Below are 57,671 nucleotides of genomic sequence, written 5' to 3'. Positions count from 1 at the left end.
AAGTGGACTGGTTTTAAAACGACTGAAAAGTTAGCTGTATCTGGAACTTTTGAAGCTGTACAAGTTACAGATACAAAAGAAGGTACGACACCTGAGCAAGTATTACAAGGAGCGAAGGTACGTGTAGCTGTATCGTCAATTAATTCTGGTGCTGAAGATCGTGACGGTAAATTGAAGATGATCTTATTCGGTACAATGGCAAATACTTCTTATATCAATGGAGTAATTAATTTTAAAGGAGGAAAAACGTTCATCACTTTCACTTTAAATAATGTGTCAAAAGAATACGAAGTTGCGTCTAAATTTGAAAATAATGTGTTTACGATTAATACAACTTTAGATTTAGCAAACTTTAACGCTAATAGTGCTGTAGAGGCTTTAAATACAGCTTGTGCAGATTTACACAAAGGTGCTGATGGAATTACAAAAACTTGGTCTGAAGTTGAAATTGAAGGTTCTATCGAATTTGCTGAAGATTTTGGTAAATAGTATTAACAATATATAATAAAATAAAAAAGCTGCAGGATTTTCCTACAGCTTTTTTTGCGCTTTCAATTTAGATTAAGAGGTGAAACAAAACCAGTTAACTAATTTTCTGTTCGATTTCTTAATATTATCTAAAATAATCAAAAAATTTAGTTAACAACAATAAATTGAATCTTTTTTTGAGGAAACATTAGATAATCTAAAAAATTTTATGAAAATGGAAATATTACACTTTGATTTTCAATACTTTTTATGTTTATTATCATATAAAAAAAAAAGCATAATCAGATGTATGATTATGCTTTTAATTTTTATCCTTTAAATAATTCATTCAAATCAGTTCCGCCAAAATTTCCGGAACTCATCATCAGAAATACTTTATTTGTTTTATCTAACGTTTCGATATAATTTTTTAATTCATCTGAAGAAGTGAAAACTAAGATAGAATCGTCTCCAAATGCTTTTTTAATATCGTCAGGCGAAATCATTTCCATTCGTTTAATTTTCAAAGCTTCAGGATCATAATTTACAATCTTGATATCAGCTTTATCTAAAGCTCCTTTGTATTGAACTAAAAATTCAGGATTTAAAGAAGAGTAGGTGTGAATCTCTAAACATCCCACAACATCTTTCTCTTTATACTGCGCTTTTACTGCATTTGTAACCGAAGTCACCTTACTTGGTGCGTGTGCGAAGTCTTTGTATGCAACGAAGTCTTTTGTACGATTAATTAACTCTAATCTTTTAGAAGCTCCTTTAAATGATTGTATTGCCTCGTTAAAGTCATCATCCATCATTCCTAGTTGTTTACAAATCGCTCGAGCTCCATCCAAATTCATTAAATTATGATCACCAAAAACTTCTAAAGGAATAGGTCCATCTTCAGTTTCTAAGTATGTTATTCCATTATCGATTGTAGAAGCAGGAATTTCGTAAGGAAATTTCTTCAACGCACGTTCGGCATTTTCTACAACTTCTACAACTTCTTTGTCAGTAGAATTGTAGATTAAAGCACCACCATTTACAATGCTATCAATGAATTTAGAGAATTGTTCTTTGTAAGATTCGAAAGTTGGAAACACATTGATATGATCCCAAGCTATACCAGAAATTAATGCAATATTTGGTTGATATAATAAGAATTTTGAACGACGATCTAATGTAGATGATAAATATTCATCACCTTCCATAATCATAAATTCGTTATCCTCGGTTAATTTAACCATTACATCAAAACCTTCCAATTGTGCACCAACCATATAATCTACATCGATACCATGATAATGTAAACAGTGTAAAACCATAGATGTAATTGTAGTTTTACCATGAGAACCACCAATCACAACACGCGTTTTATCTTTTGATTGTTCGTATAAATATTCAGGATATGAATAGATTTTGATTCCTAATTCTTGTGCACGTAACATTTCAGGATTATCAGCATGTGCATGCATTCCTAAAATTACAGCATCTAAATCTTCTGTTATTTTTTCAGGAAACCAACCTAATTCTTCTGGTAAAATACCACGTTGTTGTAAACGAGTTTTAGATGGTTCGAAAATAGCATCATCAGAACCTGTAACTTGGTATCCTTTCTCGTGTAATGCAATAGCTAAATTGTGCATTGCGCTACCACCAATTGCAATAAAATGTACTTTTTTCATTCGTATAAAAGCGGTGGGAATTAATCGTGTGATTTATCTTTTTCAGATTCATTTAATGTTGAGATTTCTTCTTCCTCTTCGAAGTCTTCATCTTCATTTAAATAATCATCAAGAGATTTATTTTTTATTTCTTCTAAAATATCTTCAATCGGACGTACCTTATTAAATTCAGGAGATTGCTCTATGGCATCCATAATCCTTTTCATAATTTCATCTGAAGTTTCTTTTTCAAAATCGAAAATCAAAGGATCTTTAAATGTCATTGTAGCATTAATTCCTCTTTTTTTGATTTTTAAACCTTTTTTATCAAATGCACGTCGGAAACCATCGATAACAACAGGAATAACAATCGGGTTATTTTTACGAATTAAGTGAGCAGTTCCGCGACGACCTGGCGCAAATGCTTTTGTTGTACCTTGTGGAAAAGTAACTACCCAACCGTTTTGTAATGCTTTATCAATATTATTAACCTCAGTTAAATCTACCTTTCTGTTCACGTCTTGACCTTTTGCACGCCAAGTTCTTTTTACAGTAACTGCACCAGTGTAAGCAAATAACTTTGTAAGTACATTGTCTTTCATCGTTTCTTCGGCAGCAACGTAATAAAAGTCAATCTTTGGATTTAATAAATAAACAGGATTTTTAATGGTATCAATAAATCCATTTTTTACGCTACAAAAAACATGGTACATTGCAAAAACATCAGCAAAATAAGTTTGGTGATTAGATACAAATAATACGTTTTGAGTAGGTAAATTAACTAATTTTTCAGTTCCAGAAACCTTAAGTTTATTGAAACCGTTGTATCGATTATATGTGAAAGATCCTAATAAGAAAATTAACGAACGTTTTAGGAAATATAAATGTCCGAAAGCATCTCTATAAAAGGATTTTTTATTTGATTTTTGTGCCAATTTTTAAGCTTTTTATTAATAATTAAGATGATTTTTTAAAACATCCTTAAACTCTTCAAGAATCATTGCAGTAGCGCCCCAGATGTATTCTTCGTCTCCAATATTATACCCTGGAATATCTACTTTTTGACCAGAAAATTCTTTAACGAAAGTTTCAGGTTCTGCATCAAGAAATGCTTCCAAATCTAATGGAATTACATATTCAACTTCCGCTTCTTCAGGGATAAAATTTGGTTGTCCGTGGTGAACACCAATGAAAGGATAAACTAAAAAATTACTTGGTGGAATAAAGATTTCAGATAATTGTTTTACAACTTCAATATCTTCATCAAAAACACCTAATTCTTCAACCGTTTCTCTTACAGCTGTTAAATCAAAAGAAATATCACTTTCCTCAAATTGTCCTCCTGGTAATGAAAATTGATTAGAATGTGTTCCGTCATAAGAAACACGCATTGTTACAGGGAATTCAATATCACCTAATTCATTTTCGTATAATAAAATCATCACTGCGGCTGCACGAGGATTTGTACGTTTGATCATTTCAATGTCGTACCTTTCTCTGTAAGGAGGTGAAAGTTTTTCATGAGAATTCCAACCTGGTAATTCTTCTACAGATTCAGATAATATATATTTAAGTTCTTCTAAATTCAAAACTAAATTTTAATTCAAATTATATCCAAAGGTAATTAATTTAGTCCATACGAATCAAAAGTAGTTGTAATAAAAAATCCTACATCTGTTGTTGTAGGATTGTTTTATTAAATTGTAATCTAATCTTCAATTACTTTTACTTTATCAACGGTAGAATTTCCTATTGTACTTTCTAGAACAAAAAAATCATTGTTAATTAATAATTCAATTTTTAATAAGTCATTAGATTGAAATTCTAAATTTTCGGTCGTTGTAAAATATATATTTCGAATCAGATTTCCTGTTGATAGAATTGTGTTTTTTAGAATAATATCATTTGTGCCCATTGTCATTTCTTTTAGCTGATGGTCACCAATGATTTCTTGATCTTTTAAAACTAAGGTTGCTTTTTGTATATCTATTCTAATATGTTTTGTACTGTTATTTTGGAAAGTGACTAAAATATCTAATTCATTTCCTCTTTTGGTAATAGTAGAAATGTCGAAAATAAAATCCTGCTGATCGTTTCTATTATCTACTTCAGATTTTTTGATTGCTATGTAAGATACCTTTGGTTCTTTAATCTCGTTTTCTTGAATTGTTACTTTTATTTTCTTTTTTGCGAGATGATTTAAATATACGATTCCTAAAATTAGGATTACTATTATAGCTACGATAACTGCAATTGTATTCATAATTCAAAATTACAAATAATCTTTAAAAGCGAAATGATGAATGAAATTTTGAAAATTAAATTCTATAAAAAAAGTGTGAATCTAATGATTCACACTTTTTAAAATTATATTAAGATGTTTTGATTAAAAACGATCTGCATTCATTACTTTATTCCAAGCTGCAACGAAATCTTTAACAAATTTATCTTTTGCATCATCAGAAGCGTAAACTTCAGCAATAGATCTTAATTCAGAGTTTGAACCGAAAACTAAATCATTGCGTGTACCAGTGTATTTCGCTGCACCAGTTTTACGATCAGTTCCTAAATAAGTCTCTTTTGAATGATCCATCGCTTTCCATTGTGTAGACATATCTAATAAATTCACGAAGAAATCATTAGTTAATTGTCCAGGACGATCTGTGAAAATTCCATGATTAGATCCGTTGTAATTGATGTTAATAGCACGTAAACCACCAAATAAAACAACTAATTCAGGTACATTAAGTTTTAATAATTGCGCTTTGTCAATTAATAATTCTTCAGTAGAAACTGCGTAATTGTTGTGTTTGCGGTAATTTCTAAATCCATCTGCAATTGGTTCTAACCATTTGATTGAATCAACATCAGTTTGCTCTTGAGTTGCATCTGTACGTCCAGGAGTAAATGGTACTGTAATGAAATGACCAGCATCTTTAGCTGCTTTTTCAATACCAACTGCACCTCCTAAAACAATTAAATCTGCAATAGAAACATTTTTACCAGACTTCGCTTTTAAATCTTCGTAAGCTGATAATACTTTGTTTAATTGAACTGGATTATTAACTTCCCAATTTCTCATTGGTTCTAAACGGATACGAGAACCATTTGCTCCACCACGTTTGTCTGAACCACGGAAAGTAGAAGCAGAAGCCCATGCAGTAGAAACTAATTCAGATACAGATAAACCTAAACCTGAAATTTGTTCTTTTAATTCTGCAACATCGCTTTCAGAAATTAATTCACCTTCGTGTTTTGGGATAGGATCTTGCCATACGAATTCTTCAGTCGGTACATCAGGACCTAAGTAACGCTCGCGTGGTCCCATGTCACGGTGAGTTAATTTAAACCATGCTTTACGGAAAGCATCTTCAAACTGATCTGGATTTTCTAAGAAACGACGTCCAATTTTTTCGTATTCAGGATCAAAGCGTAAAGCTAAGTCTGAAGTTAACATAGTTGGGCGAACACGTTTGTTTGGATCATGAGCATGAGGAATAATTTCACCTACATCTTTTGCTATCCATTGATGAGCTCCTGCAGGTGATTTAGTTAATTCCCATTCAAATCCAAATAAGTATGATAAGAATAAGTTTGACCATTCTGTTGGTTTAGATGTCCAAGTTACTTCTAATCCCGAAGTAATTGTGTCACCACCTTTACCTGTACCATAAGAATTTTCCCATCCTAAACCTTGTGCTTCTAAACCAGCAGCTTCGATATCTGGACCAACGTGATCTGCAGATGCAGCACCGTGAGTTTTTCCAAATGTATGTCCACCCGCAATTAAAGCTAATGTTTCTTCGTCATTCATTGCCATACGAGCAAAAGTATCACGAATATCTCTTGCAGAAGCTAACGGATCAGGATTTCCATCTGGACCTTCTGGGTTTACATAGATTAATCCCATTTGAACCGCAGCTAAAGGATTTTCTAAATCGCGAGTTGTATGTTTTTCACTGTTTGTATCATCAGAAATAATAACATCATCACCTTCAACACCTTTAGATCCACCTTTACCGTAACGTTCATCACCAGCTAACCAAGTTTTTTCGTTACCCCAGTAAACGTCTTGATTTGGTTCCCAAACATCAGCACGTCCACCAGCGAAACCTAAAGTTTTGAATCCCATAGATTCTAAAGCTACGTTTCCTGTTAAGATCATTAAATCTGCCCAAGAAATTTTACGACCATATTTTTGTTTAATCGGCCATAATAAACGACGCGCTTTATCTAAAGAAACGTTATCTGGCCATGAATTTAATGGCGCAAAACGTTGTTGACCTTCGCCAGCACCTCCGCGACCATCTTGTACACGATAAGTACCTGCACTGTGCCAAGCCATACGAATAAATAAAGGTCCATAATGACCAAAATCTGCAGGCCACCAATCTTGAGAATCAGTCATTAAAGCTTTAAGATCAGCTTTTAACGCTTCTAAATCTAATGATTGAAATTCTTTTGCATAATCAAAATCTACATCCATAGGATTAGTTTTTGTATCATGCTGTTTTAATATATTAAGATTCAATTGGTTTGGCCACCAATCTCTATTTTGAGTTCCACGTCCAGCTGCATTATTTTGTGCCAAACTTCCGTTGTGAAAAGGGCATTTGCTAATGTCTCCTCCTTGATTTTCCATATTCAAATTGTTTTTTAATTTTTATGTAATATTCATAAAGATAGAAATACAATTTCTTATTTTAAAATTGTATTGATTTATTTTAGAATAATTTATAATTATAATGTATGTTAAATCTTATGATATCTAATAATTTATATAAAAAACTGAAAATATAATTTGAAATGAATATATATTATAATTAAGAATTCTTTGGTAGAAAGGGTTTGAGGTGGATAATATAAATTAAATTATACAGAATTTATAAATTGAACTTAATAAGAAATTTAATGATAAAATAACTTGATAATTTTTCACATAAGGACATGTAAATTGATCAAATGAATTTTTATCATTCAGGCTTGAATAAATTTTAACTAAAAGTTGGTTTTAAAAATTGAAGAATAATAGAAATGATATTTACTTTTCTAAATTATTTACATAATCTAAAAGTTCTTCAGGTTTTTTATTCGCGTGATAAATTGGATGATGATAGGTATCTAATTTTTGAAGTAAAGAAATTAAAACCATTTTTTCTTTGTCTGTTAAATTACCAGTAACAATATTTGTTGCATTTCTAATTTTTTCCATGTTCTCGTCCAGAATCTTTTTTCCTTCCTCAGTTATAGAAATTAGTTTTTGTCTTTTATCTATTTTATCATCTATTTGATTGATCCAACCTTTAGCAATTAATCTGTTAATGATTTGCATTCCTGGAGATTTTTCGTGGATATTTTTCTTAATTAAATCCATCTTGGTCATAGCTCCAAAAGCATTCAGATTTATTAAGTAGATAAAATCTTCTTGCGAAACAAATTCAGTATTCTGAATAACGGATTTAGAATAGGTTTTTGCGTATCGGTTTAAATGGACAATTAAGGTGTTGATAACGCTATTCATTGAACGACCTGTATCCTTGCCATCCCAAGATATAATTTGATTAGGTTCGTCTAATAGCCAAGATTTGTAAGACTCGAAGTCCACATCTTCAATAGCTTCTTTTTTACAATGTTCATCGTATTTTTCTAAACTACAAATGATTTCTTTTAGTAAGGAATATTTCATAATTTATAATTGTATTTTTTAATTTTATTTCTAAGCAAAATTAGTACTATATTACAATAAAACTAAATAAAAAAATGAAATAATCTCATAAATCTAATGATAAAGTACTATTACATATCCTAAACTTCCATTATAATTTTGTAGTTACTATGTGTTGTATTATAACCTATTAATACATATATAGTTAAACCAACCTAAAACTGAATTATAACTATAAAATTTAATTAATCTATGAAAAAAAAATTACTTCTTAGTGAATTATTCCTTTTTGACTACACCAATATCAGTCATACAATTTGATTCATTGACTTTAACATAGTTGTTTAAAGTCCCTTCAATTTTTAAATTATAGTCATTGTGTTTCAGCTTTACTTCTGTGGGGTTGAAGTATTTATTATTTCATATATATGAATTTATTAAATACTGATATAGTTTCCTTAATACATGCTTTCAGCAAGATTTTATCATATTCTAATGATATAGTATTTCATTCAATTAACAAAGAATTTGAAAATGCTATGACCATTGAGAAGTTAGAAATTCTTGATTATGTAAATATTACATCTAAAGTAAATATAAAATATTCAGTAACTAATACATCTATATACATAAATAATAAGCAAGATAGACTCATTCAAGAAGTAGACGAAAAATCAAAAATAAACCCAAGTTATAATGATTATAGGAATGCTATTGATGAGATGAAATTTGTATATGTTCTTTTTTCAAACTGGCCTTATCAATCAAGTGATGAACCAAGCGCTTTACAAGATGAAAAGAAAATTATTAAAAATCGTCTATCAAATAGATACCCGCCATTTATAACAGTTTAATTAACACATAATATTAAAGTATATCAGAATTTAATTTTAAAATAAAATATTAAAATGATAATTAAGAAATATAAGAAAGTAATCGTAGATTCTGCTTTGGGACTACTTTCAGGATTGGCTTTATTGAATGCTGAAAGTGGACGCTACGATTCCTTAATACTAACCAAAGTCTCGGAAACTTTAAATAGTTTAAAGCTAAACACCGAAAAAATATTTAAGAAAACTAGTAGTATTACCCAAACAAATACTACAGCTGTTGAAGGTGTATTAATTACAGGAAAAGTATATTACGATTATAATGGTAGTTTTATCGATGGTACACCAACTAATTTAAACAATAAACTATATGCTAACATCATTTCAAGTGGAATGGTGATTGAATCTGTACCTGTTAATGCGAATGGTGTATATAGTTATAATCATGGAGGAGATCTTGATGGTGTGCAAGTGCAAATTTCTACAACGCAAGGATCAATGTATGACCCTATGCCTGCAAGTACTTTACCAGCAACCTATTACTATATGGCAGAAGGTAAAACTATTACATCAGATGGTACTATTGATGGTGTCGTAGATCTTGGTAATTTAACTGTAAATAATGTAGCACATGCTAACTTCGCAATTTCAGGAGATTCTGATAGTGATGGATTTAATGATATTACTGATCACGATGACGATAACGATGGTATTGTAGATACAGTAGAATGCCCAACCAACTTCCATGTAGCAGACTTTTCAGCTACATCAATTACTTCAACTACTGCTAATGGAGGAATTACTAACGTAGCATCAAATATTAAATTAGGAGATGTGACAGCTTCATTAACTGAAGTTGCACTAGTGGGAGTAGTGCCAGATCAAAGGATGACTCGCGTGAGTTTAAATCTTTCTAATAATACTGTTTACCAAAGACCTTTAGCAGCAACTCAGGGTGGTTTGAAAAGTGTCATTAGAACTACAGCTGGAATTAATAATCGTATCAACTATACTATACAACTTGATAAACCTGTAAAAGATTTTTATATCTACATTGATAATTGGGATTTTGCAAGAACTTATTTCACAACAGCTGGTTTACAAGAGCAGCTGATGAGCGGAGGTAGAGAGTTGCATTATAACAATATAGATCGTACTCTTTATGATAATAATCCTAACAATCATAGTGATGTTGCTCGTGATGGATACGGAATTGTAAAAATTACATCGGTTGATGGATCGCCATTTACTACCATTTCTTACTATAAGGAAAGGGACCCTAATATGTTATCAACTACAAGTTCTGACAACGATGGAAATTCATTAACATTCGCAATCGATAAACCATGTGATTTTGACGGTGACGGTGTACCTAATACTGTAGATTTAGATTCTGACAATGATGGATGTACAGATGCATTAGAGGGAGGAAATAATATTCTTTTATCTAATCTTGTAACAGCTAGAGGAAGTGTATCTGTTGGTCCAGGAAGTATAGCTGCTAATCAAAATTTAGCAAATTCTGCTTCTGGAGTTAATTCTAATGGTATTCCAACTATTGTAGGTACAGGTCAAACAGTAGATTCAGCTTTTAACAATTCAGTTTCAGAATGTTTTGTAAAAATTACGGGTAGAGTATATTTAGATTATAACGCAGGTTTTATTGATGGAACTCCAACGAATCTTAATAATACATTATTTGCCAATATTATATCTGGAAATACAGTTGTAGCTTCTGTTCCTGTAAATTATAACGGTATTTATACTTATTCAAGCATATCGCCAATAACTGATGCTAAAATCCAAATTTCTACGGTTGCAGGTACTACTGGATCAGCAATGCCAGCAAGTACTTTACCTACAAATCATATCTTTACTGCAGATAGTAAAACGGTACAACCAGAGGCTGGAACTGCGGATGGTATTGTAGAGTTAGGAAATTTAACTTTAAACAACAGTTACTTTGGTAACTTCGCTATTTCTACAGATTCTGATGGCGATGGTGTTTATGATAATTTGGATTTAGATACTGATAATGATGGTATTTTGGATACGGATGAGTGTGGAACGGATTTAACTTTCCCTGATTTTTGTGCAATATCAGTTGAAGGATCAAATACGCTAAATCATACCATTTCAAATATTAAATTTGGTAATATAACAGCGACTATTAATAAAAAGGCTACTGATGATAATAACCGTTTTGATACAAATATTATTAATACATCAACTTCAACAGAATTTAATTCAACACATCATTATCCAGCGCCTCCAACATCTCTTGGTATATTTGTAGATCATACATGGTTGGCTGGGATGAATACTTATACATTAACATTTAATCAGCCCGTTACAAGCTTGTATTTCTATACGCATGGTTTAGATTATGCTTTGGTAGAATTTACTTCTCCTAATTTGCAAGAGCAAATGGTAAAAAATGCGACACAAATGGCTTTTGATTATGAACTTAGACGTTTGTATGATACTGAGACAACTTCAGTAGGTCAAGCAGGAAGAGATGGTCAAGCAGTTATTAAAGTAACCAGCAAAGATGGAACACCATTTACTACGATGACTTTTAGAAAGTTTAGAAATCCTTCTCATTCAGGCAATGATACAGATGGTAATAGTTTCAGTATAGCTATTACAGAAAGATGTGATGCTGACGGTGATGGTGTCCCAAATATTTTAGATTTAGACTCTGACAACGATGGTTGCGTTGATGCGATTGAAGGTGGTGGTGATATTAATTTAACAAATCTAGTTACTGCAGGAGGAAATTTAACTACAGGTGTTGGAAGTAGTGCACAAAACCAGAATTTAGCTAATTCAGCAGCCGGTGTAAATGCAGAAGGGATACCAACAATCGTTAACACAGGACAATCTGTAGGTTCATCTCAAGACGCTGAAGTAAATGATTGTGATTCTTTACCAAAATTCACAATCCGAGGAAGAGTTTATATTGATCGTGACGGAGATTTTATCGATGGTGTTCCAACAAATATAAATGGGACTTTATATGCTAATTTAATAGATGATGGAGTAGTTATTGAATCTTTACCGGTTAATAATTACGGAAGTTTTGAATTTTCATCATATGTATTCTTAACAGATGCTAAAGTTCAAATTACTACTACTCAATCAACAATAGGTAGTCCAATTAGTGCAGGTACACTTCCTGATAGATACATTTACCTTGGCGAAGGTCAGCGAGGATATAATGTAGGTACTGTAGATGGAATTGTAGAATTAGGTGCAGTTTCTCCATATTCTACTGCTGAAACTCAAGGGCCTAGTATTATTGCGTCTCAAGCTCCTATTAGAAATGTAAATTTTGCTATTTCTTACGATAGTGATAATGATGGTATAGCAGATGCTTTTGATTTGGATGATGATAATGATGGAATTTTAGATACTGTCGAATGTACAGGTAGTAGATTAAAATTTGCTGATATTTCAAATTGGGGATATACTGATGTAGGAAATACCAGAACATTTTCTAGAATACGTTTAGGCGATGTTACGATGACTTTAAGAAAGACGGCTACTGGTATTTTAAATGGTAGTAGTAGAACTAGAGAAAATCTTAATAGAGATCCATTTACACCGAGAGGAGATGCTAGTAGAGTCGTTATACAAGATTATGCTGATGTAAGAGGTGGAACCTCTGTTACTTATACTGCGACTTTAGATAAACCAGTGGATGCAATCTATTTTTATGCAATTAACTGGGATAACGCAAATACGCAATTTATCGGAGAAAATCATAGAGAAGAAATTATTTCTTCTGGTACTGAGATACGTTTTGACGAAAAAACAAGAATGTTTAGAGATATAAGACCTGGAACTGGAAGTAACCCAACTAGAGATGGTTATGGTGTTATTAAGATTTCTTCTGTAGATGGATCGCCTTTAACAACTTTTACTTATAAAAAAGTTTTAAATATTATGCAACGAGATAATACAAGATTCACGTTTGCTTATTATGAAAGTGTATCATGTGATGCAGATGGAGATGGTATTCCAAATGATCTAGATTTAGACTCTGACAACGATGGATGTCCTGATGCTATGGAAGGTGGTGACAATGTAACTTATGCTGATTTAGTAACAGCTGATAGCAATTTAACTGTAGGTGTAGGTTCTTCTGCAGCTAATCAAAACTTAGCGAATACACCAGAGGGAGTTAATGCTGATGGTATTCCAATTATCGTAAATGAAAATCCTTTAGTTAATACAGATAATGCAATTGGGCAAAGTCTAGGAAGTACTATCGACGCTATGGTTAATGGATGTTTCTGTTATATTCCATCTAAAACTGACGGTACGATATTAAATACTAACACTGGTATTTCTGCATTAGGTAGAGGAGTAGAAAACCCAGATAATTGGCCAATGGTAAGAAATGGAGCTTGGGTTGCATTAGAATCTAATACAAAAGGTTTTGTTCCGAATCGATTAACAGCAGCAGAAATCGCTTTAATTCCACCATCAGAACTAGTTTCAGGAATGATGATTTACAATAATACACTTAATTGTTTACAAATCTATATTGAAGGTTCGGCTACCGGATGGAATTGTTTAGATCAACAAGCATGTCCTCAATAATATAATACACCAACCTAAAATTAAATTATTATGAAAAATATATTCATAGCCATATTAATCTTATTTTCTAATGTAGTATTTTCTCAAATTACTATTGGAAAATCAACTCCTACTTCAACTGCTGTATCGTTGGAATTTGGAGATGAAAACAGAGGTTTACTTTTACCTTGGGTTACAAATGTATCAGTCGTAGAATCTCCTGAAAATGGAACAATGAGTTACGATAGCCAAGATAAAAAAGTGAAAGTTAAATTAGCCAATGGATGGAAAGATTTAACAGTAAACACAACGGGTACTACTATAGATCCAATTACACAAGTTGATGGGTTAACTATACAATCAAGTTCGGTTAACGAGCAAGTAGATGCAAAAGTATATATCGGAGAATTAACTGCAACTAAAGGTATTTTAGTTCTTGAGGATAAAAATAAAGCAATGGTTTTACCTAAAGTTTATCAACCTCATTTGAATATCATTAATCCTTCACCTGGAATGATAGTATTTGATACAAAAGACAATTTACTATGTGTATTTAACGGTAAAGATTGGGCTTTTTGGAAACCCCAAGAGTGGTAATTAATAATAACAAAGGCTTAGAATTTATTCTAAGCCTTTGTTTTGCGTATAAATTAAGTATAAATTATTAAGTAATATAAACTCAAAATATATATGTAATGATAAGAGTCTTTCAGAATGTTTGTAATGATAAAGTACTATTTTTCATACACTTAACTATTTATAATTTTGAATAACCAACCTAAATCTAAATCTATGAAAAAAAGATACTTTTTATTAATTCTATTATCTAATTGTTTATTTGCACAATATGTAGGTATTGGAATTGATCAACCAAATGCTTTATTACATGTGAAATCTTCAGCCTCTACTACAAAAGCTGATGGATTTAAATTGCCAAGTTTAACATTAGAACAACTAACAGCGAAAGGAGAAAACGTCTATACTACCGAACATCGTGGTACCATGATTTATATTTCAAATACTTCATCTGGTAACACTTTGGGGCAAAGAGCCAATATTAATGGGGTAGGACACTATTATTTCGATGGCTCTTTTTGGAATAAAATCCAGAAAGATATTAGCCTTTACACGACCAATAGCAAATTATCGGGCGGTCGTAAAGTAAATTTAGATGGAAAAACACTTTCTTTTAATAATGTTTCAGGCTTCGGAAATCTCAATCAATTTTCAATTGATAATTCAACATTTTCAATCAATACGATTAATAAAAGAATAGGAGTGGGGAATATTTTTCCTACCACTAAGTTAGATGTTCGTACGAATACAAATAGTAATACTGATCCTGGACATGGATACATAGGGATTGGTACAACAACTACAGCTGCAAATGTAGCAGGAGCAGGTGCTATACGTTACCATGTTGATAATTTCAATAACGGAGGTTTACAATTCAGTAATGGTATAGTTTGGAATAACATGGAAAGTGAAGTTGAAAAAGTTGTTTTAAATGCTCGTAAAAATCAGCATCAAACTATTCCTAGTAATAGTGAGACTGTTATTCAACTTGGGAGAAAATTACAGATAATGTAAACGCTTTTAACCCAAATACAGGAGTTTTTACGGTGCCAAGAACGGGTAACTACATCGTATCATATAGTCTTAGTTTTGGGCATGCACAAATCCCAGCAAATAGCTATGTAGAGATATCAATAAAATCAAGTATAAGCACAAATACACAAAAGAGTAGAGTTGTTTATACTCGTGCTGGAGGTACTCAGATGAGTTCATATATGACCAAAACTTTAAAATTAACAGCAGGTGAACAAATTTCTTTTGTAGCATATCAAAATAGTGGCATACCTTTAAGGGTAGAACCTAGTGAGTAGGTAATGGAACTGGATTTGTTAATTTTTCTGTCGTAGAAATGTAGTTAAAGTAGAGTGAAAAATATTAATACTATTTAAAATAAAATATTATGACAAAATATATATATGCTATACTTGTAATAATGCCCTTTCTAGGTTATTCTCAAGTTGGAATTATGGAACTTAATCCAAAAGCAACGCTACATATCAATGCCTCTAAGAATATAAATTATGCAGATGGTGTAATTTTCCCTCAATTATCATTAGCAGAGCTAACATCAAAAGGAAATAATTTATACAATACTAATCATACAGGTGCAATCATTTATATCCATGATATTTCAGGAGGAAATCGATTATCACAAAGAGAAAATATTGCTTCAATAGGCTATTATTTTTTTGATGGTACGCTTTGGCAAAAAATTAATATAGAGGATAAAAATCTTTACGAAGATGATTATCATTTGACTAGCAATAGAACTCTAAATTTAGATGGAAAAAAATTGGCTTTTGAAAATGTGACAGGTAATCCAATTGCAAATCAATTTTCCATCGGAGGTAATTTATTTTCTGTTGATACGAATGCCAATAAAGTGGGTATAGGTACGCTAACACCTAATGCAAGATTGGATATACGTACGCTACCTACATCAACAACCGATCCTGGTGAAGGTGAAATTGGTATCGGGACAGCTTACGATACTTCTGCAAGTGCTGCTGGTGCTGGAGCAATTAGATACAATACGATTGCAGGAGGAATATTACAGTACAGTAATGGTATAGATTGGTATACTTTAAAAGGTGATATTTCTAAGGCAACAGTTGTGGCTACAAAAACTACTTCTATGTCTATTCCTGAAGCAATAGACTTAAAGATCCTTGATTGGTCGGAAACTGTTGATAATCAAAATTTGTTTAACCCTGCAAAAGGAACTTTTACTGCACCTAGAACAGGAAATTATCTTATATCTTTCAGTTATGGTTTTGATTCAGGAAATTATAATGATGACCGTATTGAAGCACAATTGCAAAGTAGTAGAGGAAATATTAATTATAAAAAAAGTGTGATTGGATTTCCAGGTGTTACAAATGATGTCATAGGAACAGCTAATATCACATTTGTTATGCGATTAAATGCAGGTGAAACCATTAATCCAGCAGTTTATCATAACTCATCAACTAAAACTATAACAACTGCAGCCGGTTATAATAACTTTTCTGTAGTAGAGCTTTAGTAAAAAAATAGATATCACAATGAGAAAATCAATATATTTATTGCTATTTATTGCCAACACTTTCAATAGCTGTATTAAATCCTTTGCCATTATCAGTTATAGTAATGGTTAAAATTGTATCGGTTAACTGAAAGTCTACTGTCAATTCTGTGGCTTCAGAATGTTTTATACTGTTATTGACGATTTCTTTAATACTTAAGAATAATTGTTTTCTTTCGTTTGTTGTTAAAGTTATATCACATTTATTTATTTGATCTGAATGAATAACATTCCAACCAATATTTTGATCACTTAGAAATTCCTTTAAAAATTTTTTGGTGTATAAAACAAGATCCAATAATTTGTCGTTATTGTTATCCATACTCCATACAATCTCAGTTAGTTTTAAATAAATATCTTTTGTATTCCTAAAAATTATTTCTAATTCTTTAAAGTCTTTTAAATTTAATTTTGATTCTAATATTTTTCTAGCCAAAGAAATACTAGTAAAATTAGCGCCTAAATCGTCATGTAATTCTTGCGAAATTCTATTTCTTTCTTGTTTTGATGTCTCGAATTCCTTTTTAATAAAAATTAATTCCAATCGTTTTTTTCTGTTAACATAATAGAATGCAATAATTATTATAAGTAATATAAATATTATACTTAAAGATATGAAGGCTATTTTAATGTTCCTTTCTTTTTCTAAGATTTTATTCTTTTCATTTTTTAATTTAGAAATATTAGAATAGTGTCTGCTTTCTTGTATAACTAATGTTTTATTTCCTTTCAAAGAGTTTTCAGTAAATTTTGCGTACTCATTGATGATAGAATCTTGTACTTCGCCTTCAGAATATTTAATCTTCAAAGGGAAATATTCTTTTAGACTATCATAATCATAAAATATACTTTGTTTATCAATGTTTTTTTCAACAATTTTTAGGTTAGCAATTACAGAATCTTTCATACCTAAATGATGGAAAGCTTCAGCTTTTTTTATGTACAATAAATTATAATACCCTAATAATTTAATTTCTTTGTCAAATAATTCAATCGCTTCTTTGAACTGTTTATTTTTCATTTTAAAAAAACCATTCACCATGTTGTGGAAGTAAACTTCTGAGTAATGATTTTCTTTCAGAATTAAATTTGCTGAATCGTAATATTGTTTAGCAATTTCATATTCATTAATTCTCGCATTTGCTAATGCAATAGATAAATAATCTTCTGTGATATATATTGGTTCAATTTTTCTTTCTTTTCCTCTCTGTAAAATTTCATTGTAGTAGGAGATAGCACTATTATAATTTCCGTTCTGAAATGCAATATCTCCCAAAATCGTTAAACTATTATCGTAAGTAGCTGGATTTTTATTTCTACTATATTCATTGGCTAGAAGTGCATATTTAAACGCCTTGGATCTGTCATTGTTTAAATGATAATATTTTGCTTTTAATTGATAATTGATCGCATGTATAACCGTGTCGTTTGAACGATCGGCAATTGATTGTGCTTTCTTAAGATTAGAAATTATTTCTTCGTTTTTACCTTGCGAACTGTAAGAAACATAGGCAATCATTAAAGGATAATGGATGTCTTTTTTTCTAAATCATTAATTAATGAATCGAGTCTTTCTACCGATTTAGTTTTGTTTGAATCTTTTAATGATGAGGTATGAATTTCAATTATTTTGTGCATTGTATTGATAGAATCATTGACTCTATTATTCTCAAAATTTATACTTTTTTTACAACTAAAAATTAGACATAAAAAAATTAGATAAAGAATATACTTTGTTTGCACGTAAGTTGGTTATAAAACAAAAATAATCAATTATTTACATATAAATATAACGAAAAAGTACTATTGAATATTTATTTATTTTAGTGTATAGTTTTACTAAGGATTTTTAATTTTTTATCCATAATAATTATAGTTATAAATTCTATTCAAAATAGGATTTTGAAATTGACTATTACTTTATCATTTTAAACATTTATTAATTATTAACACGACTTCATTATAAGTAGTTTTAAAACAATGGTTTATTTTTTGATATGATTATTTACAACCTTTAAAAATAAACATTATGACTACTAAAAAAGTTGAAGCTAAAAAGGATGCTGCTAAAAATTTGCAAGATCTTTTTGAAGATTGTTTAAAAGACGCATTGTGGGCAGAAAATGCAGTTAAAGATGCACTGCCAATTATGATTAAAAATTCAACCTCGAAAGCTTTAAAAACAGCATTAGAAGATCATTTAAAAGAGACTAAAGAGCAAATAAAGCATTTAAAAGAAGTTTTTAAGTCAATTGGAGTAAAACCCGAAGAGGAAAAATGCGATGCCATGCAAGGAATACTGGAAGAAGGTGAAGGTATTTTAGAAGAAACAGAGCCAGGTTCGGTTAGAGATGCAGGAATTATTGCTGCATGTCAAAAAGTAGAACATTATGAAATTGCATCTTATGGAACGATGAGTTCTTATGCTAAATTATTAGGACACAAAGAAGCAAAGAAATTAATTGATGATATTCTCAAGCAAGAAAAAAATGCTGATAAATTATTAAGTAATTTGGCAAAAAAAGAAATTAATATCAAAGCTGATAAATAAAATTCAATTAGCTAAAGAATACTAATAAAAGAAGATAAGATTTATTAACTTGAATCTTATCTTTTTTATGTATTCTAAAAAATAATAATTTAACAAGCAACCAATCCTACAAATTAATTTCAGTAATGGTTTATTTTAAAATATAATTTTAGAGAAATTATTTGTATAAAAAAAAACCTCGAAGTAAAACTTCAAGGCTTTTGCGGAGAGTGAGGGATTCGAACCTCAACTCGTGTTCCTTTATATCAGTTTGATTGATGAATCTTATTTTACGATGGTATCAGTTTGGACACCATATGTTTGAATGAAAAAATTGATTAATACAAATGTACGAAATCTAATGTTTTTATTGTGATTTACTTAGCCAAAATTTGGTAAGGCAATCGTTAAAAATTATGATGTAGAATATTCTTTACAGGTAAAGACATCTAACCATTCTACCACAGCAAAACTGACAAAATATAATCCGTTGGGATTATGAAATTTATAATTTCTGCTCATTAGCTTAGGTTTTAGTTTAAGCTATTAAAAAATAATAATTTTATAAAATTACAAATCCCACAAATATTACCTTGTAGGTTGTTTTATTGTTACTTGCTACACGATATAATCGTGCGGTAGCGGGAATCTATTTCTAATCATCTAAAAATTTAAATCTTCTGGATCTATAAAATTAGGAGGAGTTGTCCAAATAGTATCTTTATTTAAATATTCATCAGGAATAATTGTGTTTTCAAAAAGAAAAGATTCTGATATTCTATTCTTATTAAACATTATTAAAACTTTATTGTTTTTTTCTTTCTTTTGTTTATAAGTTGCTGAACTACCATTATATTTAATGTTGTTAATTATATACTCATAATAATAGACATTACTTCTTGTTGAACCATCTATATCTTTTATAATTCCAATTGTAAAAGATGAATTCCTGTACACCTTTGAAGCTTTTAAAGAATTGTATTTACCTATTGAGATTATTATTAATATGAAAATTAATAATAAAGAAATTACTGTTAATACTTTTTTCTTATTCATTTTATTTTTTAGAATTTTCAGTTATCATTTGAGATTGTAAATTATTATGAAAAGATTGTAAACCTTCATTAATAAGTGGAGATGCTTTATCTCCTAAAACACTCGTTCCTTCACCTAATTTCCCTAAACCATTCCCAATATATCCAGTACCTATTTTTAATGTCTCTGACATAAGGAATTCTGTTGATTTTAAGTCACTAAATTTAAGTTCACTGTTTATTAAATTTTGAGAAACATCTGACATTTCGGTCGTTATTGGTGAAATAAATCCTGGACTAACGCTTCCTATGGCTGCATTTATAAAATTAACTTTGTATTCACCTGTAAAAGTTTTAGAAATAGCAGCCTGCATAAAAACATCTGCTCCATATTTAACTAATATTATTGTACCATACTCTACTGCAATAGGTAGCATAACAATACTAATAGCTGTACCATTAATAGTATTGTCAATACTTTTAGATAACTTTCCATTATGCATTTCTAAATACCACTTAGTAGCATTCGGATCATTAAATAAATTATCATAACTTTTAAAAGCTGATTTTTCTATTGATTTTATATCATTGAAAGCAATATTAAAAAAAATACTTACTTCTTCTTTAACTTTAGTTGCGGTTGATTTTGCGGTAATAACAGCTTCAGCAAGTTGAACACAAGAACCTTTTTTACTACAATCAGTTTCATCTCCATTATTTGATTCAGAAGACATTCCTGTAGGATCTATAAAATAAATAGGATTATTTAATGTATAGTTGTAAGTAGAATTATCAGTAAATTTCTCAGCCAACGGGTCTATGTTAAACCAACGTCCAATAGCAGGGTCGTAGTTTCTTGCACCGTAGTCGTACAAGTTTAGGTTTAATTCCTCTTGTAGTTCTTTACCATTGTATTTGTAATTATACGTCGCAGAACCTGTAATAGGAGTATTTTCAATTAAACCAAAATCACCACCAATAGCAGCTTTGGCTACAATTGATATACGGGCACCATCTGTTGGATCTGTTGGTGTAATAATTACTTGTTGTAAAGGTTGATATCCTGTGTGTTTTAAACCGAATGGAAGTATATTATTTAAACTTAAAATTCTCAATCATTACGTTTTATGATGAGATAAATATAGATATTAATTTCAATAATAGTTTATTTTAAAATTTAATTTTAGAGAAATTATTTGTATAAAAAAAGCCTCGAAGTAAAACTTCAAGGCTTTTAGCGGAGAGTGAGGCTCCGGAACTATATTTTGTATCTCCCATTTTTAGCTACTTTAGAAATATGCAATTCAAAAGGTCGCTATAGGGTCGCTTATTTCAATAATTGGTTTAGAATGAACTTCTTGATTGAATTACAAAGATATTAAATTTATATCTCATTAACCCCCAAATACTCCTCTAATTCCTTCCAAGTAATGACCTGATGAGGTTGCTTGTTGTAATGCTTTTTGATTTGGTGATAAATGCGAAGTGATTGTCTATAACTTTTGCCGGTGATGATTTGGATGTCTTTCGGGTACACGCAAATTCGTTGTAACTTCTTGTTTTGCATAATTATACATTTTCATACACTATCTATACTTTATCTATACTGTATATATACCTCATCTATATGTCAAATGGTGACAAAAGATGAATAAAAAGTCATTTGGGATTTGCTGGTTTTAATAAAGTTACGGTTTTTTCTATACTTGTATTATATACCGGTAGAATATAGAATGTTGAATGATTAAAATGTTGAAGAAATGGCAAGGCAAAAGGGCATTATTAAGCTATTAGGTACTGTTGGTGACATTACCTTTTACAAAGCAAAAGAAGGGTTTTTAGCACGCGAGAAAGGTGGCGTGGATAAAAGCCGAATTATGAATGATCCTAACTTTCAGCGTACGCGTGAAAATGGAGCTGAGTTTGGTAGAGCAGGGGCTTCTGGAAAGATGTTGAGAACTTCGATTCGAGGAGTGTTATTAAACTCTGCTGATTCGAGAATGGTTGGACGTTTGACACGTGAAATGGTGAAGGTGATTCAGACTGATATGATTAGTGAACGTGGGGATAGAAATGTAATTAACGGTGATTTATCACTATTAAAGGGATTTGATTTCAATATCAATGGTAAGTTATCTACAACAATTTATGCGCCTTACACGACTACGTTAGATCGTGCACAAGGTGAGGTTAAAGTTGATATACCAGCATTTATTCCGATTAATATGATTAATGCACCATCGGGAACGACGCATTTTAAAATTGAAGCTGCTGCTGCAGATGTGAATTTTACGGATGGGACATTTAATGTATCAAATGCCGATACGGGAATTTTACCGTATGATTCGGTTGAAACTTCTGCCATCAGTTTAGAAACTGAACTACCTGCGAACAGTACAGAACCAATCTTCTTGGTTCTGGGAGTGGAATTCTATCAAGAAATTAATGGTGAAAAGTATGTACTGAAAAATGGTGCATACAATGCGCTACAATTAATTGATGTGAATCAACCGTAATGAAATTAGAACTGATACGTTCATATTTCCCTAATGGAACAAATGGTATTCTTCAAAATTCGAAGGGTATCATTTGTTATACGATTGAGTTGCCATGGTTGAATAATGAATTGAGAAAATCGTGTATTCCGGAAGGGAAATATGTTTTAGTGAAACGATACAGCCAAAAATACGGATGGCATATTTTACTGAAGGATGTACCGAACAGGACTTATATTTTGATGCATCCTGCGAATAATGCCAAAAAAGAATTGTTGGGTTGTATTGCTCCGGTGACTTCTATTGGAGGAGCTGGAATTGGATGGGAAAGCAAAAAAGCTTTTAATAAAGTAAAGGATTTGGTTTATCAAGCGATTGATAAAGGGCAAAAGGTTGAATTGGTGATTAGGAGTGAGATGTAAGACTTAAGACATAATGATATTTCACTTGATGTGATTCTGAAATGAATTCAGAATGACACTTACCGAAGCTTCTCAAGCTTCTCCTCTTAATCTCAAATTTGATGAAAAAAGTAATCAAAAAATCAAGACTACGATTTTCGACGGTCAATCATCATTTCGTTTCTCTAAAATGTTTAAATCACTCCTTTCAGTCGGTAAACATTTTTGCGATTCACTCAATGGATTGACACTCGTCTGCTAATCGCTATGTCGGGTTGATTTATGTAAGGCTTTTAATGCCATTTTTAAAAAATTGTGTAATTAAAAACGGATGATTTAACGGATGAAAATAATTGATCGATTACAATCCCCAACGCCTAAGTTGTTTCAATGGCTCCGAAATATCGGTTTGGTTTTAGCTGCTGTTGGTGGAGTGCTTTTAGCTTCTCCAGTAGCATTGCCGGAATGGTTAAATGATCTCGGTGGATATTTAACGGTTGCAGGTGGTGTTTTGGGTGCAGTTAGCCAATTGACGGTTGTAGATGGCGTGAATAAAGATGATACAGGATAGTCAAATGAAAATGGGGGTTCTCTGTGGTACAATATTTAGTATCATTGGGAATTTAGGTTTAAGTGATTTGTTACAAACTGCTATTCTTGCTGGAGTTGGTGCTTTTGTGAGTTTCGTGGTTTCTTACATTTTAAAGAAATTAGATAAATAAAAGTAAAGGTTCTTCAATGGAGGAACCTTTATTCATTTCTATATGTTCATTTTTATTCATGGATTTATTATTTTATGAATAATGTATTCATGAATCCTTCGGATTTGTCTTGACACAAAAACGAACCAAAAAAGTCAAGGCTTCAATTCTCGACGGTCAATCATCATTTCGTTTCACTAAAATGTTTAAATTTTAAACCGAAATCATCTCATGATTTCTCCTCTTAATCTCAAATCTTCGGTCAGTAAACATATTTACGTTACTCTCAATGGATTGACACTCGTCTGCGAATTGTTATGCCGTTTTTTTATGAAAATGATTTTCTTAACGCAGACGAATTAGAGGCTATTTTTGATTTTGGAGAAATAGAAAAAGGCTCTTCGTTTGAAGGGCCTTTAGTTTTTACTTAATGTGTCGCATGATGTACACCTGTTTCAGTTCTCGGATGAGTTGAAGTTGTTTAGCGATTGATTCTTCATATTTCTCCAATTCGAGATAGCGTTGAAAATCATTCTCAAATTGGCGGTAACTACAATATACTTTATGTGCTTTTTCATATACTACTTTTTTAAAATCGCTGATTCGGATATATGGAATAACGGATCCAAATAGATAAGCATCAAAAGCATTTGCTTTCCATGCAGTATATAAAATCGCTTTATACATTTCGTATTGTCTCCAGCTTTTACAATGGATCACAAAACAATTCGGACAAGGTTTTTCAAGTGGTTTCCCCACATTTAAACCTTTGGACAATGCAAATAGATCATTTGGTTGAATTTTCGCTTTGGCTGAAAAGTGTTTAATTTCTGGTAAATTCATAGCTAGGCATTTAAAAATTTATGCTCGCTACGCTTCGCAGAATATTCTTCCAAAGAAAAAACAAAAAAAAAGAAAGCCATTTCTCCTTATCAGAGGCATTTTAAAGGCAAGGTTTTACATCCAAATACAACCTGTATAGGTGGAGATTTTGATGTAAACCTGCAAGGCTTGACCTTGACTAAAAATGAATCGGATAGACCTTTGCGTTTCTTTTTGTTGGAATTTTTTTTTCAAAATTTTCTTCAATCAGGATTTTTGTTTGAAATTAAATGTTTCAATTCAAAAGTGGGCTGTGTTAAGATTCAGGTTTTTAAAATCGGGGAAATACGCGCAGGGAAAGAAAAGTTATCTACTATTTAAATAGGTGGCGAGGGATTGTAGCTGAACATCCCTTTAGGGTGTTTTGCTACACCGAGCCAATTGGTGTGGGCTAATAAGCTACCAAGCAGCACAAAAGTGAGGGGTTACGAATTGCACTTCGACTGGGCTCAGCACAGGCTTGCAATGGAGTACCGAACGATGTGATGCGACTAGCGATTTAGCGTAATAGACCAATGTACCTTTTATAAAACTTTTGCTTTTCTTGACCTGTAGCTATTAATGGGGTGGTGGGGAAATGTGGTTTAAGAGTAGAAGCTTCAATGAAACTTAGATATTGTATTTCTATGTTCATTTTTTTGCTTGATCAAAAAAACGAACCAAAAAAAAATCAAGGCTTCAATTCTCGACGGTCAATCATCATTTCGTTACACTAAAATGTTTAAATCACTCCTTTCAGTCGGTAAACATTTTTACGTTACTCTCAATGGATTGACGCTCGTCTGCGAATTGTTATGCCGTTTTTGTTTCTGAAATGTTTTTCTTAACGCTGACGATTTGGAGGCCGGTTTTTCTTTATATAAAAGTTTTTTTTGTTATGAAAGATTAAGTTTTCATGGTGGATTTTTATCCCGAATCAAGCATTTTTGTGTAGAACATTTGAAATTAAAAGGAGAAGCTTCAGTGTAGCTTAGGTATAGTTTGTATATGTTCATTTTTATTCATGGATTTATTATTTTATGAATAATGTATTCATGAATCCTTCGGATTTGTCTTGACACAAAAACGAACCAAAAAAGTCAAGGCTTTAAATCGTCTTGGCTAAAAATCCTTTTCATTTCGGGAATGAATTAAATCGCTCCCGATGGTCGGTAATTCATACTTGTCCTTCATAAAAAATGATTTTCTTAACGATGACGATTTAGAGGCCATTTTTATCTTTATTTAAGAGTTTTTCTTCTTATGAAAGATTATGTTTTCATGGTGGATTCTTATCGCTAATCAAACATTTTTTGCACCTAACGAAAGCCCTTTATCAGCATTGGTTGCTTTTGTTTTTCTGCTTTGTGAAAAACAGTAAAGAGCAACGAATGCTAGGGCTGTTTTTGCCCAATGGTGTGCAACTTTTGGTTTGAATAGTAATTTTCGAATCAAGTTTAAAATGAATAGGTTTTTATATTTCTTACTCAAAACCTAGCCATTTTTATAGGTTAGAATGATTGTTACTGAATGAAATTGAAGTTGCACATTATTGGAGTTTTTAAACCCGAAGCTTCTCAAGCTTCTCCTCTTAATCTCAAAGTTGCAATAAAATGATTGTAGCGATAATTTAAAACTTCAACAATCTCCAAAAATCCATCATCAAGGACTTTCGGAAAATGGAAGGAATCAGACCATCGGAAAGTGCCGTGATTTCAATCCAATAGCGTCTAACATTCCGGTGTATATACGCTGTTGGATGGATTTTACTTCCGAAACGAGTGAGAGATATTGAATTGCTGTTCGAATGGAACTGGATGGATTTTTTAGAAAGGGTTGGCGGATGAGGTTATAATAAAGTAAAAAATGTGAGATTATTGAAAAATCTCACATTTTTATTTTATCTATTTAAAAAAACTACATTATTTAGGAATATTTACTTGTAAGAATCTATTAAATAATGTATCGCTTTCTGTCATAACCTCTACATCCTCTACCCAAAAATCTTTATCATCTGTAATTAATATATAATTATTTGCTTTACAGATCTGGTAATAGTAATGATCATTAAAATCTAAATGAGTTGGTAAATCTTTAAGTATATGTTTTAATTTGAATTTTTCTCCTAATTCATCTGACACTAAATATAAAGTATCATGCATATCTCTGATTTCATCACATAACATCACATATGCTCTTTTAAAATCGGACGATTTTCTAAATACAGCTTTATAAAAATCTTTAGGAGGAATGTAATTTGGATCTTGTCTTTTCATTTTTAATAAAAACTTTTCCATATGTACATCTCTGAGAATACGATTAATTACTTCTGATAATACTAATGCGGTAACAACAATTTTACACTTACTATTATCTTGAATTTTCTCTACAAATGTGATGTAATTTTTGTCCTTGAAAGAAGGTTTAGATTTAGGAGTTAGAATTTTAATCCAAATGTTAGCATCTAAAAAATAAAATGCACCATCTTTTGGACGTGCATTTTGTGTTTTTGAATATTTATAAGGCATAATTAACCTTTTCTTTTTTTATAAAGAAACAATCATATTATCTACTAATTCATCGTATTGGTCTCCTAAAAGAGCGTTTTCAATGATATCTTCAACTTTGAATTTAAACATTGGTTTATCTTCTGGAAATACAAAGTTATTAATATTCAAATTGTTATAAATTAAAGCATATTGCCCTATTGATTCATTTAAAAAAGCTGTAGAAATACGCTTAATTCCTTCAAATGAAAGAATTAAAGAATCTGGCTTAATCTCTTTAATTGCATTAAAAACATTAACACCATCTTCAATATTTGTAGCTAAATTAGAATTTATAATATCTAAAATATTGATTTTCATAATTTTGCTTTTAAACGGTTTGTGTTTGCAAAGGTACAATACTAAATTTCAAATACCAAATTTACTATTGTACCTATGAATGGTTTATTAAAAATCTGTTTTTTCAAAGGAGAATTTTCAAGATTTTTACTCCAAAATGTATCACCTGTTATAATTTGAAAATCTCCATTACTTGAACTAAAATAATTATTTAAATCATATAAACCAAGCCCTCCTGGTGTATTTTTTTTAGTTGTATTTCTTTTTTCTAATGCCCATTTGATTGCTTGATAGTTTGACTGTACTTCATTCTTTGTTTTTTCAGCGATTGCGGGAAGAAAACCTATCCCTAAATCTACCATCGTAAAAATAAGTTTAGATTGTCTAGGGTAGTATTGACCACACACAAAGAAATCGTTTTCGGTTTGAGCATGAAGTTGAATATTACAAAAAATTTCATTTAATGCATCTAGTATACAATCACTCTGTTCATCAGATAAATTTGGCATACCTCTATGTTGCATCAAATTATTTTCTATATAATGATTGAAACCCTCTTTATCTTTCTGATCAAAATTTTGGAAAGCGATTGTTGAATTTCTTTCGTCCGATTTATAATTCTCTGAATTTAAAAATCCATTACGAAAGAGTACATCAAATCTATTTTCTAGAAATGCTAAATCTGTAGTAAACTTTAGATTATTATTATCTATTAATAATTGAATCATCGCTCCAAATATGGCGCTTAAATTCGCATCAAACCATCTTAGATGATAGAAATCGATAGATATTATACAGTCGAAATAATCTTTCGCTTCATTATAAAATTTAAATAATTCATTGATTCCTACAAAATTTGTAGTTAGATCACCTCCAATTTTAACAACTATCGTATTCTCCATATTTTACAAATCTATGTTTTCCCTTATTTCTACTATACTATTATTATATGATTTTTAAAAAGGTTATCAACAGGTTGTTAATTAACTACTATTAAATTAATTAAGCATGTCTATTTTGGATAATTCACGATAACAAACTTTATCAATAAATGATTGAGGTGTGAAATTTTAATGAAAGTAATATTAGAACTGATCACTCTATTTGTATATCATTCTTTAAAATATAAAAATGTTAAAGTCTACATTTCGAGATATTATCATTAAGTGGAGGGTGTATGAATATTTGTTTGATTCTTAAGTCAAAGATTAAATATCTTTAAATACTTATCTTAGAAAGTTGATTGACAGCTAACTTTTAAAATATAATAGCATATTATGTAAATATAAATCCTATTGTTTACACAATAACTATTATTGTTTTTATATCTTTTTTTGACAATTCCAATTTAATTATCAATAAAAAAACATTTTAAACCTATTTTTTAATGAATAAAAATTACTTAATAAATCAAATTTTTACTCATTATAAAATACAACATATCAGCACCTTAACTGATTTAAATCAGTTAAAAAATAACTCTGTTTTTTATCAAAAATTGATTTTTTTTATACCTTCGCACCGCTTTTACATCTTAAAGCAACAATTTTAGGTTTAAGTTGGTTATACAAAGCATTCATTTAAAGATTGTAGAGGCAAATAAAAGGTGCTGTTGGCGCAGCACCTTTTATTCAAATCGTTTAGCATACAATCTTTTAGCAATCAATAATTACTCTGTAAATTTATTATTTACAATTGAATTATCCTATACTTTATAAAAGTATTCTAAAGTTAAATGATTATTAATTAGATATATTATTAAATTTTAGCGGTTATTAGTATCATATTAATTTCCATTTTAATTGAATTTGTTTGTGTATACTACAAAATGAAAATTATATAATTTATACCTTCATTATAAAAATATAGGTAAAATGTAACTTTATACTTTTAAAAATTTTAGTTTCGATTATATAATAACTAACTCAAACTAGTATTTAGCTAACTATACCAACCACATACCGCTCTTAGGAGCGGTATTTTTTTGTATTATCACCAAGTATGGGTACGATAAGACTATAACTTTCATATAACTATAGTAAAATTAGACCATTAAAATACCGCTCAGTAGAGCGGTATTTTTTTTTATAGAAATTAGTCGATTTTAATTTACATAGAAGTTTATAATTCTAAAACTAACGCTCATTTATATGTAAGTTGGTTTTATAAAAGATTATATACTCACAGATTAATAATTTAACAGTTCATCCGTTATGTTATAATATCAATTATTTTTCTTAAAAACAGCCAAAAACAGCATAATCTATTTCTGTATTTTATGAAATTTAAATTCATGATAATTAAACTATTAACTTAATTATTTGATAATTTACTTCATTATTTATTAAATAGGTACATAAAATAAAATTTGAGATATAAAATAGTTTTTTGATGATTTTTGAAAATTTTCGGTAATTTTTACTCATTATAAAATATTTATAATCAATGATTTAAATCATCTAAATATTTTTAATCGCTTAATAATCAATTTAGAATTGTTTTCTAATTTTGTGCAATAAACTAAAACTAAAATTATTCAGCTCTGTTGAAGCTTGCTTTAATAATCTGAATAACAATAAAATTTCCTATTGAATCTTTAATGTAATCCGATCTTAATATAAATATTCATTACAACTAACAATAATACTAACTAACAAAAAAATGAGACATATCATTTTCTTATTACTACCCGTACTTGTTTTTTCAGGTATAGGTAAGGGTAAAACGTATTTTACAACTAATTTATGTTGGCATACAGGTAAAACTGCAATGGAAGAAAATCCTACTTGTATGCAGGGCAATGCCAATTATTACCATTGGGCTTTTGGATTTGTAGGACTTGGTTTTAAAGGTTCTTATGTTACAGGAAATGCGTTAACTGACAACACCTTTGAAGTTAGGTTAACTAATACTGCTAAACAGCCTATTGTATGGAAATTTGATACTAAAGATTTGCAGTTGAATATTGAAGATGTACATGTTACTGCTGTTTATGAGGCTGGTATGCAAAACTCTACCACTACATCTATTGACCTAACATTTGCACCCTATTCCACTAAAACTATTGTTTACCAACTGTCTGGTGATTTAAACACTGATCAGAACGCTATAAAAGGGATTTGGAAAAAATTCTTTTTTACCTATCATGACAGTCAAGCGATTATCGCACAATAAATCAAGAAAAATTATTTAATTATAACTATTAATTTTAAAAACTAACTCTCAATGTATAGATTTCTATTCTTGTTACTCCCTTTTATGCTCTTTGCACAAATTGGGGTAAATACAGAAAATCCGCATCCCGAATCCGATTTACACTTAGGCGGCTTAAATAAAACCATGATTGTAAATCATTTAACAGATTTAAATGCGATTACAGATCCACAATTAGGAATGATTGCCTATGATTCTACTTCTGGTTGTGTAAGAGGATATCAACAAGACGGTTGGTCTACATGTTTCAGTAATAATGTATCTAACCTATCCTTTGGATTAAAAGGAATAGGCTTTAAAGGAACATATACTAGTGGAACAACATTAACCAATGCCACATTTGAAGTCACATTAACCAACAATTCATCTAAACCTGCTATTTTAGGTTTTGGCGTAGAAGACCTACAACCAAATTTAGAGGATGTAAATGTTACAGCTGTTTATCAATCTGGCAGTAGTACAACTAATACTTCTACAATAGATGTTAATTTCCCTTCCAAAGGTTCTAAAACCATAGTTTATCGATTAACAGGTGAATTGAAACCACCACATACTACACTTGTTGGAATATGGAAAAAAATAACATTATCCTATAATGATACTCAAGAAATAACTACAAATTAAATTACTAACCGCAATAAATAAATAAAATGTTTAGATTCTTATTATTATTTCTCCCATTTATGCTATTTGCGCAGATTGGGGTAAATACAGAAAACCCACATCATGAAGCAGATTTACATTTGGCTTCTAAAAACAAAACTTTAATCCTTAATCATGTAGATGATTTTGCAAAAATTACAAACCCTTATCTTGGTATGATCGTATATGATTATATAGAGCATTGCTTCAAAGGATATCAACTAAGTGGTTGGTCTGATTGTTTTGGTGCCAAACAAGAAGATCCAGTTGTACGTGTAGATGGACCTGGTTTTAAGGGGACATACATACGTGGACAACAACTAACTGATGCTACATACGAGGTAACTATTACCAATAATACTTTTAGAGAAGCTACATTAGGATTTAATCTTACTGATTTAGAAATTGATCAAAGCGATATTACCGTAACCATGCTAAGTATTCCTAGCGAAGGTAAAAGTACTACTGACCCACAAGAATCTATCGACATCACTATACCTGCAGGAAGTAGCCGTACCATTGTTTATAAATTAAGCGGTACGCTTAATGCACCCTACACTAAGCTTACAGGGATTTGGAATAAAATTATTCTATCTCACGAAGATGAACAAGAGATTGAATATATAGCAGATTGTAACAATGGAACATGGGTAACAGATTTACCGTTAGAAGATGATGGACTTTTAAAAAATGGTAAAACATACAATTTAATATATACAGTTCCTATTCCTAATTCAGAAGGTTACTCTTTTGAAGAATTAAATATCACTAAAGATGGATTAACTCTTACAAGAGAAGTTGTATCTGGTTCTTTAAATGGAATTTTAAGATATACAATAACTGGTACCTACACCGGTCTAGATTTCACACCTGCAGTATTTGGTAATTTTGCCGGATGTTATTTTGCAGTAGGTAGATATCCTTATCACTGTAAAGAAATTAAAAATTTATATCCTAACTCATTATCAGGAGTTTATACGATTGATTTAGATGGTAATAAATTAAATGTACCAGCTTTACAAGCATATTGTGATATGGAACCAAAAGCTACTAAAAATAATATGATAGATAATGGAGGTTGGACATTAGTTTTAAATTATAATCATTTAGGTGGTACAAACCCTGTAAAAAAATTAAGAAATGATTCTTTTCCTATTTTAAAAAATAGCACACATGGATATGATGAATCTAATACAGAAGCATGGGGGCAAACATCAAAAGAGCTTTTACAATATTATCCTATAGTTGAAAATGAAACTGAATTAAGAATATTCGGTAGTACAAATCAACATAGCCGTGTTATACATTTTAAATCTCGTAACATTAATATAGTTAAAGCATTTATATACGATAAAACTTTATCATATGAGGGTATAAAAACTAACCATATACAATTTATTAATCATAATGGATTGTTACCACAGTCAGCTAATTCTTACTCTAATACTATACTTTCTCATACATTTTATAATTCCGGAAAAGAGTGTTGGAATATGGGAACCGATGGTCGATGGGAAGTGGATAATTACTTTAAAGATACTAATGGATGGAATTATCATACACTACACCAAGTATGGATTAAATAAGACTATAACTTTCATATAACTATAGTAAAATTAAACCATAAAAATACCGCTCAGTAGAGCGGTATTTTTTAAACTAAAATAAAATTTCTCAACACACTGTAAATATCTGATTAAAATCATTTATATTTTTAGTAATGAATGTTATATAAAACAAACCTAATACTTATCTTTGTAGCACTTTTATAGGTGCAATAAATTAGTTAGTTAGGATTTATAAATCTATGTAGAAGTAGGTTAAAAGGTGCTGTTATTACAGCATCTTTTTTTTTGATATATGTATGTTTTTTTCTAAATACTAACATATAGTAACTTCTTGCTAATCAGAATTATTTATAGATTAATTATAACAAATCGTTCCTATACTCTTTTATCTTTCCTATCTGGTGGAATAGAAATAACATTCATCATTTGACGGAGACGAGATCGGACACGTTCGGTATAATATTTTTCGATCTCGGATGCTGATAGGTTGGTTGTGATGTGGGTTTTAATTTTAAGATCAATAAATAAATCGTAACGGCTAAGGATGACCTCAGCCATTACATTGCATTCGTTACCGAAATATTTGATGTTGTTTTCTGTACCAAGATCATCAAAGCAAATGTTTTTCATTGGAAAATCGAAAGGGATTCCTTTGCTGTATTTGCTAATGGTGTTATAACCATCTCTGATAAACTCAAAAGAAACATCTCTGCAAGTGGTGTAATAAAACTTTTGTTCTTTGGCCATAATGGTTTGCATTAACCGGAACCAAGTTGTTTTTCCCATTCCGATTGGACCAGTTAATAAAATCCCTTTACTTAAATCCATTTGTAGCTCTTGACATTTCTCTTCATCATGCAAGAAATAAGCAGCTAAACGTACAATAAACGGAAAATCTTCTTTATGAAAAGTATATCCTGGATGAATGTATTTTCTTCCTTGTTGTTCTAAATGAAATAATAGCTTTTGATAATTAATCATCACATTACAATTTGGTTATAAAGGTTCGTCGTATCGTTTGTTGATGGATGTATCTAATGGTTTTTGTGCTGTAAATCGTGAATAATGTGTGTATTGTGAAGCATTAATCATCCAATTGTTTGCAGCTGCTTTCCAATTTTTCATTTTGGTCTTTCCCCCTACTAGCCAGCCAACCGACTCGAAATAATAAAAGAATTTTTCAGCATCAAGCATTGGCTTTCCTTTTTCTTGAAAATATTCTTTTGCTTCATCCAATGTTGGAATATTAGATTTTTCACTTGATTTTATTTCAGACTGTTGATCACTTTTATCGTTAGGTTTAGATAAACAATTATTATTGTTTATTGTTTTATTGTTTATATGTTTTATAAAAGGCTCGTTCCCTTTATCATTCGCTGTATCTAAAGCCGTATCATTTTGTGTACTGCTCTGTTTTATATCTGTGTTATTGACTTGATTATTTTTTGAACTCCTACGTTTTGAGAATTGTGCTGATTTTGTAAAATCAATGAGATACACTTTACTCCCTAAAAATGGATTGTACGAAGGTTCGTAAATGATATATCCATTATCATGTAAAATCTTCATGGAGCGATGATACGTGCTTTTAGACATGATCTTACTTAAACGCATGATTTCATCACGAATGACTACTATTGGATTAGAGAATTGATGCCTGTTCCATGTATTGAATAATGCTAAATAAATAGAGATTTGGCTTGGTGATATATCTGGATCACTTTGTACTTTTTGAAAGAAGAATGATAAATGTTTGATGTAGTTCATTTTGTGTGTATTAATGTATGATGTAAAAAAGTAATATGTATTAAGATTAATTTTCATTTTTATTCATGGATTTATTATTTTATGAATAATGTATTCATGAATCCTTCGGATTTGTCTTGACACAAAAACGAAACAAAAAAGTCAAGGCTACGATTTAGATGTTCTTTTTTCCTTGATGAAAAAACGAACCAAAAAAATCAAGGCTATAAAACGATTTACCTAAAAATGAATCGTGTTTCGGGAATAAATTAAATGATTCCTTTCAGTCACTAATTTATTCTAATCCTACTCACTTTTCATTTTCTTAACGGTATCGTTTTAAGGCCGGTGCTTTTTAGTAATGTTTAATTTAAAAAAAGTATCGGATGAAAATAGTTGATCGAATTCAATCCCCGACGCCTAAGTTGTTTCAATTGCTCCGAAATATTGGTTTGGTATTAGCTGCAATTGGTGGAGTGCTTTTAGCCTCTCCAGTAGATTTACCAAGTTGGTTAAATGATCTTGGCGGATACTTAACTGTTGCAGGTGGAATACTAAGTTCTGTCAGCCAATTGACCGTTGTAGATGGTGTCAATACACATGATTCAGGATAGTCAATTGAAAATGGGTACACTTTGGGGTACACTATTTAGTATTGCGGGGAACTTAGGCATAAATGATTTAGTACAAACTGCGGTTTTAGCTGGTGTAGGTGCATTTGTGAGTTTCGTGGTTTCGTATATTTTAAAGAAATTTGATAAATAAAAGTAAAGGTTCTTCAATGGAGGAACCTTTATTCATTTCTATATGTTCATTTTTATTCATGGATTTATTATTTTATGAATAATGTATTCATGAATCCTTCGGATTTGTCTTGACACAAAAACGAAATAAAAAAGTCAAGGCTACGATTTTCGACGGTCAATCATCATTTCGTTTCACTAAAATGTTTAAATCACTCCTTTCAGTCGGTAAACATTTTTGCGATTCACTCAATGGATTGAAACTCGTCTGCTAATCGTTATGCCGTGTTTTTATGAAAATGATTTTCTTAACGCTGACGAATTAGAGGCTATTTTTGATTTTGGAGAAATAGAAAAAGGCTCTTCGTTGGAAGGGCCTTTTCTGTTACTTGATGTTTCGCATAATATACACCTGTTTCAATTCTCGAATGAGTTGCAATTGCTTAGCGATTGAAGTTTCGTATTTCTCCAATTCTAGATAACGCTGAAAATCATTCTCAAATTGGCGGTAACTACAATATACTTTATGTGCTTTTTCATATACTACTTTTTTAAAATCGCTGATTCGGATATATGGAATAACGGATCCAAATAGATAAGCATCAAAAGCATTTGCTTTCCATGCAGTATATAAAATCGCTTTATACATTTCGTATTGTCTCCAGCTTTTACAATGGATCACAAAACAATTCGGACAAGGTTTTTCAAGTGGTTTCCCCACATTTAAACCTTTGGATAAAGCAAATAGATTCGTTTCAAAAGACGTTGTATTCCGAAGCTTATTAAGCTTCTCCTCTTAATCTCAAATAAAAGAAAAAAGGAAAAAAAAGAAAGCTCTTCGATATAGCAGGAGTATTTTTTAAGGCAAGGTTTTACATCCAAATACAACCTGTATAGGTGGAGATTTTGATGTAAATCTGCAAGGCTTGACCTTGACTAAAAATGAAACTGATAGACTTTTGCGGTTCTTTTTGTTGGATTTTTGGAAAATCGAATTGTCTTGATTCCAGGTTTTAATTTGGAAGTGGAATTGTCTTTTTTCAATGTGGGATTTGTTAGCATTAAAAATTTCAATCGGGGAAATATGCGCAGGCGAAGAAAAGCATGCTTCTATTTTAAAAGGTGGTGAGGATATGTAGTGGAACATCCTTCAGGATGTTTTACTACACCGAACCAATTTGTGTGGGCTAATAAGCAATCAAGCAGCACAAAAGTGAGGGGTTACGAATTGCTTGCAATGGAGTACTGAACGATGTGATGCGACTTGCTGTTTAGCGCAATCACAAATGTACCTTGTATAAAACTTTGCTTTTCTGAGCCTGTAGCTACTAATGGGGTGGCGGGGAAATGTGGAAATCTTATCGCTTATCAAGCATTTTTTGTGTAGAACGAAAGCCCTGATCAGCATTGGTTGCTTTTGTTTTTCTGCTTTGTGAAAAACAGTTCTTAGCAACGAATGCAAGGGCTGGTTTGTGGAGTTTGGTGAATGAAACGAAACGTAATGAAATGGAAGTACATTATTTTCATACTGAAATGCAATGAAGTAAAGTGGAATGAACCTAACGGAGTAAATCGTTTGTACAAAAATGCTTGTTGCGATAATTTAAAACCTCAACAAGTGCAAAAAACGATATGAGATTCGATTAGTTTTGGACAGGTAATGGAAGGGGCTATTTTGCATAATGTGATTATAGTGGGGCTTGTCCCCCGTTAGCCCGCAGGTGACTATAATGCCATGTTATGTAAACATAGCTTTGGTGGGGCGGCTGGGTTCGAGTTGTGGGTTTTGAGTGATGAGTTTTGAGTTTTTTTGCTTTTGTTGGCAGCTAAAAAAATCCCCAACTGAATTTGAAATTGAGTTGGGGAATGAGTTTTATATATTATGTATCTCAAATAGAGGTGTCAATATTTCTTTCTTTTCATCTGATAATGATGGAACGGATATAAATAACCTATTCTTAGCCCTACTACAACCAACATAATTTATTCTATGTTCTTCATTATTTGATAAATTTCTGTTAAGTAAAAAATCTAAATCATTTTCTTGCTTTAAAACTAACAATACGTTATCAAATTCATCTCCCTTTGCTTTATGAATTGTTTTATGTAAACTTAAATCATCAGGTATAGATACACAAAAGTAAAGTTGAGTAAATGTGTGATTCTCATAAAATACTTTAACAGCACCTTTAGTTACTTTTGTCAAATCTGAATCAATATTGTTTCTTACGAATTCAGAAAACTCTAATAAAGAACCATTTTCAAATTCAGAAAACTTTTCAAGAAAAATTGTTATATAATTTAAAGCCTTCTTCTTTCCTCGAATCTTATCTGTTTTATAATTAAAATACTTTTCCAATTCCTTAACAGCGTCCTTGAACTTCTTTTCTTTAGCATAAGCAATAGCTTTAATACAAGAGTAAAATAGCTTACTTCGCCTATTTGAATCTTCCTCCTTAAGTTTATCTAATAATGTATAATCTAAGCCAGCACCGTTAATTTCTGCTTTCATGGCGTTCGATGTTATATTATTCCTAGATAGAGTATATACCTTTTCACCAACACAAACGTCTTTAGCGATTCTTAATGCTTTGTCCATATCTCCAATAAAAATTGAAGGTTTTACGTTAGTGAAATTTCTGAATTTAATTTGTGATATATCTGTTCTAATAAAATTTAAAACATCAATTATTTCATTACTACTTCTTCTGTTTTCCTGTAAAATATAATTTTCAATATTTGGTAATGTAAATAATTCGAATTGTGTGCAATCTGCTCCTTGAAATTCATAGATTGATTGAGCTACATCTCCAATTACACCAGTAATTGTTTTTTTTGATGCGATTTTTTTTATAATTTCTACTTGTATTGGATTACTGTCTTGGAACTCATCAACAAAAATATATGGAAACCTGCTGCTTAATATATCTAAGACAAAAGGAAATCTAATTATTATTTGAAAACTAAAAAATAGTATATCATCATGTGATATTTTTCCATTTTGCCAATATTTTTTTTTATATTCTAGAAAATCAATTTCTAAGGCATCTAAACATTTTTTGTTTAAATACCTTCTTGAAGTACCTTCCAAATAAAAAGCATCAGATCTATCACTAATTATACTTACTTCTTCTGTCTTTACATCGATTTTATAAACTAGAGAGTTTAACCAATTAATAAGAGCATATTTATAATTTGGAAGTTTTGTTAATTGATTAACCGAATAAGGATGCTTTAATAAATTACTATTTGGATGATTTGTTATCCATTCATTAATATACATCCAATTTGGGGTGATATCATCGTGCCCGTCAATTTTAGAAACATCGAGTTGATATTCATCAGCAATGAAAGAAACATATGGTTTGACAACATTATTATAAAGAAAACTATGAATTGTTGATACTTCAACTCGTTCAGCTGATGTTCCAAGACGTTTAAGAATAGTTTCTACGGCGATATTTGTATATGTAATGCAAGCAATTTTCTTTGTTCTAAAAAGTTTGTCAGAATTATGCAAAACATGTTTTATATGATTAACTAACCAATGTGTTTTACCAGCACCTGGACCTGCTGAAACTTTAAAATGATTATCTATATCTGGTAAAATATAATCAGATGTAATTGTATTTATTGGCATAACTCTTCAATTGCGTCTTTAATATATTCTGGGATAACAAAATCCGTAAAATCTTCAGTACCTTTCTTATTTAAATTTTCTTGAAGTGCATAACAAATTTCTAAAGCATTTTCCCCTTTTCCAATCGAATTCAAATACCTTGATGCTATAATTGCTCTCTTTTTTTGGTCATCCGTTAAAACTGAATTAGCAGTGATGCTATCTTTTATTCGTCTATTTTCTTTATTTTTTACGCCATCAGGCAATATTGCCAATAAATCATGAAAAGTTTTACCTTTCGTTTTATATAGATCCATTAGTTGTAATATTTCTTCTCTATTACTTATAGAGTCTGTTACTAGTAATTCACATGCAGGATTATTAAAAATTAAGTCATATTCAAATGTTTTTCCTAAATCAGAAGGTTGAGTATAGAACGTGATATTAGATTGATTGCCATTTGGATACAAATCTGCGTTAGTATTTGTTCGATATTCATAGTTATCGTTATCTATGTTTAATTCGTATGGATAACACTTTTTAAATCTACCATCGGGTTTTGCTTTACTTTCGGGATCTCTATCGGTTAAACAAACTATTTTTTTAGGTATTGAATTATTTTTTTCACTATCAAAAAGAGTTAAAAAATGTGAGAAATATCGTCCACCTACGTTAATTATAGCAACATGATTGTTTTCTAGAGATTCATCCATATAATTTGCAAATATTGACATTAATAGTTGTTCTGCAATCCCTTCAACAAATAGTACCTTTTGAGCAAAAAGCATATCTGATTTGGTTGCATCTAAAAACCTTTGAACATATTTTTTACTCTTATCATCTTCAAAAACCTTACTTGGATAGCCAATATTTGTTTCTCCATTTTCATTATGTAAACAGATAATCTCATCTAATGAAACAGCTGAAGTAATATGCGTTGAATGAGTCGTTACAAATATTTGCCTAACTTTCTTTTCTTCCTTATTCTCATTTAAAAATTTTAGGAATTTATATTGCATTGCTGGATGTAGATGAGCTTCTGGTTCTTCGATTGCTAATGTCGTAAATACCTTAGCATTTGTATCTAAATAATTTACATCTGCATTTACTTGCATTTTTGCTAGAAGTAAAGACATGAAAATTAAATTATTGTATCCTAAACCATTATGTGTTGCAGGAATTTTAATCCCACTTTCATATTCAACTATAAGTTTTAATACTGAATACATTTCATTTTCAGATATAGAACCTTCGAAGTTAGGATTGGCTTTATTAAAAGACGCTCCTGTTTTTTTAGCATAAGATAAAATTTGATTTTTACCTTCTTCAATTCTATTAGCCAAATCTTCAACAAGTATATCTGCCTTTTCAGAAAAAGCAACTTTTTTAGCTTTTATGTCTTGGTATTTAGTAACAGTATCTTTTGTGTTATCAATTTTGATATCATAATCCATAAAAAAATTAAATACTTCTCTAAGCAATGTGTTTCTACCCGTTAGCATGTCTCTCTCAACATCTCTAATAGCATTAAGAAATTGAAAATCAATTTTCTTTAATGATTCATTGTCTGCAGTTGCTTGATTAACAATGTCACCACCCCAAATTTTATACACATAATATCTAATAAAATTATGGTTTAAAATTTTCAAAGCTTTGACCATAGCCTTATCATCCTCATCATCAATTGATGATATTTCAGTAATGTACTCTTCAACTTTTTTTTCTGGGAGAAAAAATTCATATGTTAATACAGCTTCATAATCATTATCCAATTTAGTTAACCAATTTGAAATCATGACTAAGTCATCGGGTTCCTCTTCTTTACCTTTTTTTATAGTAATAGAAATGCTAATTTTTGGAGGAGCAGATTTTAATTCTGATAATGTTATATTCTTATGAAAATCATCAACTTCTAATCTTTTAGAATTATTAGAGTCAATCACTAGAGATAATGCTTTTATTAAATTAGTCTTACCTGCATTATTATGTCCTATAATAACATTTACACCGTCGTTAAATTCAATTTCTTTACTCTTAAAGTTTCGAAAATTATTTATGTTTATTTTTGATATGTACATATACGTTTAATAAAATAATATTAATTAAACGTATATATAATATTGTTATTATAAAGATTACGAAGCCTTTTTGATATTAGATTTTTTCTTTGTTTTTTTATCTTTAAAAGGTATATTATGTTTTTTTAAATAATCTATAAAAGTATTACTCTCAATAACATCGAAAGCTTTTTCCTTTGCTTCGTTTAAAGAATAATAAAGGTTTTTACCCTGAATATTGTGTATTGTTAAGACGAAAATATCTTTATCTTTTTCTTGAATTTGTATCTCAAATGAACCTTGAGATATAAAATATATATTTTTATCTTGCTTCCAGCGAATCGAATTTAAAAATCGCTTTTTTCTATTGAAATAACTGGTTTGAGATTCGACTAAGTTAGATGCTAAAATTGTATCTGTTAGCTTATCACAACAATTTGTACCTACTTCCATTATACCCCAATCTTTATGTTGAATAAGGAACATATGTCTAATAGTTGTATTACAATTTTGGCATGTACCATTTAGATCTCCTAAATCTTCTTGTGTAATGAATTCCCATCCTGTTGAAGGTCGAATAATTTGATGTTTAACGGCATGACAATATTTACATAAAGTTTCACAATCTTCTAAAGGATATTGCCAGGGTAAATGCCCAGGAATATATCTTTTATGATGAACTTGAAGAATTACCTCCGAATTAGATCTTTTACATTCTCTACATTTATAATTGTCTAATTCTATTAGTTCATCACGAAATTTTTTCCATTCTGACTTAGTATATTGATTCATATTAAAGTTAAGTAGGTTTATTATAAATTTATCAAAATCAATCTAAATATTATTATTATTTATAAAAAAACATATAAATAATTTTAACCTTTTAGGTAGTTGTTTTTTTGTATTTTTAGAGAAATTTTAGCAAAAATGTCATTAGATAATATCTATCAATTAAGAAATGATTTCATAATCCTTGGTTTAACAGGAAAAATGCAGGGAGGTACAGACTTAGTTATTGATCTTTTAAAAAGAGAAAGATTCGAAAACTATGATCAATACAAAGATTTTATAAATAAGTATCAGGAAATTAGTAGTTCAGAAGCTGAGAAATTTTATAAAACAATCAATTATTTAAATTACGAAGGGAATTGGAAAAAATTTGAAGTTATAGAATATAAAAATGTTATTTTACTGCTTCTATTAAAGAAATATTATGATCCAGATGTAAATAAATTTGCTACAAATATTGTAGATTTTATTTTAAATATTGGAGATTATAAATCATTCATTAATCCTCGATTTGGAAGTGATCATAAAGGATATGAAAAAAGTTCAGATTTTATTTCTGACGAATTTAATGATTTTTTAATCAGCAACTTAAGTAATATTACATCTATTCATTTAACAAATATTGAAGAAGATTTTTTTAAACCTACTTTAACAGATTTTTTTGATGATTTTTATAAAAAAATGGATAGTTATAGTCCTAATTTAAGGTACCGATTTATTCATATTTTAGGTTATATTTTTCGTAAATATGGAAAAAATTTTGATTTAGATGCTCTAATTGAAATAGAAAAAAAGAATGAAAATAATAACAGCTCTCAACATATTTATACTGTTGCTGAACAAATAAATAAAATCATTAAAGAATTTAGAAAGAAGAATAATCAAAAAGCACATTTAATTATTGATCGATTAAAATCATCGATTGAGATGAATTATTTCAAAGAGAAGTATTCAGGTTTTTATATGTGTTCAATTGATACGGATAATACAATTAGGACAAAAAATATTCAAGATAAATTATTTGCTAAAACATTTATTACAGACAAAGATTTAAATTTAGAAGGAATTTTAGCATTAGACCAATCAGAATACAAAATAAATGATTTTAAAAAAGGAGAATTTGCTTCACCAGATATAGAAAACTGCGTACAAAAGTCAGATTATCATATTTACTTAAGCTACGATTATAAAAATACTACTATCGCACATTATAATTGTAATTTAGATAAAGTTATTAATGATGTAAAAGCGAACAAAATTTCTAAATTGAATATCGAATATGTGTATCCTATTTTAGAATTTCAAGTTTTTAAACTTATTGCCTTAATCCAACAACCTGGGTTAATTACACCTTCTTATGTCGAACGAATTATGCAAATCGCCTATAACACTAAAATAAATTCTGGGTGTATTTCTAGACAAGTTGGTGCTGTTGTTACCGATGCTAATTTTTCGGTAAAAGGAATAGGTTGGAATGAAGTACCTGAAGGACAAACTCCCTGTTCGAGTAGAGATGTAAGGTATTTAATGAATAATGAAAAATCGCTTATGTTTTCTGATTTTGAAAAAGGTGATGGAACATATGAAGATAACAAAACCTTTAAAGAAAAAATTAAAGAAAACTTTAGTGCTTTATCTGATGATCAACTTAAAGGTAGATCGTGTCCCTATTGTTTTAAATCACAACATAATGCTTTTGAAGGGAAAGAAAACCAAGTACATACACGTTCTTTACATGCCGAAGAAAATGCTATGCTTCAAATTACAAAATTTGGAGGACAACCTTTAAAAGGTGGTTATCTTTTTACTACTGCATCACCTTGTGAATTATGTTCTAAGAAAGCTTATCAATTAGGTATATCTAATATCTTTTTTATAGATTATTATCCTGGAATATCACAAAAGCATATTTTAAAATCTGGAAAGAATAATCCTAGACTATTTAATTATATCGGAGGTATTGGTAAAGGTTACTTAAAATTTTATGAACCATTTTTATCTACTAAAGATGAATTATTTTTGAGAACAACTATTAAACCTCAAGAAAAGAAAGTTGAAAGTAAAGAATTATTAGAATTACTTAATTCTAAGGAAATTAAAACTTCATACCTTGATAAAGATGGTAATATAGATTTTGATAAAATAATAACTCTTATCAAAAAATAGAAATAAAAATAGCCTTAATCGATGATTAAGGCTATTTTGTTATATTATTGATTTTAGATTACTGATTTCAGTTTGAATACTAAGTTGTAGACTTTTATATTCTTCTGTAATTTGATCTTGTTTCTTACTCCACCGTTACTTGCCCATTCATCAACATTGGTAATAACCAATCGCGTAATTGTGCGAGTTCTTGATTTTGTTTTTGATTATTTAAGATTTTCTTGTAAAAAATATTTGCTTTACGCTCAAATTTATTAGCTAAATCTAAATGTGGCAAAATAATCATACTATCTTTCAAAAATTTGAAATGACGTGCATATCCATAATTAGATAAATCTATTTTTAATAATGAATGGTAAAATAAAATTTGGGGTAATCTTTCATTGTTACTAAATAAAACTTGTGTACCATCTGCTCCTCTTATAAAATCAAAATTAATAAGTTTTAATATTCTTGTGTGATCTCCAAATACAATTGCAGGAAAATCTACAGAAATATCTATTTTATAATCTTCTTTATCAGAAAAACCAGCAATGAAATCAGTACTTTGATCTACAATTGGAAATTTACCTTCAGAAGAATACTCTTTCGCATTTAATTTAAGGTTATTTTCATTTTTTCTCAATAAATCATCTACAAATTTCACCTCCCATCCCTCAGGAATTTCGCGTTTTAGTGTTGGGTTGTAGACCATTTTACCGCCTGCTGATTTGTAAGGTTTACCTTCTACATTTGGAAACTCGAATTGCACAAACCAATAATCGTACAGTGTTTTTGCCATGGCTTCTAACGCTGCATTGATTTTATTGTTGACTTCGATTTTATCGTCTAAGGCTGAAAGAACTGCGGCTATTTTTTGTTGGGTTGGTAAATTTGGTAAATTAATTTTAACACCATAATATGCTCCAAATGTCATACTTGGAACACCAGTTCCTGAATTAAGATTACTTAAATCTAATCTCTTTAAATAATGATATAAATAATAAGGAACTGCCTTTTCTTTATTGACAATAGTATAATATAATGTATCTACTGTCCAAAATGGTTTATTTGTATATTGAATATTTGACAAAGTACCTTTTCTTGGTAATAAAATACTTTCATCTTTATAGATTGCAGTATCAACCATTCTCATCAAACCACCACTACCATAAACAGGTATATTTCCATCATTTAAATGTTTATGATCACTACCATTTTTTATTTCAAGAAGATCCTTTAAATAAAAACTATTCATACTTCAATCCTTTTAATTGTTTCTGAATTTCTTGGTCTAAGACGTTGCCTTCTGCAAATAAAGCCGCTAAACGCGTTTCGAAATCGTTCATTTTTTGTTGGAACTCTTCGGGCGTGATGTCAACATATTCAATCTTTACCTCGAAGTATTGTCCAGCTGAGAACGAATAATTTTTGGCGATGATATCTTCTTTAGAAACGACTACGCTTAAATCTTCAACAACTTCTTTATTGTTAAACGTTTCAATGATTTTAGCTTCTTCCTCTTGCGTTAAAACCGTACGTTGGTTCTTCCCATCTTTTACCGTTGTTCCTAACTTTGATGCATCCATTAACACAATATGTTCGTTGTCGGCATTTTTATCTAGGAATATCACGGATACATTAGTCCCAGTACTTGCAAAAATATTAGATGGCATAGAAACTACTCCACGTAACCACCCACGCTCTATCATCGCTTGGCGAATTTTCTTTTCAATACCACTTTGTGCCGTAATAAAACCTGTAGGTAACACAATAGCTGCTTTTCCATTTTCGGATAAGCTGTACATAATGTGTTGGATAAACATTAAGTAAATAGCCATTGATTCCTTCTTCGTTTTAGGCACATTAGGAATCCCAGCAAAGAAACGGTCTTTAAAAGCATCCTTTTGTAAATCTTCTCTAAAATCGGAGAAATCTAATTTAAACGGAGGATTAGATACAATGTAATCAAACTTCTCGTTTAAATACGTTGGTTCGGCAATGGTATTGGTTTTAATGATATTCGGGATACTGTGCGATAAATTGTTAAGCACTAAATTTAAACGCAACATATTCGACGATTTCTGCGAAATATCTTCTGAATAAATACTACAATTTTCTTCTCCAATTTGGTGCGCAATACTCATTAACAACGTTCCCGAACCTGCACTTGGGTCGTAACATTTTACGCCACTTACAGGGTCTGGTGCTAAGATTTTAGCCATTATTCGTGCAACTGCATGTGGTGTATAATATTCGGCATATTTACCACCCGAATCGGTATTGTAATCTTTGATTAAATATTCGAAAATAGTAGCAAAGAAATCATATTTCTCTTCGAACATTTTCTCAAAAGAAAATTCGAATAATTTATTTACCAAAGCACGACAAAAAGCATCACGTTGCGAACCGTCTGAAATGAATTGGCTTAACTCATCAAACATTTTATCTTTTGCTCCCGAAGATGATTTAATAGAGAATATCTCTGCGTTCTCTACACTGATTTGGCGTAAGGTATCATCAAACAACTTGGCAAAATCCTCTTGATTTTGGTTGTTGTATAAATACGTAATCATGTGTTGAGGTCTTAATTGTGGGATATCTGCCCCAATTAAAACCGTTAAGAATTGGTATTCATCTTCTGATAAACTTTCTAACGCTTCTTGAAAATTTGTTGCCTCTGCTAAAGTTGGATTGACCTTCTTCGCTTCGAAACGAAATTTATCGTTTAAGAATTTATATAAGAACATTTGAGTAATGATCTTAAATTCGTTCCCGTCGTTTCCTAACCCATAATTGGCACATACACTTTTTAAGTTGTCGATTAATGCCTTTGTTTGGTTAATGAAATTTATATCTGTCATTTTATTGTTTTCGTTATTTGTATTCTTTGGCTTGTGCAGTAATTGTTCTAATTTCTTGTTTATTCTCTTCAATAACTTTAGCTACAAGTTTGTTTATACTCTCAATATTTTCTTTAGAACTTTGATAATTAAAAGTATTATCGCTGTTAAAAACCATCCATTCTTCTGCTGGAATGACTGCAAATTTAAGAAAGTTGTGGCAACTGTATTTTTTAGGTTTTACTAGGTTTAACTTTGGAGCTTTGGATTGAAATAGTTTAAATAATTCGTCGTAAGCAAAACGAACTTGACGATTAGCTAAATCATCTTTAAATTTTTTATATTTTTTTCCTGTGGCATCCCCCATTAAATCTAAATCTAAGATTAACTTAAAATCGAAACGATTTAATTCGGTATAAATCGTGTCGCCATCGGCAGAATATTTGTAATTGTTGGCATAATAGTATTTAACCCCACGCATGTCGTTTGATTGCCAATTGTAAAACACATTATCTTTTTCTAAATGCACATAGAAGGCTTCTACAACATCGTTAATTTCTGCATTAAGCTCTGTTTTCTTTATCCACTTCTCAAAATCATTTAATCGGTTGTATTTCTCTAAACAGATCTCTAAATAATCTGTAAAAAATGCATGAGAAATTTTCTTTTGAAAAGGTGATAAAACCTCCACAATATCTTCGAGCTTAAAAGCTTCCCAATGCCCAGTTGTATTCGATTTTGTAAACGTATGTGTAGATTCGTTACCTGTTTTAAAATAAATGGCAGAGATCTTACGGTTAGGACATTCTTTTGTTGCAACCTCATAATATTTTTCTAATTGATTCTTACCCGCTTTACTATCTGTTTTGTCTTCGATGATTAACAACGTATCATCGTTAACTTCAACCCAAATATCAATTTTATGAATTTGCTTTCTTACTTTAATTGATTCAATTTTTAATTTATCATTATCAATTAACCGTTGAATAAATTTTGTAGCAAGCTGATGTAAGTGTTCGTATTCGCTTTTCTTATATTTTTTATCAGCAAAGGAAAATAACCAACACAAGAAAGCATCTTGCGATAACTCTTTCGTAGCAAATTTAAAAATATTAGGTGCTTTCATTAGTTTAGTGTCTATATCCGTTATATTGTTGTTGATACTCGTTTACAATCAAATAATTAATTTTCTGAGTTGTTTTAAAATCTAAATTTATTTTTTGAGTTTGCACAAACTCTTTCACCACATTTTGCATCAAATTCTTTTCGAAAAAAGCGGTATTGCTTAAAATATTTTGATTTTTAAGGATTTGCTCGTCTGTCTTTTCTTTTACTTTGATTAATGCCTCGTATAATTTAGACTCTTGTACACCTAACCATTCATTTTCGGTTAAACGATTATGGATACGCACGTACTTTTCGTCGTTTTGATACTTATCTTTTAGGTTATTATTTAAACGATTGAGCTCTTTTACTTTGTCGTGAATATTTTTAAGTAAGTGAATATGCTCTTGCATTTCGTCTTGAGATACCTCATCTAATTTCTTGTTGGCAAAGATACGTTCTAACTCTTCTCTTAACGAAATAAAACGTGGATCTTGCTGGTCGAAATTGTGTTGCAATGCTTCTCTTGTCGAACGAATTTGATTTTTTAATTGATCGGCTAACACCAATTCGTTTTCGCCAATTTTCACAAAGTCAAAATAAACATCTTCTAACGCTAAGTTTAATAGCTTGGTGTTTTCTTCTTTATTTTTTAAGTTGTCAACGACGTTTAATTTATCCAGTTGTGCACGTGCTTCGATTAAGAAACGGTTATAATCTGAAAAATTAATGTCTACCTCAACATCCTCATAACCTTCTAATTTGATTACGTTTCTCAAATCCTTAGCAAGTTGAAGTGCCTTAACCAAATCTAAAACAATTTTCTTGTCTTGGATTTGCTGGATTTGTTGAGAGAATATTTCTTTGTTCTGGGTATTGTACTGAAATAAGGTTTCTTTCACTTGTTGTAAATCCCTTTGAACTTCTTCTTTGGATTTGAATAAGTTGTTGTAGAATTCGAAATCGTCTCCTAATTGATTTTGTAGCTCTTGATAATACAAGGCGTTGGTACGATCGAACGCTTTTGATATATCTGCAAAATCAACAACGTAACCGTATTCATAACTTTTGTATGGACGGTTAACACGTGTTAAGGCTTGTAATAAATTATGATCTTTTATAACACGATTTAGATACAATTTCTTTAAACGATTTGCACTGAAACCTGTTAGTAGCATATTATATACAAATAAGATGTCTACTTTACCACTTTTAAAGCCTTTGATTAAATCTTTTCGTATTTCTTTATCGTTGGCATCATGTAAGATTAAAGCCGCTTTTAATTTAGGCTGTTTTGTTTGGTAGACATTGTATGGTTCGGCTACTAATTTGCTTGCATCAATTTCTTGTACGCCATATTTCTCTTCGAATAATTCGAATAACTTTTTGGCTTGTGTTGCGGATTCGCAAACGACCATTGCCCCTAATGAGCTGTCGTTATTGGCTACACGGAATTCGATTAAATCATCTGTAATATATTCTAACAATGGACGAACGTATTGCTCGTGAGCATAGACCTCTGTTTTTAGAATATCGCCTTGTTTTACCTGTAAACGCTCTAATACCTCAGTCATTTGCATTTGGAATTTACTTTTAATCTCTTCTCGGATTAAACGCAACGTATAACCATCAGCAATGGACATGTTGTAATAATATTTGTGGATATAATCTCCAAACAACTTTTTAGAATCATATTCTTTCGCTACCTCTTTTAATAAAGGTGTACCTGTTAACGCAATTTTAATTGAATTTTTATCTGAACTGATTAAGTTGGCTAAGTAGTTACCTTTTGGATTGTATGAACGGTGTGCTTCATCTAAGAAATAGATTCGCTGTACATTGATATCATAATCAATAGGCATATCTGTACTTACTTCGTCTGAAAACTTTTGGATGTTTACTACTGTAATTTCTGGTTCACCTGAGTGATTCAAAATTGCTCCAACTTTTTTCATATCATTGATAAATTCTACACGAGAATTGACACGGTTAACTTTTAACCCACGATTTGAAAATTCGGTTGTTGCTTGTTCTAATAAGTCGATACGGTCTACAATGAAATAGAACTTTGGTATGATGTTCTTTTTTTGATAGTAATCTGTTAAATGCTTAACATTGTAATAGGCTAACGCGGTTTTACCAGATCCTTGCGTATGCCAAATGATTCCTTTGTTTATGCCTTGGTCTAACTTTGCAGCAATTGCCATGGTTGCGAATATCTGAGGATAACGCATGATGTGTTTTTGAACTACAGGAACACCATTTTCTTCCTCGTGAACATACGCCAACGCATATTTTAAAATAAATGCAAAACGCTGACGTGATAATAATGAAGTTAATATTCTATTAGTCGGAGAATCATAATGTTTATTGGTAATATATTCAGGACTATCCTTAATAGCATAAAGGTTATTATCCTTCAGAATTACAAGTTCATTGTCTAAATTAATTTCTTCTAAACGATCTTGTACAGGATAGTCTGGATCTTCTCTAAAATAACTGAAATGTAATTTTTTGTATGCTGAAGTTGCATAGTAAGCCCCTTGTATTGGTTCTATTACCCCGTCTTCGTATTCCATGTTGTTAGAGAAGATCATTAACTGCGTAATGTTTGCAAATCTTCTGAATTTAGGATTTTGAAAACGTTCATTGATGCGTTTACGTTCTGCTAGAATACCGTCTTTGTTATTAGGTTTTTTAACCTCAATAAAAGACAATGGAATTCCATTAATTAAAATGGTGATATCTGGACGAAATTCTTCCTCTCCGTTACGACAAGTTAATTCTGTCGTTACATGAAACGAATTATTGTTGAAATCTTTGAAGTCAATTAATTTGATTCCTGATGAAGAAGTTAATCTTTTGTAGAATTTTTCTCCTAGGTCTTCAAAATTCGCTTCTAAAGTAATCTCATCTAAGACTACTTTAATTTCGTCTTTTGTTGCATCGGGATTGATTCTTTGAATGCTGTCAAAGAATATTTCTGTAAATATGTTGGTTTCCTCTTGTCTTTTTTGTTGGTTTTGAGGTATGTATTGGTATCCTAATCGTGTTAGATGTAACAACGCAGGTATTTTTACTCTTGAGTCTTCGTTGAAAGCCATGGTTAGTTATCTAGTAGATGTAAATATAGCAAAAAAGAGAATATTTATTGTTAGGGGTTTGTAAATGTAAGGTTTAGGTGTGCAAGGGAATTGCAGTGATGAAATAGGTTGTAAAATCCCCAACATATTTGTTGAGGATTAATATTTCTAAAACTTCCTTTTTTGTCTGATAAAAGAAATGACTACACCGAGGATTAAGGCATTGTCTTCTTCTGCGAGTTGAATGCAGTCTTTGTAAGTTGGGTTGAGTGAGATTAATTTCTTGTTAATTTTATCGTAGCGTTTGAATGTATATTCTGAATTATTAATGGAAACAATAATGTCGTCCATATGCTGAGGATCTAAATCTGAACGGACTATTAATAAGTCACCAACTTGGTATTCGGGTTGCATACTTTCACCACCTACACGAATAAGATAAGTTGCTTCGGGTTTCTCTAAAAAATGTTCGTCTAATGAGATTTCGTTCTGAATAAAATCTGTGGCAGGAGATGGGAATCCTGCGGAAACATCGCCTAAATTTTTGATGTATCTTTTTTCGCCTTCTGTCGTGTAGGCTACATTTTTAAGTTCTGGTGATAATCTTGGTATTTTGATAAAATTAACCATTTAATTTACTTTTAAAATATCAGTTAGTTTTGTTGTGTAACAGGGTGATAATCTTTCTTGTTTCATTTTCCATTTCTTAGATAAATCTTGTGATCCTATAACAAGTTTATGATCGCCATAATAAGTGTTTAACTTATCCATTACTTGCATTAAAGATTTGTGTTTAGGCGATTCTTTAGCAAATAAGTTCATCTGTACTTGGTTATCGGGTGTAATTGCTGAAACAATTACACCTGCTTTCTTGTATTCGGGCATACGACCTTCTTCCGGTACTAATTTATCTAGTAAGAAAGTGGCAGCTTTAGACAAGATGATACTTGAATTGGTGTCGTAATCTAAAGTTGTAGATAATGAGTTGGAATGAAACGCTTGCGTTTTATCAAATCTGTTCGTCATTATAAATACCGTAATAATGTTGCATTTGCTTTTATCTCTACGTAGTTTTTCTGCACAAGAAACTGCAAACGTGGAAACACGTTCGTGTAGGTAATTGTAATCTGTTACTGTGTGATCAAAGCTTCGTGTTGTGGCAATGGATTTTTTGTGTTGGATTTCGTCTAAGCCTAACACGCTTTCGCCTAATAATTCTTTCTTTAATCGAAGTTCGACAATGGAGAAATTACGACGAAGGTATTCATCTTCGAGCTGAGTGAATTTATACGCGGTGTTACAACCTAAATAGGATAATCGTTTAGATAATTGACGACCAATTCCCCAAATATCTTCGGTTGGTAACCATTTTAATGCTTTTTCGATTTTGGTTTGGGAATCGATCATGTATACTCCATTGTGGTGCATAGGGTATTTCTTAGCGATTCGGTTTGCTACTTTGGCTAATGCTTTAGTAGGGGCAATTCCGATGCATACAGGAATCTTTGTGTATTGGTAAATCATTTCCTTGATTTGTGTACAATACTTTATTAAATCGTAGTTTTCGAATCCTCTGAAGTATAAAAATGATTCGTCAATGGAATATACTTCAATTTCTGGACAATGTTGTTTGAGTATGTTCATTACTTTGTTACTCATACTTGCGTATAAAGCATAATTGGATGAAAATACTTTGACTCCTTTTTGTCGGAATAATCCTTCGTATTGAAAGGCAGGTGCACCCATTGGTATGCCTAATTCTTTAGCTTCATTAGATCGCGCAACAACACAGCCATCATTGTTCGATAAAACAACAACTGGCTTACCATTAAGGGTGGGGTTAAATACTCTTTCGCAACTTGCGTAGAAATTATTACAGTCAACTAATGCAAACATATAATGCAAAAATGAAAAGAATAAACGCTACAAGGTGTCGTGGGAATTGTTAATTTTTTGTTTGATTATTTTGAAGGGGATTTAACCATGTTAAAAATATAATCTGTAGCTTCCTCAAGTAATACATCATCATTAACTAATGAATTAGGAATTCTTATTGTATAGAAACCTTTCATAAAAGAGTAATAAGTTCGTTGTAAATCAGTCATTGCTTGAAATTTATTTTTATTATGATGACTTCCATCAACTTCAATGTTTATTTTTTCTTTAGGAAAAGCAATATCTATATGTTTGTATCCATCAAATTTTTCAAGAATAGGATTTAAACCTAAAACTTTTAATGCAAAATATAATCTAATAGTTTCATTAGTAGATGTTAGTACAATGTGATTTATCCAATTTTGATGATACATGCATAATGGTGTATTATATTTTTCTAAAGAATATATAAATACAGCTTCTGTAATATGATGATTACATTCTAAACAACGATACATTAATTTACAAATTCTATATTCAATTAATAATAAATCATTTTATATAAATATACATTTAATTTATATTTGAAAACTAATAGATAAAAATAAAAAAACCTCAACTGGGGAGTTGAGGTTGGAGTTTATTTTTATCTTTAATTATTAATCTTCTTGAATCTTATAATCAACAAATTCGTATGTGTTATTATCTTCACCAATAATCTTTATTGCTTTAAAAGCTATATCACCATTTTTAAGTGTTTGGTAAGTGTAAATATCTGTTAGATTACTTGTTTTATGGTATTCATAATATTTTCCATCATTTGTCCACCAATTTCCATTCTCAGTAAATTGTTCTACATCACCATCTTCATCGATTGTTATAAAATTAAGAACACTTAATCCTTTTTCAAATCGACAAGAAATCCAATATTTAGAAATACCATCTACTTGTTTGTTTTGCTCAGATCCTTTAAAACAACCAATTAATTTTTTGTCATATTCTTTTTTTTGTCCAAAAGTTATTGAACCTACACATAGAAGTAAGAATAGTAATTTATTTTTCATTTATAAGTTTTTAAATATATAATTTAATGCGAATATAAAATTATTTTTAGATTCTCTTATCCTTTCTATCCGCAGGTACAGAAAGTACATTCATCATCTGTCTTAAACGAGAGCGTACACGTTCGGTGTAATACTTTTCGATTTCGGAAGCAGATAGGTTAGTGGTGATGTGTGTTTTGATATCATGATTTATAAATATGTCGTATCGACTTAATATAATTTCAGCCATTACATTGCATTCGTTGCCGAAATATTTGATGTTATTTTCTGTGCCTAGATCATCGAAGCAAATGTTTTTCATTGGGAAATTGTAAGGGATTCCTTTGCTGTACTTGTTAATAGTTTGATATCCGTCTCGGATAAATTCAAATGAAATATCTCTGCATGTTGTGTAATAGAATTTTTGTTCTTTGACCATAATGGTTTGCATTAATCGAAACCAGGTTGTTTTCCCAATACCGATTGGTCCAGTTAATAGAATTCCTTTGTTGAGGTCGATGTTCAATTCCTTGCATTTTTCTTCGTCATTTAGGAAATAAGCAGCTAATCGAACGATGAATGGGAAATCCTCTTTTTGAAAAGAATATTCGGGATGTATATTTTTTCGGGCATGTTGTTCTAAGTGAAATATAAGTTTTTGGTAATTGATCATTGTTTTGAGTATTGGTTATAATGGTTCGTCGTATTTTTTGTTTAGTGATGTATCTAATTTTTTTTGTAATCCGTTGTTTTGATTTTTAGAGAATACGGTTGCGTTAATCATCCAATTATTTGCAGCAGCCTTCCAGTTTTTCATTTTGGTTTTTCCTCCAACTAACCATCCATTGGATTCGAAATAGTAAAAAAACTTTTCAGCTTCGATTGATGTATTGTCTTTATCTTGAAAGAATTCTTTGACTTGGTCTAATGTTGGATTTGTACCTTTTTCTTTTTTGACGGAACTTTTTTCTTTTTGGAGCATTTCAGCTTTTCCAGCTGATTGATTTTTAGCTATGTTATTTTTAAAATTTTTATCAAAAATTAAAAAAGGAATTTGTGCTTGCTTACATAAGCTATTTATGTTTTCCTGTTTATTGTTTTCCTGTTTATATATAGGCTCTATGGGTGTGTTTATAGGTGTGTCTATAACCTTGTTTATTGGTTTGTTCTTTTTTGGACTGGTTTGTTCTAAAGGTGTATCAATAACTGTGTTTATTGCTTTATTCTTTTTTGGTTGGGTTGTATTGTTGTTTTTTAATTCTAATGTTAGGTCTTTGAAATAGATTTGACTTCCTATGTATGGATTATAGGATGGAATGTAAATGATGTATTGATTGTTGTGTAATATTTTCATGGAACGATGATAGGTGCTTTTGGATGTGATTTTGCTTAGTCGCATAACTTCATCTCGAATGATGTGTATAGGATTTTCAAACCTTTGTTTGTTCCAACATTGAAATAGTGCTAAATACAAAGCGATTTGACATGGTGCTATTTCGGGATCTATTTGTATTTTATTGTAGAAGTTATTAAGGTGTTTGATGTAGTTCATATTTTTAGATTTTAGATTCTTCGATAGGTTCAGAATGACTAGTTTATATTTATTCTACTTTCATTTTTGTCTTGACACAAAAACGAAACAAAAAAGTCAAGGCTACGATTTTCGACTAAAAATAAATTTAATACGAGGAAGGATTTAAATGACTCTCTATCGTTCGCTAAATCCTTCTTTATCTCTCCTTCAATTTATTTTATTAACGTCTGCGATTTTTATGCAATATTTTTACTCTATTAAAGTCTTAGTTCTCGATACAATTTTCTTTTGCTGAGCAACGATAATCACTCGAACTGGCGAGAGATTCTTTGATAGGATTAAAATGGCAATTATGTTCATTTTGGCTTGATCCAAAACGAACCAAAAAATCAAGGCTTCGATTTTCGACGGTCAATTTGCATCTTGTTACATTAAAATGATTAAATGATTCGCTATCGCTCACTAATCATTTTTACATTTCACTTCGATGAATTGACACTCGTTTGCTAATCGTTATGCCATTTATTTATAATTTCCCTTAAATAGAGGATGTAATTGATTAGGTTGAAATTAAAAGGCAGGAATATTACTTTTTTGTCGTAATAAACCTGCCTAACCTAACCAACTTAAAACCAAATGAAATAAGATTTTACTGTAGAATTTTATCTACTTTATTTTGTTCGAGTATATGTAATATTTCGTCTGTGTCGTAATAAATGTTTCTTCCAAAATTTGAATAGGTGATGAGGTTTTGTTGTCTCATCTTTTGGAGTTTTGAATTTGAAACACCTAAAAGTTTTGAAACTTCTTTTGATGTAATCCATTTGCAGGATTGTTTAATTTCTAATTCTTTTTTTAGAAGGCTAATTACAGTTTCTGAAATTAGTTGAATGTCTTCTGGGTTAATTCGTTTTGTTTTCATTTGTTATTAGGTTTATGACTCTTACAAATTTGAAAACTTTAGAATTTATTTTTTCCATACTATGGAACATACTATGGTGTTATTTTTAATGAAAGTGTTTATTTATGGTAGTTATGTTAATAAAATAATCCGTAGCTGAATAACAACTACGGATTATTTTATGTATCTAATTTGTTTGAGAGGACCTCTTTTAATTGATCTAATAACTTGAATTTATTTATCTTTCTCATTTTAATATCTTGAATGATGTTGTTATGATTATTGAGTTTAATATCAAAATTTGTTTCAAAAAATAGAACTAATTCTGTTAATTCAACTTTACCTTGATTTATAAATCCGATAAGATATAATGAATATATAAGCTCCATTAATAATACTTTTGAAGCTGTCCATTTGAGTTGATATGTTGGTGGTGGTTTGCAATTTGATAATTCGTGAATTTTATTGTCTGAATAAATAATAAGTTTCTTAATGGCTTTGTGCTTGCCGACAACATTAGAAATGGTGTTAAATATGTATGATTCACTGATGAAATTAGTGAAATTTTTACGCCTCCATTTATAATTTTTTCTGAGGAATAACTTTTTATCGATATTACCTGGTTCTGGTTTAAACAGTTTTAATACGTCTAAATTTGCATCGTTTATAATCTTTAGTTTCTCTTTAAATTTGTTATAAAATTCTATCTCTTGCTCTTTAGTTAAACATTTTTGATATTTTTCATTCTCTAAATTATATATCGTGGTGTAATAATAATGCACATTGAAATATTTGGGATAAAAGAATTTGAAGTATTCAATTTCACTTTGTTTTGAATGAAATTTATTGATTAATAATTGTTCTTCTAAAAGATTTAAGTACTTAATAGAAATGTTAATTGCTTGATAAGCTTTTTTGTTAATATCAATATCTGTCATCTCTATTTTAGTAATTTCTTCTTCAAATTGGTAATACATTTCAAGTAATGGCGATTGCATGAGATATGGATTTAAGTAGTTAATTTAGAATAAATTACAAAAAATAATTAATTAAACAATAAATCTATATTGCATTTTTATTTATAATCGATTTATTTTCAATTACTTGTTTTAAGTTTTGCATATCATTGCTAATTTTTTGTTCTGTTATTCTTGCATAATGTTGCGTAGTTTTAATATTGGTATGTCCTAACATTTTAGAAACAGATTCGATAGGTACTCCGTTGGATAAAGTAACGGTAGTAGCAAACGTATGTCTGGCGCAATGAAAGGTTAGATCTTTATTAATTTTCGTGATTGCAGTTATTTCTTTTAAATACTCGTTCATTTTTTGGTTCGAGTAAATAGGTAATAATTTTCCAGTAGCACATATTGGATTGTCCTTGTATTTTTCTAATATAGCAAGTGGTATTTCTAATAATGGAATTTTGGTTGGAGTTGAAGTTTTCTGTCTGTAGGTATGAATCCATAATTGTCCATCGATACCTTTTACAATATTGTTTTTTGTAAGATTTACAATGTCTATATAGGCTAAACCAGTAAAACATGA

Annotated in this window: 48 protein-coding genes and 1 pseudogene (2 of these 49 only partly in view); 17 read left to right on the top strand and 32 right to left on the bottom strand. The window is 30.4% G+C overall.

Features of this window, described 5'->3' with window-relative positions; translation table 11 throughout:
* Window positions 1-489, top strand: the 3' portion of a protein-coding gene (locus J9309_RS00955; RefSeq protein ID WP_230476592.1) for a YceI family protein. The gene continues 162 nt to the left of window position 1, outside the view; only the last 489 of its 651 coding nucleotides appear in the window; its start codon lies off the left edge, out of view; the stop codon is at window positions 487-489.
* A gap of 308 nt (window positions 490-797) precedes the next feature.
* Here the strand turns inward: J9309_RS00955 and J9309_RS00950 are convergent, their stop codons facing one another.
* The 6 genes from J9309_RS00950 to J9309_RS00925 all read right to left on the bottom strand — a co-directional run bounded on the left by J9309_RS00950 (window position 798) and on the right by J9309_RS00925 (window position 7,815).
* Window positions 798-2,150 carry a UDP-N-acetylmuramate--L-alanine ligase gene (locus tag J9309_RS00950; RefSeq protein WP_230476591.1) on the bottom strand — a complete coding sequence of 451 codons (1,353 nt, stop codon included), beginning with the start codon at window positions 2,148-2,150 and terminating at the stop codon, window positions 798-800.
* 20 nt (window positions 2,151-2,170) lie between these two features.
* Complete coding sequence (locus J9309_RS00945) at window positions 2,171-3,064, bottom strand: lysophospholipid acyltransferase family protein (protein WP_230476590.1); 894 nt, start codon at window positions 3,062-3,064, stop codon at window positions 2,171-2,173.
* A 15-nt stretch (window positions 3,065-3,079) separates the two neighbouring features.
* A complete protein-coding gene (locus J9309_RS00940) occupies window positions 3,080-3,718 on the bottom strand; it encodes an NUDIX hydrolase (RefSeq protein WP_230476589.1) in 639 nt (212 codons plus the stop codon).
* Between the two features lie 119 nt (window positions 3,719-3,837).
* Window positions 3,838-4,392 (bottom strand): hypothetical protein, encoded by a 555-nt coding sequence (locus tag J9309_RS00935; protein WP_230476588.1) that lies wholly within the window; start codon window positions 4,390-4,392, stop codon window positions 3,838-3,840.
* Between the two features lie 123 nt (window positions 4,393-4,515).
* Window positions 4,516-6,771, bottom strand: coding sequence for a catalase/peroxidase HPI (gene katG, locus J9309_RS00930; RefSeq protein ID WP_230476587.1), 2,256 nt, complete (start codon window positions 6,769-6,771; stop codon window positions 4,516-4,518).
* Between the two features lie 399 nt (window positions 6,772-7,170).
* Window positions 7,171-7,815 carry a MarR family winged helix-turn-helix transcriptional regulator gene (locus J9309_RS00925; RefSeq protein ID WP_230476586.1) on the bottom strand — a complete coding sequence of 215 codons (645 nt, stop codon included), beginning with the start codon at window positions 7,813-7,815 and terminating at the stop codon, window positions 7,171-7,173.
* 407 nt (window positions 7,816-8,222) lie between these two features.
* Here J9309_RS00925 and J9309_RS00920 point away from each other — a divergent pair, with 407 nt between their 5' ends.
* The 5 genes from J9309_RS00920 (at window position 8,223) to J9309_RS00900 (ending at window position 16,311) form a co-directional block, all read left to right on the top strand.
* A complete protein-coding gene (locus J9309_RS00920; RefSeq protein WP_230476585.1) occupies window positions 8,223-8,648 on the top strand; it encodes a hypothetical protein in 426 nt (141 codons plus the stop codon).
* A gap of 54 nt (window positions 8,649-8,702) precedes the next feature.
* The gene (locus J9309_RS00915) at window positions 8,703-13,232 is read left to right on the top strand and encodes a hypothetical protein (RefSeq protein WP_230476584.1); all 4,530 of its coding nucleotides are present in this window, start codon (window positions 8,703-8,705) and stop codon (window positions 13,230-13,232) included.
* A gap of 30 nt (window positions 13,233-13,262) precedes the next feature.
* A complete protein-coding gene (locus J9309_RS00910) occupies window positions 13,263-13,808 on the top strand; it encodes a hypothetical protein (RefSeq protein ID WP_230476583.1) in 546 nt (181 codons plus the stop codon).
* 195 nt (window positions 13,809-14,003) lie between these two features.
* Entirely contained in the window at window positions 14,004-14,801 is a 798-nt protein-coding gene (locus tag J9309_RS00905; RefSeq protein ID WP_230476582.1) for a hypothetical protein, read from the top strand.
* 385 nt (window positions 14,802-15,186) lie between these two features.
* Window positions 15,187-16,311 carry a hypothetical protein gene (locus J9309_RS00900; RefSeq protein ID WP_230476581.1) on the top strand — a complete coding sequence of 375 codons (1,125 nt, stop codon included), beginning with the start codon at window positions 15,187-15,189 and terminating at the stop codon, window positions 16,309-16,311.
* Between the two features lie 43 nt (window positions 16,312-16,354).
* Here the strand turns inward: J9309_RS00900 and J9309_RS00895 are convergent, their stop codons facing one another.
* Window positions 16,355-17,869: an ATP-binding protein gene (locus J9309_RS00895; protein WP_230476580.1), complete on the bottom strand. Its 1,515-nt coding sequence runs from the start codon at window positions 17,867-17,869 to the stop codon at window positions 16,355-16,357.
* Window positions 17,870-18,379: 510 nt separating this feature from the next.
* Between J9309_RS00895 and J9309_RS00890 the strand changes: the two genes are divergently transcribed.
* Complete coding sequence (locus J9309_RS00890) at window positions 18,380-18,901, top strand: YciE/YciF ferroxidase family protein (RefSeq protein ID WP_230476579.1); 522 nt, start codon at window positions 18,380-18,382, stop codon at window positions 18,899-18,901.
* A gap of 642 nt (window positions 18,902-19,543) precedes the next feature.
* On the opposite strand, the gene J9309_RS00880 is transcribed toward J9309_RS00890, so the two are convergent.
* Entirely contained in the window at window positions 19,544-19,936 is a 393-nt protein-coding gene (locus J9309_RS00880; RefSeq protein ID WP_230476578.1) for a hypothetical protein, read from the bottom strand.
* A 1-nt stretch (window position 19,937) separates the two neighbouring features.
* Window positions 19,938-21,029 (bottom strand): RHS repeat domain-containing protein, encoded by a 1,092-nt coding sequence (locus J9309_RS00875; RefSeq protein ID WP_230476577.1) that lies wholly within the window; start codon window positions 21,027-21,029, stop codon window positions 19,938-19,940.
* A gap of 645 nt (window positions 21,030-21,674) precedes the next feature.
* On the opposite strand from J9309_RS00875, the gene J9309_RS00870 reads away from it, so the two are divergent.
* The 4 genes from J9309_RS00870 to J9309_RS00855 all read left to right on the top strand — a co-directional run bounded on the left by J9309_RS00870 (window position 21,675) and on the right by J9309_RS00855 (window position 23,532).
* The gene (locus J9309_RS00870; protein ID WP_230476576.1) at window positions 21,675-22,430 is read left to right on the top strand and encodes a hypothetical protein; all 756 of its coding nucleotides are present in this window, start codon (window positions 21,675-21,677) and stop codon (window positions 22,428-22,430) included.
* Window positions 22,430-22,831, top strand: a complete 402-nt coding sequence (locus J9309_RS00865) for a DUF5675 family protein (protein ID WP_230476575.1) — start codon at window positions 22,430-22,432, stop codon at window positions 22,829-22,831. Before J9309_RS00870 ends, J9309_RS00865 begins: the two co-directional genes overlap by 1 nt.
* Window positions 22,832-23,153: 322 nt before the next feature.
* Complete coding sequence (locus J9309_RS00860; RefSeq protein ID WP_230475401.1) at window positions 23,154-23,381, top strand: hypothetical protein; 228 nt, start codon at window positions 23,154-23,156, stop codon at window positions 23,379-23,381.
* Window positions 23,368-23,532: a hypothetical protein gene (locus J9309_RS00855; protein ID WP_230476574.1), complete on the top strand. Its 165-nt coding sequence runs from the start codon at window positions 23,368-23,370 to the stop codon at window positions 23,530-23,532. The genes J9309_RS00860 and J9309_RS00855 overlap by 14 nt, the downstream gene beginning before the upstream one ends.
* A gap of 402 nt (window positions 23,533-23,934) precedes the next feature.
* Here J9309_RS00855 and J9309_RS00850 read toward each other — a convergent pair whose 3' ends face one another.
* From J9309_RS00850 to J9309_RS00835, 4 genes are all read right to left on the bottom strand, one after another.
* Window positions 23,935-24,354: a DUF6943 family protein gene (locus tag J9309_RS00850; RefSeq protein WP_230476573.1), complete on the bottom strand. Its 420-nt coding sequence runs from the start codon at window positions 24,352-24,354 to the stop codon at window positions 23,935-23,937.
* Between the two features lie 1,940 nt (window positions 24,355-26,294).
* Window positions 26,295-26,900, bottom strand: a complete 606-nt coding sequence (locus J9309_RS00845; RefSeq protein WP_230476572.1) for a PIN domain-containing protein — start codon at window positions 26,898-26,900, stop codon at window positions 26,295-26,297.
* 18 nt (window positions 26,901-26,918) lie between these two features.
* Window positions 26,919-27,239, bottom strand: a complete 321-nt coding sequence (locus J9309_RS00840) for an STAS-like domain-containing protein (RefSeq protein ID WP_230476571.1) — start codon at window positions 27,237-27,239, stop codon at window positions 26,919-26,921.
* A gap of 41 nt (window positions 27,240-27,280) precedes the next feature.
* Window positions 27,281-28,120 carry a hypothetical protein gene (locus J9309_RS00835; RefSeq protein ID WP_225542489.1) on the bottom strand — a complete coding sequence of 280 codons (840 nt, stop codon included), beginning with the start codon at window positions 28,118-28,120 and terminating at the stop codon, window positions 27,281-27,283.
* Window positions 28,121-29,879: 1,759 nt separating this feature from the next.
* Here J9309_RS00835 and J9309_RS00830 point away from each other — a divergent pair.
* The 3 genes from J9309_RS00830 to J9309_RS00820 are packed head-to-tail and all read left to right on the top strand — an operon-like array spanning window position 29,880 to window position 32,659.
* Complete coding sequence (locus tag J9309_RS00830) at window positions 29,880-30,392, top strand: hypothetical protein (protein WP_230476570.1); 513 nt, start codon at window positions 29,880-29,882, stop codon at window positions 30,390-30,392.
* A gap of 51 nt (window positions 30,393-30,443) precedes the next feature.
* Entirely contained in the window at window positions 30,444-31,055 is a 612-nt protein-coding gene (locus J9309_RS00825; RefSeq protein ID WP_230476569.1) for a hypothetical protein, read from the top strand.
* Window positions 31,056-31,081: 26 nt separating this feature from the next.
* On the top strand, window positions 31,082-32,659 hold the full coding sequence (locus J9309_RS00820) for a fibrinogen-like YCDxxxxGGGW domain-containing protein (protein WP_230476568.1): 1,578 nt from the start codon (window positions 31,082-31,084) through the stop codon (window positions 32,657-32,659).
* Between the two features lie 357 nt (window positions 32,660-33,016).
* Here the strand turns inward: J9309_RS00820 and J9309_RS00815 are convergent, their stop codons facing one another.
* Together J9309_RS00815 and J9309_RS00810 are read right to left on the bottom strand one after the other, a co-directional pair.
* Entirely contained in the window at window positions 33,017-33,622 is a 606-nt protein-coding gene (locus J9309_RS00815; RefSeq protein ID WP_230476567.1) for a P-loop NTPase family protein, read from the bottom strand.
* 15 nt (window positions 33,623-33,637) lie between these two features.
* Window positions 33,638-34,465, bottom strand: coding sequence for a transcriptional regulator (locus J9309_RS00810; RefSeq protein ID WP_230476566.1), 828 nt, complete (start codon window positions 34,463-34,465; stop codon window positions 33,638-33,640).
* A 356-nt stretch (window positions 34,466-34,821) separates the two neighbouring features.
* On the opposite strand from J9309_RS00810, the gene J9309_RS00805 reads away from it, so the two are divergent.
* Entirely contained in the window at window positions 34,822-35,001 is a 180-nt protein-coding gene (locus tag J9309_RS00805) for a hypothetical protein (RefSeq protein ID WP_230476565.1), read from the top strand.
* Between the two features lie 10 nt (window positions 35,002-35,011).
* Window positions 35,012-35,152: a hypothetical protein gene (locus J9309_RS00800; RefSeq protein WP_230476564.1), complete on the top strand. Its 141-nt coding sequence runs from the start codon at window positions 35,012-35,014 to the stop codon at window positions 35,150-35,152.
* Window positions 35,153-35,515: 363 nt separating this feature from the next.
* Here J9309_RS00800 and J9309_RS00795 read toward each other — a convergent pair.
* From J9309_RS00795 to J9309_RS00780, 4 genes and pseudogenes are all read right to left on the bottom strand, one after another.
* Window positions 35,516-35,887: pseudogene (locus J9309_RS00795) on the bottom strand (DUF6943 family protein); the annotation flags it as partial.
* Window positions 35,888-37,003: 1,116 nt separating this feature from the next.
* Complete coding sequence (locus tag J9309_RS00790; protein WP_230476562.1) at window positions 37,004-38,770, bottom strand: UvrD-helicase domain-containing protein; 1,767 nt, start codon at window positions 38,768-38,770, stop codon at window positions 37,004-37,006.
* Window positions 38,761-40,827 (bottom strand): ATP-dependent nuclease, encoded by a 2,067-nt coding sequence (locus tag J9309_RS00785; protein ID WP_230476561.1) that lies wholly within the window; start codon window positions 40,825-40,827, stop codon window positions 38,761-38,763. The genes J9309_RS00790 and J9309_RS00785 overlap by 10 nt, the downstream gene beginning before the upstream one ends.
* Before the next feature lie 57 nt (window positions 40,828-40,884).
* On the bottom strand, window positions 40,885-41,598 hold the full coding sequence (locus J9309_RS00780; RefSeq protein WP_230476560.1) for an HNH endonuclease: 714 nt from the start codon (window positions 41,596-41,598) through the stop codon (window positions 40,885-40,887).
* A gap of 135 nt (window positions 41,599-41,733) precedes the next feature.
* Between J9309_RS00780 and J9309_RS00775 the strand changes: the two genes are divergently transcribed.
* Entirely contained in the window at window positions 41,734-43,761 is a 2,028-nt protein-coding gene (locus J9309_RS00775) for a cytidine/deoxycytidylate deaminase family protein (protein WP_230476559.1), read from the top strand.
* A 124-nt stretch (window positions 43,762-43,885) separates the two neighbouring features.
* Here the strand turns inward: J9309_RS00775 and J9309_RS00770 are convergent, their stop codons facing one another.
* The 13 genes from J9309_RS00770 to J9309_RS00710 form a co-directional block, all read right to left on the bottom strand.
* Window positions 43,886-44,998, bottom strand: a complete 1,113-nt coding sequence (locus J9309_RS00770; protein ID WP_230476558.1) for a restriction endonuclease subunit S — start codon at window positions 44,996-44,998, stop codon at window positions 43,886-43,888.
* Entirely contained in the window at window positions 44,991-46,604 is a 1,614-nt protein-coding gene (locus tag J9309_RS00765) for an HsdM family class I SAM-dependent methyltransferase (protein WP_230476557.1), read from the bottom strand. The genes J9309_RS00770 and J9309_RS00765 overlap by 8 nt, the downstream gene beginning before the upstream one ends.
* Window positions 46,605-46,617: 13 nt before the next feature.
* The gene (locus J9309_RS00760; RefSeq protein WP_230476556.1) at window positions 46,618-47,709 is read right to left on the bottom strand and encodes a PD-(D/E)XK nuclease family protein; all 1,092 of its coding nucleotides are present in this window, start codon (window positions 47,707-47,709) and stop codon (window positions 46,618-46,620) included.
* Between the two features lie 4 nt (window positions 47,710-47,713).
* Window positions 47,714-50,791 (bottom strand): type I restriction endonuclease subunit R, encoded by a 3,078-nt coding sequence (locus tag J9309_RS00755; RefSeq protein ID WP_230476555.1) that lies wholly within the window; start codon window positions 50,789-50,791, stop codon window positions 47,714-47,716.
* Window positions 50,792-50,938: 147 nt separating this feature from the next.
* Window positions 50,939-51,400: a LexA family protein gene (locus J9309_RS00750; protein WP_230476554.1), complete on the bottom strand. Its 462-nt coding sequence runs from the start codon at window positions 51,398-51,400 to the stop codon at window positions 50,939-50,941.
* A complete protein-coding gene (locus tag J9309_RS00745) occupies window positions 51,401-52,666 on the bottom strand; it encodes a Y-family DNA polymerase (RefSeq protein WP_230476553.1) in 1,266 nt (421 codons plus the stop codon).
* 65 nt (window positions 52,667-52,731) lie between these two features.
* A complete protein-coding gene (locus tag J9309_RS00740; protein WP_230476552.1) occupies window positions 52,732-53,163 on the bottom strand; it encodes a DUF559 domain-containing protein in 432 nt (143 codons plus the stop codon).
* A gap of 141 nt (window positions 53,164-53,304) precedes the next feature.
* A complete protein-coding gene (locus J9309_RS00735) occupies window positions 53,305-53,709 on the bottom strand; it encodes a hypothetical protein (RefSeq protein ID WP_230475409.1) in 405 nt (134 codons plus the stop codon).
* Window positions 53,710-53,755: 46 nt separating this feature from the next.
* Window positions 53,756-54,361: an ATPase gene (locus tag J9309_RS00730; RefSeq protein ID WP_230476551.1), complete on the bottom strand. Its 606-nt coding sequence runs from the start codon at window positions 54,359-54,361 to the stop codon at window positions 53,756-53,758.
* Between the two features lie 15 nt (window positions 54,362-54,376).
* A complete protein-coding gene (locus J9309_RS00725; protein ID WP_230476550.1) occupies window positions 54,377-55,240 on the bottom strand; it encodes a transcriptional regulator in 864 nt (287 codons plus the stop codon).
* A gap of 631 nt (window positions 55,241-55,871) precedes the next feature.
* On the bottom strand, window positions 55,872-56,144 hold the full coding sequence (locus tag J9309_RS00720; RefSeq protein ID WP_121935442.1) for a helix-turn-helix domain-containing protein: 273 nt from the start codon (window positions 56,142-56,144) through the stop codon (window positions 55,872-55,874).
* A 158-nt stretch (window positions 56,145-56,302) separates the two neighbouring features.
* Window positions 56,303-57,121 (bottom strand): RteC domain-containing protein, encoded by an 819-nt coding sequence (locus J9309_RS00715; RefSeq protein WP_230476549.1) that lies wholly within the window; start codon window positions 57,119-57,121, stop codon window positions 56,303-56,305.
* Between the two features lie 64 nt (window positions 57,122-57,185).
* Window positions 57,186-57,671: the final stretch of a site-specific integrase gene (locus tag J9309_RS00710; protein ID WP_230476548.1), read on the bottom strand. Its footprint extends 756 nt past the window's final position; 486 of the gene's 1,242 nt are visible here — the last part of the coding sequence; the start codon falls outside the window, past its right edge — the gene reads right to left on this strand; it ends in the stop codon at window positions 57,186-57,188.

It is taken from the genome of Faecalibacter bovis (assembly GCF_017948305.1).
Classification (GTDB): Bacteria; Bacteroidota; Bacteroidia; order Flavobacteriales; family Weeksellaceae; genus Empedobacter; species Empedobacter bovis.
Note: the sequence above shows the minus strand (reverse complement) of the source record. Positions and strands in the feature narration are given on the sequence as shown.

Excerpts from the sequence above, each read along its gene's own strand:
- J9309_RS00950 (WP_230476591.1), bottom strand. The coding sequence starts at position 2,150 with ATGAAAAAAGTACATTTTATTGCAATTGGTGGTAGCGCAATGCACAAT.
- J9309_RS00935 (WP_230476588.1), bottom strand. The coding sequence starts at position 4,392 with ATGAATACAATTGCAGTTATCGTAGCTATAATAGTAATCCTAATTTTA.
- katG (WP_230476587.1), bottom strand. The coding sequence starts at position 6,771 with ATGGAAAATCAAGGAGGAGACATTAGCAAATGCCCTTTTCACAACGGA.
- J9309_RS00925 (WP_230476586.1), bottom strand. The coding sequence starts at position 7,815 with ATGAAATATTCCTTACTAAAAGAAATCATTTGTAGTTTAGAAAAATAC.
- J9309_RS00920 (WP_230476585.1), top strand. The coding sequence starts at position 8,223 with ATGAATTTATTAAATACTGATATAGTTTCCTTAATACATGCTTTCAGC.
- J9309_RS00915 (WP_230476584.1), top strand. The coding sequence starts at position 8,703 with ATGATAATTAAGAAATATAAGAAAGTAATCGTAGATTCTGCTTTGGGA.
- J9309_RS00910 (WP_230476583.1), top strand. The coding sequence starts at position 13,263 with ATGAAAAATATATTCATAGCCATATTAATCTTATTTTCTAATGTAGTA.
- J9309_RS00905 (WP_230476582.1), top strand. The coding sequence starts at position 14,004 with ATGAAAAAAAGATACTTTTTATTAATTCTATTATCTAATTGTTTATTT.
- J9309_RS00900 (WP_230476581.1), top strand. The coding sequence starts at position 15,187 with ATGACAAAATATATATATGCTATACTTGTAATAATGCCCTTTCTAGGT.
- J9309_RS00895 (WP_230476580.1), bottom strand. The coding sequence starts at position 17,869 with ATGATTGCCTATGTTTCTTACAGTTCGCAAGGTAAAAACGAAGAAATA.
- J9309_RS00890 (WP_230476579.1), top strand. The coding sequence starts at position 18,380 with ATGACTACTAAAAAAGTTGAAGCTAAAAAGGATGCTGCTAAAAATTTG.
- J9309_RS00880 (WP_230476578.1), bottom strand. The coding sequence starts at position 19,936 with ATGAATAAGAAAAAAGTATTAACAGTAATTTCTTTATTATTAATTTTC.
- J9309_RS00870 (WP_230476576.1), top strand. The coding sequence starts at position 21,675 with ATGGCAAGGCAAAAGGGCATTATTAAGCTATTAGGTACTGTTGGTGAC.
- J9309_RS00865 (WP_230476575.1), top strand. The coding sequence starts at position 22,430 with ATGAAATTAGAACTGATACGTTCATATTTCCCTAATGGAACAAATGGT.
- J9309_RS00860 (WP_230475401.1), top strand. The coding sequence starts at position 23,154 with ATGAAAATAATTGATCGATTACAATCCCCAACGCCTAAGTTGTTTCAA.
- J9309_RS00855 (WP_230476574.1), top strand. The coding sequence starts at position 23,368 with ATGATACAGGATAGTCAAATGAAAATGGGGGTTCTCTGTGGTACAATA.
- J9309_RS00850 (WP_230476573.1), bottom strand. The coding sequence starts at position 24,354 with ATGAATTTACCAGAAATTAAACACTTTTCAGCCAAAGCGAAAATTCAA.
- J9309_RS00845 (WP_230476572.1), bottom strand. The coding sequence starts at position 26,900 with ATGCCTTATAAATATTCAAAAACACAAAATGCACGTCCAAAAGATGGT.
- J9309_RS00840 (WP_230476571.1), bottom strand. The coding sequence starts at position 27,239 with ATGAAAATCAATATTTTAGATATTATAAATTCTAATTTAGCTACAAAT.
- J9309_RS00835 (WP_225542489.1), bottom strand. The coding sequence starts at position 28,120 with ATGGAGAATACGATAGTTGTTAAAATTGGAGGTGATCTAACTACAAAT.
- J9309_RS00830 (WP_230476570.1), top strand. The coding sequence starts at position 29,880 with ATGAGACATATCATTTTCTTATTACTACCCGTACTTGTTTTTTCAGGT.
- J9309_RS00825 (WP_230476569.1), top strand. The coding sequence starts at position 30,444 with ATGTATAGATTTCTATTCTTGTTACTCCCTTTTATGCTCTTTGCACAA.
- J9309_RS00820 (WP_230476568.1), top strand. The coding sequence starts at position 31,082 with ATGTTTAGATTCTTATTATTATTTCTCCCATTTATGCTATTTGCGCAG.
- J9309_RS00815 (WP_230476567.1), bottom strand. The coding sequence starts at position 33,622 with ATGATTAATTATCAAAAGCTATTATTTCATTTAGAACAACAAGGAAGA.
- J9309_RS00810 (WP_230476566.1), bottom strand. The coding sequence starts at position 34,465 with ATGAAAATTAATCTTAATACATATTACTTTTTTACATCATACATTAAT.
- J9309_RS00800 (WP_230476564.1), top strand. The coding sequence starts at position 35,012 with ATGGGTACACTTTGGGGTACACTATTTAGTATTGCGGGGAACTTAGGC.
- J9309_RS00790 (WP_230476562.1), bottom strand. The coding sequence starts at position 38,770 with ATGCCAATAAATACAATTACATCTGATTATATTTTACCAGATATAGAT.
- J9309_RS00785 (WP_230476561.1), bottom strand. The coding sequence starts at position 40,827 with ATGTACATATCAAAAATAAACATAAATAATTTTCGAAACTTTAAGAGT.
- J9309_RS00780 (WP_230476560.1), bottom strand. The coding sequence starts at position 41,598 with ATGAATCAATATACTAAGTCAGAATGGAAAAAATTTCGTGATGAACTA.
- J9309_RS00775 (WP_230476559.1), top strand. The coding sequence starts at position 41,734 with ATGTCATTAGATAATATCTATCAATTAAGAAATGATTTCATAATCCTT.
- J9309_RS00770 (WP_230476558.1), bottom strand. The coding sequence starts at position 44,998 with ATGAATAGTTTTTATTTAAAGGATCTTCTTGAAATAAAAAATGGTAGT.
- J9309_RS00765 (WP_230476557.1), bottom strand. The coding sequence starts at position 46,604 with ATGACAGATATAAATTTCATTAACCAAACAAAGGCATTAATCGACAAC.
- J9309_RS00760 (WP_230476556.1), bottom strand. The coding sequence starts at position 47,709 with ATGAAAGCACCTAATATTTTTAAATTTGCTACGAAAGAGTTATCGCAA.
- J9309_RS00755 (WP_230476555.1), bottom strand. The coding sequence starts at position 50,791 with ATGGCTTTCAACGAAGACTCAAGAGTAAAAATACCTGCGTTGTTACAT.
- J9309_RS00750 (WP_230476554.1), bottom strand. The coding sequence starts at position 51,400 with ATGGTTAATTTTATCAAAATACCAAGATTATCACCAGAACTTAAAAAT.
- J9309_RS00745 (WP_230476553.1), bottom strand. The coding sequence starts at position 52,666 with ATGTTTGCATTAGTTGACTGTAATAATTTCTACGCAAGTTGCGAAAGA.
- J9309_RS00740 (WP_230476552.1), bottom strand. The coding sequence starts at position 53,163 with ATGTATCGTTGTTTAGAATGTAATCATCATATTACAGAAGCTGTATTT.
- J9309_RS00735 (WP_230475409.1), bottom strand. The coding sequence starts at position 53,709 with ATGAAAAATAAATTACTATTCTTACTTCTATGTGTAGGTTCAATAACT.
- J9309_RS00730 (WP_230476551.1), bottom strand. The coding sequence starts at position 54,361 with ATGATCAATTACCAAAAACTTATATTTCACTTAGAACAACATGCCCGA.
- J9309_RS00725 (WP_230476550.1), bottom strand. The coding sequence starts at position 55,240 with ATGAACTACATCAAACACCTTAATAACTTCTACAATAAAATACAAATA.
- J9309_RS00720 (WP_121935442.1), bottom strand. The coding sequence starts at position 56,144 with ATGAAAACAAAACGAATTAACCCAGAAGACATTCAACTAATTTCAGAA.
- J9309_RS00715 (WP_230476549.1), bottom strand. The coding sequence starts at position 57,121 with ATGCAATCGCCATTACTTGAAATGTATTACCAATTTGAAGAAGAAATT.